This is a genomic window from Dietzia sp. NPDC055343 (assembly GCF_053645265.1).
The window spans coordinates 1-56250 of the sequence record NZ_JBSHMJ010000007.1 but is presented as its reverse complement, the minus strand read 5'-3'; the positions used below and the strand labels follow the sequence as shown (position 1 = coordinate 56250).

The window sequence follows — 56250 nt, the reverse complement described above, 5'->3', positions numbered from 1 at the left end:
AGTCCAAGGCCGTGGTGAGCACGGTGAGCCGGATCTGGAAGGCGCGGTGCTCGCCGGCGGGCAGCGAGTTGACCCGCCGGGCGGCTTCGCGGAGGTGCGATTCCTCGGTCTCCTCCAGCGGCCGTCCCTGGCACAGCAACAGGATCGAGGTCAGGCTGGCCAGTGAGGAATAGCGGGAGCTGGGCGAGACCCGGTCGAGTTCGGCGATGGCGGCCGCGACCTCGCCGCGTCGCTGCAGTTGCCGGGCCAGGCCGAATGCGGAGCTGATCACCGAGCGATCCACCGACCACACGGTCCGGTAGAAGTGCTCGCTGGAGCGGGCCCAGCGGTTGCGGTCGCTCTCGGGGCACACGTCGAGGATCAGCTCTGCGGTCGCGGCCAGCGCGAGCTTGGGGCCGTTCTCGCCCGGCATGGCGGTCAGCACCTGTTGGAACTTCGGGTAGGCCCCCACCGGGTTGCCCTTGAGGAGGTCGATCACCCCGACGTACCAGATCAGCCGCCATTCCGATGCCAGTCGGTCCGAGTGCGACTCCAGCAACGCCTCGGCGGCCGCGAGGTCCCCGCTGTCGAGGTAGGCGCGGGTGAGGGACATGATGACGCCCACGCTCTCCCGCGCCTCCGAATCTTCGGCGGAGTACAGCTCGAGCAGTGTGTCGATCCGCTGCTCGACGGAGGTGTACGAGGTGGCGGCGAGGATCCGGCTCGCGGGGTCGGTGGATTCCATGAGCGGCACGGGCAGGGCATCGACGAGCTCGGCCCCGGTGAGGGTCGTGTCGCGGGCGTGGCCGTCGACGAGGAAGTCGGTCGGCTCGACGGTGAACAAAGTGCCGAACGTCGATCGCTGGGGCGAGAACACCTGCGAGAACGCAGGGTGCGGAACCCCGGTACGCAGCGCCAACACCTCGCGCAGCACGCCCATGAGCTGCCCGGCCATGCCGGTCGCGCTGCGGAACCGCATGGTGGGGTCGTCGTTGGTGGAGCGCAGCAGGAACCGGTACAGGGAGTCGTACCGGCTGAAGACGGGCTCCTCGACGGGGGAGGGGATGCCGTGCGCGTACCGGCCCTCCACCACGGGCAGCCGCACGATCAGCGACGCCAGGGTACGGCCGACGGTGTAGAGGTCGGAGGCGATCGTGGGGCCGGTCTCGGGGATCTCGGGCGCCTGGAAGCCGGGGGTGCCGTAGATGTGCCCGTAGTCGCCGACACCGGAGACGGCACCCATGTCGATCAGCTTCACGTGATCCTCGGTGAGCATGATGTTCTCGGGCTTGAGGTCGTTGTAGACCAGCCCCACCGAGTGCAGGTACGAGAGGGCCTGGAGGACCTCGAGCACGTACGCGATGGCCTTCTCGACCGGCAGCACCCGCCCGGGCGCGGACCGCCGAACGTCCCGCAGGCTGGGGCCGCCGACGTACTCCATGACGATGTAGCCGCCGTGGGAGGGTGAGGTGGCCCAGTCGTCGTGGATGAAGTTGTAGATTCGCACGATCGACGGGTGGGACAGCTCGGCGAGGATCTCCCGCTCGGCGACGGCCACCTCCTGCGCCTCGGCCTGATCGGCGTGGAGCAGGCCCTTGAGGACGACCCACCGGTCGGAGACGTTGTGGTCGACCGCGAGGTAGATCCAGCCCATCCCGCCGTGTGCGAGCGCGCCGCGGACTTCGTACTGGTCGGCCACCAGGTCGCCGTAGCGCAGCTCGGGGCGGGGGAGACGACCGTTCGAGGCAACGCATTCGGCTTCGATCTCTTCGGGCGTGAGCATGGCCGAGGTGGGGTCCACCGGGATGATGTACGGCAGGTCGACCAGACCCTCGGCGGCCAGACTGGGCTTGTCCTCCGGCTTGTCGGGGTGGCGCAGCCGGAAGGGGCCGGTGCTCGACCGCTCGCCGGGGCTGGTGTCGGTCGTGCGGCTCGACGACGCCGGGCCGGGCACGGCTTCGGTGAGGGGCTCGGGGTCGTCGTCCTCGTGCCGGCGGCCGGGGTCGGTGTCCCCGAGGAAGCCGGTCATGGAGACCGCGCCCGTGACGTCCACGGTGCCGGTCGAGGGCATCGCGCCGGTGTGTTCCATCCCGCCGGTGGACGGCATCCACCCGGTCGCCTCCATCGCGCCGGTGTGTTCCATCCCCCCGGTGGACGGCATCCCACCGGTCGACGCCATTCCGCCCGACGCCCCGGCGCCCCCGGTCGCCGCTGTGCCCCCCGTGGCCTCGACGGAGCCGGTCACGGTGACGGCCTCCGTGTGCATCGTGGCCTGTGTGCCGACGCTGGGCTCGTCGCCCTCAGGCCCCTCATCCCACTTGCGGTAGCTCATTGCTGCGGCTCCGGGAGGTAGGTCGGCGCCGGCATGCCGGGGCTCGAGCCCAGGCCGGAGAGCCACGTCGAGTACATGCGGTTCCACGTGCCGTCGGCGCGGATCCGCGCGAGGGTCGAGTTGACCTGCCGGACCAGCCCGTCGGTGTTGTGGCTCGGCGTCGACTTGGCGATCCCCACCCCGTACGGCTCGGCCGCGAGCTGCGGGCCCACGATCTCCAGGTACGGGTCCTGGGCGGTGATGCCCACGAGGATCGCGTCGTCGGTGGTGATGGCGTCGACCTGGTTCTGTTGGATCGCCACCAGGCAGTCCGCCCACGTGTTGACCGACAGCACCGTGATCCGGTCCAGCTCCGCCCACAGCCGCGCGGCGGACGTGGTCCCGGAGGCCACGCAGACGCGCTTGCCCTCGAGATCCTCGAGGTCCTCGATCCCGGACCCGCGCACCGCCAACACCCGCTGATAGGCCTGGTAGTACGGGGCGGAGAAGGCCACCTGCTCTCGCCGCTCACACGTGATGGACATCGACCGGATGACCAGATCCACCTGGTTGTCCTCGAGCGCCTCGATGCGGTTCGCCGACGTCAGCGACCGGAACTCCACCTGGTCGGGATTGCCGAAGATGTCGTCGGCGATCTCGCGCGCCAGGTCCACGTCGAAGCCGGTCAGCTCGCCGGTGGCGGGGTCGCGGAAGGAGAACAGATTGGATCCCTGGTCCAGGCCCACGATGAGCCGCCCGCGCTCGATGATCTTGGGGACGCGTTCCTCCGGGTCGGCGTCGTCGGGCCGCAGGCTGGCGAGGGGATTACAGGAGTCGTCCTCCGCCGGCAGCTCACCCGGGATTCCGGTGCTGATCACGGCCCCCGCGGGCAGCGGCATCACCGCGTCGACCTCGGGGATCCCCGCGTCGGCCGAGTCGATCGACGTCGAGTCCGCGGGGGCGTCGGGGAGGCCGCCCTCGTCGTCGTCGACACCACAGGCGCTCGTCACCGCCAGCGCCGCCACCAGCGCACTCCCGACCAGCCCCCGCACGGCGCGGCCCACCACGACGCGGCCCCGCGCCGCGCCGCCCAACACATCGCCAACCCGCACCGCGCCGCGCCGCGCAGCACCGCCCCGCGCCGCGCCGCCGCGCACCCCACCCCGCCGACTCACAGGTACTCCCTGATCCGCGGCGCGACCCCCACCACGACCGCGAACGCGGCGAGCGTGGACAGCGCCATGATGAGATCCGGCCCGGCCGACGACGTGCGGCGCGCCTTGTCGATCCGGGTGCGCAGCGTCTCCCGCGCCTCCTCGATGGCCTCCTGCATCGACTGGTCGAACTCGTCGAACGCCGCGCCCGAGTCGCCGGCCTCCTGCCCGGACGAGATGCTGATCGCGCCCTGGTAGTCGCCCTGCTGGTACAGCGAGTCGGCCCGGTTCTGCGCGGCCATCCACTGGTCGAGGAACTCGATCGCCGCGGTGACCGCCCCGTTCTCGTCGAGGCTGATGTCGGTGCCGCCGCCGGGCTCGTCGTCGCCCAAATAGACCGTGAGCGTGTCCCGCACACCGCCCAGCGTGGCGGCGCGTTCGGCGGCCGAGCCCTCAGGATCGGTGCGCCGCACCAGGTTGAGCGTCTCCTGCGCGCGCACCTTCTGCGCGTTGATCCGCTGCCGGGTCAACTCGTTCATCGGCGCCGCCCCCTCGGACAGCCCGCGCGCGTTGTCGTTCGCGGCGAGGAACCCGGCGATCATCGTCAGCAGCATCGTCGCCACCATGAGCAGCGACGCGAGCGCCAGCGCCGGATTGATCCGCCGCCCGGTGAGCCGCCACAGCCATTGCTGAAGCACCACCAGCACGGTGATCGCCAGCCCCAGCAGGAAGAACGACCCCCACGGCGGCGATGACCACTCCCGGTCCGACTCTCCCACGGATGTGGACTGCCGGTCGTACAGGTCGGCGGCGGCGGGCAGGATCGTGTCCTGCATCAGCGATGACGCCGACGCCAGGTACGCCGAGCCGACCGGATTGGCGACGCGGTTGTTGGTGCGCGCGGTCTCCACGAGCCCGGTGTAGGTGGCCAGCTGCGCGTTGATGTCGGCGAGTTGGTCGATGGATTCGGAGTCGGTGCGGTCGAGGCCCTGGGAGGCGGCGATGATCGCGGCCGACGAGGAGGCGATGGCCTGCAGGTACCGGTCGCGCAGCTCGGCCGGTTCGATCCCGCCGGTGATGAACGCCGTGTTGGCCGCGGAGTCGGCGATGGTCAGCGAGCTGTACAGGGTCTGGGAGGCGTTGGCGACCGGCTCGACCTCCGCGAGCAGCGTCTCGTGGTGGCTCTGCCGCTGCGTGATGGTGCCGGACGCGACGATCCCGCCGGCCAGCACCGCGATGAGCGCCAGCACCGCGAACACCGACATCCGCCCCGGCGTGGTGAGCACGTCCAACCACATCCGGGCCGCGCGCCGGCGCACGTGGCGGCGGGGTTGGACGAGCGTGGAGGACTCCGCTTCCGCGCCGGAACCGGTGCCGGCGGGGTACTTGGCTCGGGGCAGGGTGGGGGCGCTCATCGCGTGGTTCACCTCCCCGGTCCCGGCCCGCCGGGACGCGGATCCGACGGGAGTGTGTCCCAGGTTAGTGAAGTGGCGGCGCCGCGTCGGGCAGACTGGTCGGCGAGTAGGCAAGGTCACGCCCGAACCGTGGGGCGGGCAGCGCGCAGGAAGGTGGTCGGCCGGTGGTCGTGCAAGAGGGAGACGGCAACGGCTGGGTGGTGTCCGACGCGGGCGACCGCCGGTGGGGGCGCTTCGGCGCGGCCGGGTTGTTGCTGCGCGCCGCCGACCCCACCGACCCCGACATCCCGCTGGTGTTGCTGCAGCACCGCGCGGTGTGGACGGCGTCGGGCGACACGTGGGCGCTGCCGGGCGGCGCGCGGGATTCGCACGAGGACGCGGCCGTGGCCGCGCTGCGCGAGACCGAGGAGGAGGCGGAGATCCGCCCCGCCGACGTGGTGGTCCGCGCCGAGCGGGTGACCTCCCGGATGCCGGGCACGGTCTGGCACCGCCCGGGGCTGGACATGCGGCATGTGGCGCGGATGTTGAGCCGCCTGCGCCCGGATCAGAACCACCCGGAGTCCGACGACGACAACGCCACCACCGACACCCGGTCCACGTCCGGGGCCGCGGCGCAGGCCTCCTCCGGGCAACCCACGCGGGGCGGTCCACGGATCCCGCCGCTCGTGCAGATCTCCGAGGACCGGGTGGAGTGGACGTACACGACCGTCGTGGCGGATGCGCCCAGCGCGCTGGAGACGGTGCCGAACAACGAGAGCCTCGAGCTGCGCTGGGTGCCCGAGACACTGGTCTCGGAGTTGCCGCTGATGCCCGCGTTCGCCGCCGCCTGGGCGGACGGATTGCGCACCGAGCCGGTCGAGCTGGTCGTGGACGTGGCCAACGTGGTGGGCTCGCGGCCCAACGGCTGGTGGAAGGACCGCGCCGGCGCCACCGCCACACTTCTCGACGAGCTGGGGGCCGGAATGCCCCGCACGATCGAACTGCCGGCGGACGGCGACGCCCCCGTTCGCTTCGGCTGGGTGGCCCGCGCGCACGCCGTGATCGAGGGCGCCGCCCGTGCGGCCGAGCACTCCGGGCCGTTCGTCGTGCACCGCGCCACCGGCGAGGGCGACGACTCGATCGTCGGCCTGGCCACCGAGCTGGACGGCGGGCCCCGACGAGTGGTGGTCGTGACGGCCGATCGGGGACTGCGGGCCCGGTTGCCGGAGGGTGTTGTCGTCGTCGGGCCCCGCGCCCTGCTCGGCTGACCCGCGCCCGCTCACCCGCGCTCGTTCCACGCCGACAACCCACCGCCTGCGCCGCCCGTCGCGCGCCGCTCACCTGCCCGGGCCGTCGCCTCCCACCCCGATCCGAGGGCCGTCCGCGTCGCGCGCGTGCACACTGGTCGTCATGAGTCCGAGTCCCGAGATCCTCGTCGGCCCGCTGCTGCGGTACGTCGACGCCACCGATGCCACGGTGTGGGTCGAGGTGTCCGACCCGTGCAGGGTGACGATCCGTGCCGGCGGCGAGGAGGTCACCGAGGCGAGCTGGGGCGTGTTCGGGCATCACTTCGCGGTTCTGCACCTGCGGCAGCTGCGCGCGGGCGTCGAGACGCCGTACGAGCTGGAGCTCGACGGCCGGGCCGCCTGGCCGCTCGACCCCGACCGACCCAGCGTGATCCGCACGCCGCGCGCCGACGACACGGTGCGGCTGGCGTTCGGCTCGTGCCGGCGCGGCGAGAGCCAGACCCCGGCGGCGCTGCGCAAGATCGGCGCGGACGCGCTGGTGGCGCTGTCGCATCAGATGGCCCACACCGACCATGACAACTGGCCCGACGCGATGCTGCTGCTCGGCGACCAGGTGTACGCCGACATCCCCAGCCGTGAGATCGCCGAACGGCTGGCCGAGCGTCGGCGCGCGGGTGGCGGCCCACAGGCGGTGCGCGACTCGGCCGGGGCGGGCGGCGACCGCGACGTCTCCGGCGAGATCTGCGACTTCGAGGAGTACTCGTGGCTGTACCACGAGTCGTGGCGGGACCCGGACGTGCGCTGGCTACTGTCGACGGTGCCCAGCTGCATGATCCTCGACGATCACGACCTGCGCGACGACTGGAACTCCTCGCACTCGTGGCGCCGCGAGATGACCGCGCAGCCGTGGTGGCGCGACCGGGTGATCGGGGCGTTCGCCAGCTACTTCGTCTACCAACACCTCGGCAACCTGGCGCCGGACGAGCTCGACGAGAACTCCGTCTACCAGGCGATCAGGACGGCCGACTCGGACGCCGAGCGCGAGCGGATCCTGTCCGACTTCGCCGTGGCCGCCGACTGCGAGCGGGGCGCCTCCCAGTGGAGTTTCAAGCGCGACTTCGGCCGGGTGCGGGTCGTGATGCTCGACGTGCGCGCCTCCCGCCACCTCGAGCCCGGGGATCGCCGCGTGATGGACGACGGTGAGTGGGAGTGGACGCGCCGCGCCTGCCTGGACGCGGACGTGGACCATCTGGTGATCGGCTCGTCGTTGCCAGCGTTCATGCTGCCGGCGCTGCATCACGTGGAGGGTTGGAACGAGGTGACGGCGCGGGATCGGCCGAACAAGCCGGTCAGCGCGCGGGTCGGGGAGTGGATACGACTGACGGTCGACCTCGAGCACTGGGCCGCGTTCCGCAGCAGCTTCGACGACCTCGTCGGCCTGCTCACCGAGGTCGCGGCTCGCGAGGGCGGGCGCGCGCCGGCATCGATCCTCATGCTCGGCGGCGACGTCCACTGCTCCTACCTCGAGGAGATCGACCTCACCGCTCCGGCCGCGGCCGACTCGCCGACGCGTGTACACCAGCTGGTCATGTCGCCGTTCCGGAATCCGCTGCACCAGCCGATCCGCGTGGTGAACCGCCTGTCGGTGCGGGAGCCGGTGCCCGCGCTCACGCGCCGTCTGGCCCGAGCGGTCGGCGTGCGCGAACCCGCCGTGCGGTGGCGGGTGACGGATGGGGTGTGGTTCGACAACGGCGTCATGACCCTCGTCCTGCGCGGCCGTCGCGCGTCCGTGCAGGTCGACCACGCCGTCGTGGAGTGGCCCGCACGCGGCCTCGGGAAGCTGCTGACGCTGGTGCCGAACCTGGCGCCGGACTCGTGGGGCCGGCGCGGTGGCGGCGGGGCCGAGGGTGGCGAGCGCGGCGGTGGCGAGCGGGGCGGTGAGCGCGGCGGTGGCGCACCGCGGCAGGGCGGGACGAGCCCGAGGGCACGACGACAAGACGGCGATTCCCTCGAGCGCAAGCCACGTCAGGTGCTTCGTCGCACGGTGACCAAGGATCTCACCGGGTAGCGGAAGCGTTTCGCGCCCCGCCCGGGAACTGTGTCTGCATGGCTGCGAGAAGCGTCGGCGCCACGTTGAGGATCGAGACGAATCTTCGCAGTGGTGCCAACAAGGTTTCGCCAGCGGCCAGCGGCCAGCGGCCGGGCGGTCCGGCGGGCTGCGGTCGTGGGCGGTCAGCCGAGGGCGTCGCGCAACCGGCGGGCGGCGGCAGTGGGGTCGGCGGCGTCGGTGATCGCGCGGACCACCACGGCCCGGCTCGCGCCCGCGGCCAGCACCTCGCCCAGGTTGTCGGAATCGATCCCGCCGATCGCGAACCACGGCTTCCCCGCCGCAGTCGCGCCCGCGACAATGCCTGCCTCCGCGCCAGCACCCACATCTGCACCCGCCCCCGCTCCAGGCTCCGCGCCCGCACGGCTGCCGAGCCCGGCGGCGTGCCGCACCAGCTCCAGCCCCGGAGCGTGCCGCCCCGGCTTGGTGGGCGTGGGCCAGACGGGCCCTGTGCAGAAGTAATCGAACAGCGGGTCCGCGGCGGCGGCGTCGACCTCGTCGGACGCATGGCAGGAGATGCCGAGAATCATGTCGTCGCCGATGATCCGGCGCGCCCATTCCTCCGGGAGGTCGTCCTGGCCGATGTGCAGGATGTCGGCGCCGGCGGCCGCGGCGATGTCGGCGCGATCGTTGACCGACAGCAGCGCGCCATGGGCGTCGCACACCTCGCGCATGACGGCCAGGGCCTGAAGCTCGTGCCCGGCCTCCAGCGGACCCTGCTCCCGCTCACCGGCCGAGTTCTTGTCCCGTAGCTGCACGAGGTCCACCCCGCCGGCCAGCGCGGCGGTGACGTCACGCCGCAGCGCCGGATACTCGCCCGTCCAGCCCTGTTCGCGGGCCTGCTCGTCGAGATGCCGTCGCGCGTCAATACAGAGGTAGAGGCGGGCATCGGCGAGGCGGGCGCGAAGGCTGACGGCGCGGGAGGTCATGGGCTCAACCGTAGGCCACGCCCCACTAGGCTGGCCGTCATGACCGCGCCCGACCCCACCGCCGACCCAGTGGCCGCCGAGGCCATCCGCGAGACCGCCGGCGATGCCGATACCGGCGCCGCTCGTGTCGGGGCCCGCCGGGTCGTGGTGATCGGCGGCTCGGTGATCGGCCTGGCTTGCGCGTGGTCCATCGCCAGGACCAGGACGGCGGCTGAAGTGGTGATCTACGAGCCCGACGATTCCGGCCCCGGCGGCGTCCCCACCTCGGGCGCGGGCTGGGTGGCCGGCGGGATGCTCGCCCCCTTCAGCGAGGCCTGGCCCGGCGAGGAGTCCGTCTTCGCGCTGGGTGTGGCCTCGTTGCGCCTGTGGCCCGACTTCCTCGAGGCCCTCGCCCCGCACACACCGCCTGGCCCGCCGATCCGCAGCGCCACCCACACGCACATGCTCGCCGTGGACGACGCGGATGCGCGCGACCTGGACATGGCCATGTCGTGGGCGTTGGGTAACGACGTCGTCGTCGGGGGAATCAACGACGCCGACCTCCGACGCGTCACCCGCCGCGAACTGCGCGAGGCCGAGCCCTCCCTGGCGCGCGTCGCGCGCGCCGCCTACCGCATGGACTCGGAGGGCGCCGTCGACAACCGGATCCTGCTCGCCGCGCTGACCCGGGCCTGCCGCGCCGAGGGGGTGACGTGGGTTCGCGAGGAGGTGGCCTCGCTGGACGACGACGTCGACGCGGACCGCGTCGTCCTGGCCGCGGGCTCCGGCTCCGCGGCTCTCGCCGGGCTGCCGATCCGGCCCGTCAAGGGGGAGGTCCTGCGACTGCGGGCCAGGCCCGGCTGCGAGGACCCGCCGCGGGGAGTCATCCGGGCGTTCGTGCGCGGGCGGCCGCTGTACCTCGTGCCGCGCGACGGCGGACTCGTGGTGGGCGCCACGCAGTACGAGCACGGCGATGACCGGCAGGTCACCGTGGCCGGCGTGCGCGACCTGCTGGCCGACGCCGAGACGATCTTCCCCGGCATCGGCGAGTACGAACTGGCGGAGATGATCGCCGGGCTACGGCCCATGACGCCGGACAACCTGCCGATCCTCGGCGTCGACCCCGACGACCCGCGGCTCATCCACGCCACCGGGCACGGCCGCAACGGGATCGCACTGACCCCGATCACCGCGGCCACCGTGGCGGCAGAACTGCAGGGGGCGCCCGTCCCGGAGGCGGCGCGGGCGGCCCGGGCCGACAGGTTCCGCCGCGGGTGACTACCGTGGTGGACAGGCACTTGTCGTATCCAGGAGGCTTCATGATCGTCACCGTCAACGGTGAGGACCGCACGCTCACCGACGGCGCCACCGTCCGCACCCTGGTCACCGCGATGGACCTGCCCGACGATGGGGTGGCCATCGCTGTGGACGGCATGGTGGTGCCCGGCTCGAGCTGGGACGACACCCCGCTGGGCGCCGGCGCGGAGGTGGACGTCCTCACGGCGGTCCAGGGTGGCTGACCCGGCCGGCTCCGCCGCAGTCTCCGCCGCGGGTTCCGTCGAGGCCTCCGTGTCGAGTTCGGTGGCGGGTTCCGTGGCCACCGCGCCGAGCGGGGCGTCCCTCGACTCGAACGTCGCCTCGCAGGTCGCCGCGGTGCTGGACTCGCCGCTGGTGATCGCGGGCGAGGAGATCAGCTCGCGGCTCATCACCGGCACGGGCGGGGCCGGAAACCAGGAGGTGTTGCGCGAGGCGCTCATCGCCTCCGGCACCGCGCTGACGACCGTCTCGATCCGTAAGGTCGACATGCGGCTGGGCGCCGGCGGGCCGGGCCTGCTGGGGATGCTGCGCGAGCTCGGCATACGCGCCCTACCCAACACGGCCGGCTGCCGGGGCGCGGCCGAGGCGGTCAAGACCGCCCGGTTGGCTCGCGAGGCGCTGGGCACCAATTGGGTCAAGCTCGAGGTGATCGCCGACGAGCGCACCCTGTTGCCGGATGCGATCGAACTCGTCGAGGCGGCGGAAGACCTGGTCGATGACGGTTTCGTCGTCCTGCCCTACACCACCGACGACCCCGTGCTCGCCCGCCGTCTCGAGGACGTGGGCTGCGCGGCGGTCATGCCGCTGGGCGCGCCGATCGGCACCGGGCTGGGCATCTCCAACCCGCACAACCTGGAGATGATCGTCGAGCGTGCCGGCGTGCCGGTGATCTGCGACGCCGGGATCGGCACCGCCTCCGATGCGGCCCTGGCCATGGAGCTCGGCTGCGACGGCGTCCTGCTGGCCACCGCCGTGACCCGGGCCGAGAACCCGCCGCTCATGGCCGCCGCGATGCGCGAGGCCGTCCGTGCCGGGCACGCCGCCAGGCTGGCCGGCCGCATCCCCAAGCGGTTCTGGGCGCAGGCCTCGAGCCCGCCGATCGACTGACGCTCCGGGCGGGGCCCGGCGTGCCCGGCGGGGTGGGTGCGTCGGCGCCGGTCAGCGAGGCCGGTCCACCGCCGGGGCGGGTGCGTCGGCGCCGGTCAGCGCTCCGGGCGCGGCACGCGTCGCACCCCGACGCCGCCCATCAGCGCCAGGCCGGTCACCCGGACGGTCGGCGCTCCGGGCGGGGCCTGCCGTACCGGCCGCGGGTCCTCCTTCCAGGTGCTTCGGTCCTCGGCGAACCCGCCCATCAGGCCGAACCCGTCCATCACGAGGTGGATGTCGTCGGGGACGATGATCTCGATCCCGCCCCACACAGCGAACGCGCGGATGGTGGTCTCCCGAGACTGCAGGTCGGCCTCCCGCAGGTCGATCGAGATGCCGCCCATGACCGCCACCGCGGTGTGGGAGTCGGCGATGGTCCACACGGCGGAGCGTTCGCATCCGCTCATCACCGCCACCGACGCGCTAGTGCCGGGCTGGCCGGTCACGCGGTTCGCCGGGACCCGGTCGTGGCGCGGCTCGGGGCGCACGTCGGACTCCGGAGCCGGTCGGGGGTCGAACTGCCGCCGGGCCGGCGAGAGGTCGACCGTCAGCTCGGCGAGGTCGGTCCGGAAGAGTGCCTGGTAGGCCTGCGTGGTGCGTTCGTCGAATTCGGCGACGGTGAGCCGACCCTCGGAGAAGGCCTCCTGGAGGATCCGGGCGGTCTCGTGGCGCTCGGCATCCGAGGCCCGCACCGCGGGGATGTTCCGGTCGGGGTCCGAGGTGGCGTCGTCGTCCATGCTGAGAGTTTAGGCTCCGCAAGCCGGGCCGCAGGCCCGGTGCGCACCGGATATCCGTTCACGGCCACCGCCGGAACCCGCGTCGAGAACCGGCCGATCGGCGAGGAGAATGCAGCATAATAAGGCCCGTGAACATTGCCACGGCTACTGTTCCGGGACCGCTGCGACGCCGCGTGCGCGGAACGAGATTCGTCCCGGTCGCGTCATTGGCTGTCCTCCTGACGAGCGGGTGCGTTGTCTCGGAGGTCACGCACACGCAGAACGGCGAGACCGTCACCGAGAGCGTGAGCGAGGCGCCGAACACCGAGGACATCGATCCGTGCGGACTGGATGAGTCGTTCCTGGTCGGACTCTCCTTGGATCCCGCCGACCTGGTTCGGGGTCGAGGGGCCAGTTCCTCGCCCACGTGCACCTGGGAGGAGGGCCCGTACAGCGAGACCAGTCTCTATTATTGGGTCGAGGGCCAGACCCCTGCGGACCCGGCGAACGAGGTCACAACCCTGGACAACGGCCAAGAAGTCGAGGTCTTCTACGATTCGCCGGGCATGGCGAGGTACATCCTGCGGAACGACGACCTGACGTTGAATGTCAACTACTCGGCCCCCGCATCCCTCGAGCCCACGGCGCCCGAGGGAGTGGCCGCGGTGATGGACCAACTCCTGTTGATGTACGGCGGTTGATGAAGGGCGGCTCCCTGTCACGCCGCCGGGGCAGGCACACTGGACCCCATGATCGAGGTACGGAATCTCACCAAACGCTTCGGCGCGGCCACCGCCGTCGACGACCTCTCCTTCTCGGTGCGACCAGGTGTCGTCACCGGATTCCTCGGCCCGAACGGGGCCGGAAAGTCCACGACGATGCGCATGATCGTCGGTCTTGACACTCCTACTTCAGGGGAAGCGCTGGTCAACGGTGTCTCGTTCCGGGAGCTGGACGCTCCCGCGCGGACGGTGGGCTGTCTGCTCGACGCGTCCTGGACCCACGCCAACCGTTCCGCCGGCTCACATCTGAAGATGATCGCCGCGGCGGCGGACATTCCCGTCTCGCGAGTCGACGAGGTGCTGACCCTGGTCGGTCTGGCCGACGTCGCCGGTCGCAAGGTCGGCGGTTACTCACTGGGTATGCGCCAGCGCCTGGGCCTGGCCACGGCCATGCTCGGCGATCCCGAGATCCTCATGTTCGACGAGCCAGTCAACGGCCTGGACCCGGAGGGCATCCTCTGGATCCGCCGGTTCATGCACGCCCGCGCGGCGGAGGGCCGCACGGTGCTGGTGTCCTCGCATCTGCTGTCGGAGATGGCGCAGACCGCGCAGGACCTCGTGGTGATCGGCCGCGGTCAGCTGCGCGCCCAGACGTCGGTCGAGGAGTTCCTCTCCCAGGCCAGCTCGGCGGTCGTTCTGCGTACCCCGCACGTTGACGAGTTCGCGTCGGCGGCGCGCGAGGAGGGGGTCAATGCCAACTTCGACGCGCAGCAGGGCGTGTTTCTGATCGACGGTCAGAGCGCCCGCCAGGTGGGCGATCTCGCCGCCAGCCTGGGGATCACGATCCACGAACTACACGAGAAGCGGGCGTCGCTGGAGGAGGCCTTCATGGCCCTCACCGACCAGGACGTCGAGTACCACGGTCAGGAGTCCGCCCGATGAACCTTCTCAAGTCCGAGTGGATCAAGGTCACCACCACCAAGAGCGCCTACTGGCTGTACGGGATCGGGATCGCCCTCGCGCTGGGGATCGCCGTTCTCCTGGGCCAGCTCGAGCAGTCCTCGGGCGGCGAGCCGGTCGCGGGCGCACCGGGTGGCGGGAGCTCACCGCTGTTCGCGATCACAGGCGTCAGCGCCTTCACGGTGCTGCTGGTGTGGATCGCGGCGATCGTCGCGGTCACCGGCGAGTACCGCTACCACACGATCCGGTCGACCTTCCTGGTCACGCCCGCGCGGTGGCCGGCCGTGGTGGCCAAGACGGTGCTGTTCGTCGTGCTGTCGATGATCGTGGTGGCCGTCGCGGTGATCGTCTCGCTTCTCGTGGCGGGCGTGCTGTCCAGCAACGACGAGTGGACCCCGTTCTCCGGAGAGGGGCTGACGCTGCTGTGGCGCTTCCCGGTTTATTCCGCGCTGGGAACGGTCGCGGTGATGGGCCTGGCGTACCTGATGCGTAACGCGGCCGGCACGATCTCGTTGTTCCTCGTGTGGATCCTGGCGGTCGAGGGCATGGTCTCGCTGATCCCCAGGATCGGCCAGGATATCGCCGCCTGGATGCCGTTCTCCAACGGTGACTACTGGACGCAGGGCGAAGCCATGCGCGGGTTCGTCACCTGGGGCCAGTGGCCGGCGTTCGCCTGGTTCGCCGCGGTGTGTATTGCCCTGTGGGTCGTGGGGTTGGTGGTGACCCTGCGCCGCGACGCCTGATCCCGGCCCCCGCGGCCCCGCCGCCGCCCACCCCGGCCGCTCTGCCGCCGCCCAGCCTCTGCCGGCGTCCCGCAGCCGCCCCACCGGCCGGTAGGTACGACTTACGCGCCCGGAACGCCCGATCTTGGTGCACTTACGCGCCCGGAATGGACCATTCCGGGCGCGTAAGTGCAGGTGATGTGTGCATTCCCGGCGCGCACGTCCCGCCGGGGCCGGGCCGAAGCTGGGCGGGGCTTGCGCGGACCACATTCCGCCGAGTGGTCTGACCCGCTCACAATTTCCCAGGGCAGGTCCCGGCGTCAGCATGATTTGCGACCACGCGAGACAGAACGGTCGGCAGCCGGTTGGCTCGAGCTGGCGCCGGGCCGGCGTCCCGCCGGGCCGGCGTCCCGCCGGGCCGGCGGCTGGGCCGGGTCAGGCGCCGCTGAGGGGCAGATAGACGCGCCCGCCGGCATCGGCGAACTCGGCCGACTTCTCCGCCATCCCCGCCTCGATCGCCTCCACGGTCTCCAGCCCGTGCTCGGCGGCGTAGTCGCGGATGTCCTGCGAGATGCGCATCGAGCAGAACTTCGGGCCGCACATCGAGCAGAAGTGGGCGGTCTTGGCGGGCTCGGCCGGCAGGGTCTCGTCATGGAACTCGCGCGCGGTGTCCGGATCGAGGGCCAGCGCGAACTGATCCTTCCACCGGAACTCGAACCGGGCGTGGCTCAGCTCGTCATCGCGCTCCTGCGCGCGCGGATGCCCCTTGGCCAGATCGGCCGAGTGGGCGGCGATCTTGTAGGTGATCACGCCGGTCTTGACATCGTCGCGGTTCGGCAGCCCGAGGTGCTCCTTGGGCGTGACGTAGCAGAGCATCGCGGTGCCGGCCTCGGCGATCCGGGCGGCCCCGATCGCGCTGGTGATGTGGTCGTACCCCGGCGCGATGTCGGTGGCCAGCGGCCCGAGCGTGTAGAACGGTGCCTCCTCGCACCACTGTTCCTCGAGCCGCACGTTCTCCACGATCTTGTCCATCGGCACGTGGCCGGGCCCCTCGATCATCACCTGCACGCCGTGCGCCTTGGCGATCCGCGTGAGCTCGCCGAGGGTCCGTAGTTCGGCGAACTGGGCCTCGTCGTTGGCGTCCGCGATCGACCCGGGCCGGAGCCCGTCCCCCAGAGAGAACGTGACGTCGTAGCGCGCAAGGATCTCGCACAGCTCGGCGAAGTGGGTGTAGAGGAACGACTCCCGGTGATGGGCCAGGCACCACGCGGCCATGATCGACCCGCCCCGCGAGACGATCCCCGTGACCCTCGTGGCCGCCAGCGGGACGTACCGCAACAGCACCCCGGCGTGGACGGTCATGTAGTCCACGCCCTGCTCGCACTGCTCGATCACGGTGTCGCGGTATAGCTCCCACGTCAGCGCGGCCGGGTCGCCGTTCACCTTCTCCAGCGCCTGGTAGATCGGCACGGTGCCCACCGGTACGGGCGAGTTCCGCAGGATCCACTCCCGGGTGGCGTGGATGTCCTTGCCGGTGGACAGGTCCATGATCGTGTCGGCGCCCCAGCGGGTGGCCCACACCATCTTCTCGACCTCCTCGGCGATCGAGCTGGTCACCGCCGAGTTCCCGATGTTGGCGTTGATCTTGGTCATGAAGCGTTTGCCGATGATCATCGGCTCGCTCTCCGGGTGGCGGTGGTTGGCGGGGATGACGGCCCGGCCCGCGGCCACCTCGTCGCGGACGAGCTCCACGTCGACGCCCTCACGTGCGGCGATGAACCGCATCTCCGGCGTGATCAGACCGGCACGCGCCCACGCGAGTTGGGTGCGGACCGCGGGCGGCGACGCAGGCGCGGGAGTGCCCGACGACGTGGCTGCGGGCGACGGTGACGAGTGTGACGACGACGCCGTCACCGACGACGCCGTCACCGACGACGCCGACACCGACACGGGAACCGGCCGCGGGTGTGGCCATTCCTCACGGGTGCGGGGCAGGCCCACCGCGAGATCGTGGCAGTCGGCGGCGGTGGTGTAGCCGGTGTACGGGCCCGAGGTGTCGTAGACGTCGAACGAGGTGCCGTCGGTCAGCTCGATCCTGCGGGCCGGCACCTGCATGGTGACGCCCGGACCGTCGGTGGTGTTGTCGGTGAACGGGGGCGGGGTGGTGGCGTTGTCGTCGTCGTACCCCGGTGCCTCTACACCCAGGTACGTCTTGTGGCTCGCATAGATGGGGCCGCACGTCACGTCCTCGACAGAAGTAGATGGGCGCGCGTCAGTAGATGCGTGATCAATCATGAGATTTCCAGAACTCCCTACGCCGGCATGATCCGGACAGGTTCTACGGTCGACGACCCGGCCGGTCGTCCTCTCAGCCCGCGCTCCGAGGCGGGCTCCCGTGTGGATGGGTTATGAAGTTGTGCCGTCCGAGGGTAGCGCGGGGAGTAGGGTCTCCGGAAGTAGCACCGTCGGCCCGAAGGAGTCGAGATGTCCACCGCCACGTCGTTGAAGCTGGTCCACAACTCGGATCGCGATCGGTTCGAACTGTGGGACGATGAGACGTTCATGGGGCTCGTCGGCTATGAGATGGACGGCGAGGTCTTCATCCTTCTCCACACCGTCATCGAGGAGCGATTCGGGCAGCAGGGCATCGCGCGGCTGCTGGTCAGCCTGGTGCTCACCCGGATGCGGCTCGACGGGGCCAGGATCCGTCCCGTGTGCAGCTACGTGCGGCGCTTCCTCGTCCGGTTCCCCGAGTATCAGCTACTCGTCGCGGCCAACTGACGCGCGCGGGTCTCATGCGCGCGGCTGAGACGCAGGTGGCGGGCGTAGTCTGGGCGTTCGAGTGAACCGCCACGAACGAAGGATCGACATGACCTACCCGCCCCAGGGTGACAACTCCGGCCAGGACAACGGCTACACCGACTACTCGTCGCAGACCGGGTACAACGCGCAGTCCGCGTACGGGCAGGGGGCGCCCGGCCAGTCGGGCTACGGGCAGTCGGGTTTCGGCCAGCCGGGCTACGCCCAGGCCGACTACGCCGCACAGAACCCGTCGTTCGGCAGCGCGGGTGCGACGCAGATCGGTCCGCCATCGAACGTGGGATGGGCGGTCGCCTCGATCCTGTTCTTCTGGCCGCTGTCGTTCGTCGCGATGACCCGCGCACTGCAGGTCTACCCGCTGTGGGCGGCTGGCCGGCACGCCGAGGCGGAGGCGGCCAGCGCGACCGTCAAGAAGCTCGGGATGATCTCGCTGGCCCTGGTGGTACTGCTGATCGTGCTCTACGTGGTGTTCATCTTCGTCCTGGTCGGCGCGGCTGCGACGGCCGGGTACTGACCCGAGACGCCGTCTGACGACGAAGGACGGGGCTGCTCCGGGTACGGAACCCGGGGCAGCCCCTTCTGTTGTGTGGCCGCCCTATTGCGTGGCCGCGCCCATCGTCCGGATGACATCGAGGAGCTGAGACGGCGCGTCCGGCGAGAACGCACCAGGCCGGATGGTCACGGTCTCCCACGTGCCCGAGTAGGGGAACATGCCGTGCGCACGGTAGAGGTCGGCGGACACCGGTGATCGGTGCATCCGGCCCGCCGAGATCCCGCTGAACGGCACCAGCCACGACAGCTGCGTCAACTCGATCCCCTCCGCGACCGGGACACCGTCGATCTCGAGAGCCACGATCCACCTGCTTCTGCCCGGAGCGTCGACGCGGAGGCCGAACCGTGTCGCGCCCGCCGGTATGTCGGCCGGCTCCGAGGTCAGGGCCCGGCCCCAGGCGTTCTGCTCCACCTGAAGGGCGCCGTCCTTCACGAAGAGGACCACGCCCGCCTCCTGGCCTCCATGGGCGTAGAGAACTCCCTCGTCACTGGCCCGGAAGCCGTCCGCGCCCAGCGCCACCTCGACGGTGAACCCGCGGCCGTCGATGAGCTGACTCGCCCGGAACCGCTCGAGCGGCGGGGTCTCCGGGACCATCACGGTCTCCACCGCCAGACGCTGCTCGGCCGGGTCACGCTGGAAGAAGTGCAGCGGACTGCCGTTGGACATCGGATACACCATGTTGTCCCGGGCCGCCGCCTCCCAGCGGGCCACGAGATCGGCCACCACCTCCGGGTGCTGGTCGGCCACGTTCTCGAGCTGCACCGCGTCGCTCTCGGGTCGGAAGAGCTCCCATCGGTCCGCGGAGAACGGCGTCGCCTTGGCGTGGCGGGCCACCAGCTCGAACTCGCCGGCGTAGTACGCGCGCTCACCGAGGCACTCGTAGTACTGGTCGCCGTGACTGCTCGGCGCGTCGGCGTCCTTCAGCGCCGCCACCATCGAGGAGCCGTCCAGCGGCCGCGCTTCCCGGCCCGCCCGGCTCCTCGGAATCTCCACCCCTGCCAGCTCGGCCACGGTCGGAAAGATGTCCGTGACATGCGCGTACTGGTGGCGGATGGCGCCGTCGTCGTCGTTCTCTTCTCCCAGTTCCCCGAGCCCGGCGGGCCAGGACATCACACACGACACCTGGTGCCCGCCCCGGTACGTACTGAACTTATGGCGCCGGAACGGGGTGTTGGCGACCGTCGCCCACGCCGAGGAATAGTGCGGCCAGGAGGCGGGGCCGCCGAGCTCGTCGATTCGGCCGGTCTCCTCCGCGATGCGCTCCTCGGTGGTGAGGGTGCGGCTGCGGTCGAGGTTGGCGAGGAAGTTGAACATGCCGACCGTGCCTCCGGAACCCCCGGTGGCCGCGCCGTTGTCGGAGAAGAAGACGAAGATCGTGTTCTCCAGCCGGCCGAGGCGGCGTTGGATCTCGCGGATGCGGCCCACCGACTCGTCGATGCTCACGACCATGGCCGCGTAGTTCTCCATGTGGCGGGCGGCAAGCCGCTTGCCGTCGTCCGACAGCGAGTCCCACTCGACGACGTCCGGTCCAAGCTCCTCGTCCATCGGTCCGGTCCCGGCGGCGGCCGGCACCACGCCCAGATCATCCTGCCGGTGCCGGCGCTCGGCGCGGATCTGATCCCAGCCCGCGTCGTAACGGCCCCGGAAATCCTCGGCCGCGCCGTCCTTGATGTGCATCGGGCTGTGGACCGCCGCGTGCGCGTAGTACATCATCAGCGGCTTGCCGGGATCCGAGGCGTGGGTCTCGGCGATCATCTGCACGGCGCGGTCGGTGAGGTCGTCGGTGAGGTAGTAGCCCTCCGGGTACTCCTCGACGTGGACCGGACTGTTGCCCTCGTACAGCTGGGACGGCGCGTGCAGGTTGGCCTGGGCTTCGAGGAAGCCGTAGTACTGGTCAAAGCCGCGCTGCAGGGGCCACGAATGCCGGTTACCGGACGCGTGCATGTCCTGCTCGCGGCACAGGTGCCACTTGCCGATCGCCATGGTGGCGTAGCCGGCGTCGCGGAAGGCCTCGGCCATGGACGGCTGGTTGGGGGCCAGTTCGGCGGCATAGCCGGGAAAGCCGGTGTCCACGTTCGCGACCGCTCCCATCCCGACCGCGTGCGAGTTGCAGCCGGTCATCAGCGCGGCCCGGGTGGGCGAGCAGGTGGGGGTGACGTGGAAATCGGTCAGTCGGGCGCCCTCCGCGGCCACGGCATCCAGGTTCGGGGTGGGGATCTCCGAGCCGAACGCACCGATGTCCGAGTAGCCCATGTCGTCCACGAGCATGACGATCACGTCCGGTGCCCCGCCGGGTCCCCGTCGGTCGGGACGCGGGCGTGCGGGCCACGCCGGCTGCGCGGAACCCAGGTCCTCCGTGATGGTGCCGGCGAATCCGGCTGGGGCCCCGAACTCGCCTGAGGGGGAGGGGGAAGCGTCGTTCGCACTCGTCATGACGGCGATCGTATACACGTTCTGCCGAACTTGTAGACATTTGTCTACAGATGGGCCGTGAAGCGCCTGGAGCGTGACTCCACGGAGTGAGACCCTCCGGGGTCAGCCGTCAGATCAGGCCCAGCCGCGGAGCCTCGATCGCGGGGCAGGTGTCCATGACGACGTCGAGGCCGGCATCCTTCGCGCGCTGCGCCGCGGCCTCGTCGATCACGCCCTGCTGCAGCCAGACGGCCTTCGCACCACTGGCGATGGCGTCGTCCACCACCGCACCGGCGAGCTGGGAGTTCACGAACACGTCCACCACGTCGATCTCACCGGGGACCGACGCGAGATCCGGGTATCCCTGCTGGCCGTAGACGGTCTCGGCCTTGGGGTGAACGGGCACGATCTGATGGCCCAGGTCCCGGACGTACCCCGCGATCCCGTAGGCGGTGCGCCCGGTGTTGGTGGACAGGCCGACGACGGCCCAACGGCCCTTGTCGGACAGCAGACGCTTGATGACATCGCGATCATTCAGATGGCTCATACCCCGTGCAATGCCCCGCGGCCGGCAGACATTCCCGAGCGTCGGCGTCGGCGGTGTGCCCCGAATCCGCAGTTTGATTGCACCACTGCGAAATCCAGGTCGATTCCTCGCAGTGACTACGTCAAGAATCGCCATGGTGTCGACAAACCAGTCGCCGATCGTGGGAAGGCAGGCTCAGTCAGTCCCCGACGGGTTCTGTGCGCGGGGCGCTTCCTTCGCAGGCTCAGTCAGTCCCCGACGGGTTTTGTGCGCGGGGGCATCGCTTCGCTCGCTGGCGCTCGCTGCGCTAGTCCCCGACGGCATCCTTGCCGCGCTGGACGATCTTGCCGTCCGGGGCGAACACCACCTGCGAGTCCTTCTCCGGATAGTCGAACTGGTTGAGGAAGTAGCGCATCGCGTTGATGCGGGCCCGCTTCTTGTCGTTGGACTTGATGGTGATCCACGGCGCGTGGTCGGTGTCCGTGCGCCGGAACATCTCCTCCTTGGCGTCCGTGTACTTGTCCCACTTGTCGAGGGACTCCAGGTCCATGGGCGAGAGTTTCCAGCGCCGCACCGGGTCGAGCTGGCGGATCGCGAACCGGGTCTTCTGCTCCTCGCGGGTGACGGAGAACCAGAACTTGGTCACCCCGATTCCCGAGTCGACCAGCATCTTCTCGAACATCGGAGCCTGCTCCATGAATGTCTCGTACTGCGAGTCGGTGCAGAATCCCATCACCCGTTCGACGCCGGCCCGGTTGTACCAGGACCGGTCGAACAGGACGAGCTCACCGCGGCTGGGCAGGTGGCTGACGTAGCGCTGGAAGTACCACTGGTGCATCTCGGTTTCGGTGGGCTTGATCAGCGCCACCGTGCGTGACTGCCGGATGTTGATGTACTCGGTGAACCGCTTGATCGTGCCGCCCTTGCCGGCGGCGTCGCGACCCTCGAACACGATGATCTGCCGGTGCCCGGTCTCGGCCTGCCACCGCTGGAACTTGAGCAGCTCGATCTGCAGCAGGTACTTCTCGACCTCGTACTGGTTCCGGTCCATCCGGTCGTCGTACGGGTAGTTCTCCCGCCACGTGTCCACGGCCCGGCCATTGATGTCGATGAGGTCGGGATCCTCGCCGTGGTCGTCGCGAACCGTGTAGCCCTCGGCGCGGAGCCGATCGATGTAGTGACGCAGCTGGAACGTGGACATGCGGTCGATCTCCTGGCGTGAGGTGGTGTCGAGCGTTTCAGGCGACTCGGGGGCGGCAGGGTCTAGTCGAGGTCCACCACGACGGGGGCGTGGTCCGAGGCGCCCTTGCCCTTGCGCTCCTCGCGATCGATGCTCGCGCCGGTGACGCGGGCGGCCAGTGCGGGGGAGTGCAGCTGGAAGTCGATCCGCATGCCCTTGCGCTTGGGAAAGCTCAGCCCCGTGTAGTCCCAGTACGTGTAGACGCCGGGCCCGGGCGTGTATTCGCGGGTGACCTCGCGGAAGCCGGCGCCGTCGAACGCGGCGAACGCCAGCCGCTCGGGATCGGAGACGTGGGTCTTGCCCTCGAAGACCTCCATGTCCCACACGTCCTCGTTCTGCGGCGCCACGTTCCAGTCGCCGACCAGCGCGATCTGCGCGCTCGAGTCGGCGGCCACCTCGGCGGCCGCGTGATCGCACAGCCGGGCCAGCCACTCGAGTTTGTAGGTGTAGTGGGGGTCGGCGAGCTCGCGGCCGTTGGGCACGTAGAGGCTGTACACGCGGACGCCGTCGCAGACCGCGGAGATCGCGCGCGCCTCGGGATCCTGCGAGACCTCGGGGTCCTTGTGGAAGCCGGGCATCCCGTCGAAGCCGATCTGCACGTCCTCCAGGCCGACGCGCGAGGCCACGGCGACGCCGTTCCACTGACTCAGACCGTGGTGTGCGACCTGGTAACCGATCTCCTCGAACGCCTCATGCGGGAACTGATCGTCCTTGCACTTGGTCTCCTGCATGGCCAGGACGTCGACATCGGATCGTTCGAGCCAGGACACCACCCGGTCACGACGAGCACGGATGGAGTTGACGTTCCAGGTGGCCAGGCGCATGGGCACCAGTCTATTACCCGTCCTCGTGCGGCGAGTGGTGCGTGGGTGAACACACGGGGACGACCACGGGACACGGCCCCGGGTCCGTCGCCCCGCGGGAGTGGATCAGGAGGGGGCGACGACGACGAGGTGCCGTAGCGAATGGTGCGGCTGCAGGCCGAGTTTGGTCCACAGCCCCCGTCCGGCGGTGTTGTCCGCGAAGACGTGGAGGTGACACTCGGTCGCCCCGAGGCCCAGGCCCCAGTCGACGAGCGAGCCGGTGACGATCTCGGCCAGGCCCCGGCGCCGATGGCCCGCGGCGGTCTGGACGCAGGAGACGGCGATCCGGGGCGCCCCGTCGGGCCCGGCGGTCACGGCGCCGCGGGCGATCGCGGCCAGTTCGCCACCGTCGGAGAGGCGGGCGAACACGGTGTGCCCGCCGGGGGCGGGGTCGCCGTCCGAGGCGTCGGCGGTGGCGAGCATCGCGGGCCGCACGCGCTCGGGGTCCAGGTCGGCGGTGGCGTGGTAGAGCTCCAGCCAGTCGTCGCCGGGGGTCTCGGCCAGCGTCACGGCGGGCCGGGAGTCGGCGGGGAACGCCGCGTCCACGATGCCCAGCAGCTCGCGGCTGTCCGCGGTGCACAGCATCAGCTCGCGGTCGGCCCGGAGGCGGGCCGGGTCGACGGGCTGACCGTCGAGCAGCATCTGTTCGGTCCTGACCAGCCGGTCCACGTCCACGATCCGCAGCGGCAGTCCGCGCGCGGCGTACCAGTCGCGGACCCCGTCGAGCCGGGCGCAGCTGGCCCACGGCAGCACCGGCACGGCGGAGTCGCGGCGGTACGACCAGTCGTCGCCGGCCCGGCAGAACCAGCCGTCGACGAGCTCGTACTCGGTGCCCGGCCAGGCCAGCGCGCCCGCGTACTCGTGCGCGCGGATCTCGCGGGCGCGTACCGGCCGCGGCGGCAGCACCTTGAGCACGGCGATGTCGGCGTCCGGGATCCGGACCTCCTCGCCGGACTCGCGGCGCACGACCAGCTCCGGCTCGAGCGTCACCACGTGGCCGATCACGTCGGTGTACAGGTGTGAGGTCTCGCCGGGAGCGAGATGACGGCGCACCGTCACCCGCTCGCCGATGGCCACCTCGCGACCGTTGTTCCAGCGCGATCGGCCTGATAGCCCACGGTCGGAGTGAGCCGGGTCCGGGGAACCGTGCGGCTGCTCAGCCATGAAGCGGGCTGGCGGTGTCGTCGTCGTAGTCGTCGTCGGCACCGTCCTCGTCGGCGAAGGGGTCCGGGTCACGCGACGGGTCCCAGCTGAGGCCCGGCACGCCCCAGCCCTCGTCGCGGATGTGCCGCTTGGCGGCCTTGCGGTTCCGACCGATCAGGTGGTCGGTGTACAGGAAGCCGTCGAGGTGGCCCACCTCGTGCTGGAGGCAGCGGGCGAACAGGCCGTACCCCTCGACCGACACCGGCTCGCCGTGCTCGTCGGTGCCGGTGACCCGGGCCCACCAGGCGCGCCCGCGCGGGAAGTTCACGCCCGGAACGGACAGGCAGCCCTCCAGGTCCTCCTCGGGGTCGGGCATGGTCTCGGGGATCTCCGAGGTCTCCAGCACCGGGTTCACCACGCAGCCGCGCCGCGTGATCCACCCGCCGCGCGCCTCGACCTCCTCGCGGGACAGGCTGCCCCCGTCTTCGGTGTCCAGGTCGGGGCAGTCGAAGACGAACAGGCGCTTACCCACGCCGATCTGGTTGGCGGCCAGGCCCACCCCGTTGGCGGCATCCATCGTGTCGTACATGTCCTGCACGAGCGCGGCGAGCTCCTCGGGGGACTCGGAGACGGGCTCGGTCGGGGCGTGAAGCGCGGGGTCGCCGAGGATGACGATGGGACGGATTGCCATGGACACAGATTCTAGTGCGCACCTGGCCTGTTCTCCCTTTCGCGTCTGGCAGGGTGTCGTAGCGGTGTGGTTCACTACGGGGGAATCACAACGGTGTGATCCGAGCGCAGGGTCGGCGCGGCCATGGTGCCAGCGCATCGCGAACCGAGGAGGCACGCACATGGGTCGAGCGGCCGCTACGGCACACGACGCGCAGGTCGGGGACGGGCAGGCTGGGAGCGGGCAGGCTGAGAGCGAGCAGTACGTGAGCGAACTCCACGCGGCCGACCCCTTGCTGTCGGATCGGGACCAGGCGATGCTCGAGTTCGAGCGCCAGTGGTGGAAGTTCGCCGGCTCCAAGGAGGAGGCGATCCGGCAGAAGTTCGACATGTCGGGCACCCGCTACTTCCAGATCCTCAACGACCTGATCGACCGGCCCGAGGCTCTGGCCACCGACCCGCTCCTCGTCAAGCGGCTGCGCCGCATGCGCAGCAGCAGGCAGAAGGCGCGCGCGGCCCGCAACCTGGGAATGCGCCTCGACTGACCTACACTCGGGCGCGTGAACACCCAGTCCGAGAACCCGCAGTACGACGACCGGCAGTTCGACGCGGAGCACGGCGGCGCCTACGCCGCCGGCTACGACGCCGACCCGAACGCGCAGGGTGACGGCCCCTACGCCGACGAGCCGAGCGGCCCGCCGTACCGGGCCATCGCGATGGTGCTGTTGTCCGCGGTGGTGCTGGCGATCGGCGTGGGATTGGTGCAGCTGTTCGGTGGCGACGACGACGAGGGCGTCAGCGCCGTCGAGGAGAGCACCTCCCAGGTCGAGCAGAACGGCCAGAACGGCCAGGGCGCCGAGGGGCAGGGGGCCGCTGGTCAGGGCTCCGACGGCCAGCCCGCTCCGGGCGATGGCGAGCCGCTGCCCCCGGGCGCGGACCAGGAACCCGCAGCCCCGGCCGACCCGGCCTCGGGGGAGAACGGCCAGCAGGGGCAGGCCCCCGACGCCGGCGCCCCGGCCGCGACCGCGGTACCCGTGCAGATCTACAACAACAGCACCGTCACCGGCCTCGCGGGCCGGACCGGTGAGCAGCTGCGGGAATCCGGATTCGCGGTGGGCGACGTGGCCAACATGCCGTCCAACCGGGGTGTCGTGGCGGAGTCGACCGCCTTCTACGGGACCGGCCCGGGCGAGCAGCAGGCCGCGCAGGCCATCGCGGGCCAGCTCGGCATCTCCGCCAAGCCGCGCCCCGCGGACATGGCCGCGGACGCTCCGGGCGTGATCGTGATCGTCACCCAGGACCTCGACCGCTGAGGCCTGTCGTCCCCCATGGCCTCGGGCGCGAAGGCCTGAGGATATGATGAGTCGACGGATTCCGCCGCGCGGGATCCGTGCACTGTAGAGACTTGCAGCCTCCCGAGATCGAAGGAGCCCCCATGGCCCCGCGTCAGACCGCCCGCCGCCTCCTGGTCGCGGCTCCCGCACTCGCCCTCGCGCTGGGCCTGGCCGCGTGCAGCCCGCCCAACGAGCAGCCTGCCGATCCGGACGCGCCGTACACGCTTCCCAGCTACACGCTCGATCCCACCACCGCCACCACCACGTCGCCGGCCCCCGAGTCCGCCGGTGGCGTCGACGCCTCCGAGGAGGAGTGGCTGGAGGGCACCCCGACCCCCACCACCAACCCGGGCCTGGGCCTCGATGGTGACCCGGTCGGCGTCGACGAGGCCGACGGCGTCGATGGCCCGGTGGTCCCGGAGGCCGAGCGCCAGCCGGGCGGCGTCGCCGGCAACTGATCTCTTCTGCGCCGGGCGTCGGCCCGGCAGCGGGCTGCGGCCCAGCGCCGAAGCGAGCCCCGTCTCCGGGTGGAGGCGGGGCTCGGGTCTTTCCCGGCTACCGGGTTATCGGCCGGGGATAGCCAGCGCGGGCTGTACGGCTAGCGACGGAAGCGGGGGTCGCTCGCCCGCTTGGTGTACTTCTCCAGAACCGGCGCCTCGTGGGTGATGGTGCCGTCCTCGACGCTCTCTCGGTAGGCGACGTTGCCCACGCGGTTGGCGATCACCGGCGCGGTACACACGGCGACGATGGCGGCGAGCACGAGCATGCCGAGGTCGGAACTCGGGAAGATCCGGATCCCGGCGCCGAAGAGGATGAGGACCAGGCCGAGCACCTGGGGCTTGGCCGCCGGGTGCATGCGGCTGAGGGTGTCGCGGAACCGCAGGAGCCCGATGGCGCTGGCGAGCGTCAGCAGGGCCCCGGCGAGCACGAACAGGGCGGAGATGATCTCGCGGGGGTCGTCGGTCATGACTTGGGCTCCTCGGGCACTCCGGTGGTGTCGCTGACGCGGAAGCGGGCCACGGACACCGAACCGAGGAACGCGACCAGCGCGAGGGCGACGAGCGCGGCGGCGCCGGTGGTGTCCTTGGTCCAGGCGATGTAGACGCCGAGCCCGCCCTGGGCGACGGCGGCCAGCATGTCCAGTGAGATCATGCGGTCGAGCGTGTTGGGGCCGCCGACGAGCCGAACCATCGTGACGAACAGGGCGGCGGTCAGCGCGATGACGGTCAGGGTCCACAGGACCAGGGTGAAGCTCATCGGGGCACCTCCTGGCCCGCGGCGGGGCCCGGGTTCCTCGGGCCGGTCTTCTGTGGCCCGCTGTCGGCGGGCGCGGTGTAGTGCTCGGGGTTCGGGTGCCAGTCCTCGGGCCGTTCGAACGCCCGCTGGAACAGCTGCTCGACGTGCCCGGTCTGGCGGTAGAAGGCCTCGACCGCTTTGTCGGTACCGGCGTCCAGGACGTGGATGTAGACGTACCGGGCCACCGGGTCCACCCGGACCACGATGCCACCGGGCATCAGGTTGAGGGAGTTCACCGCGAGCGCGAGCGTGAAGTCGGATTTCAGTCGCATCGGGGCCCGCAGCACGGCCGGTTCCGGCGGTGCTGCCGGCCGGACCGACTGCCACGCGACGATCACCGAGGAGCGGACCAGGTAGTAGCCCACCATGATGACCAGCCACGCCGTGGAGATCGGGCGCAGCAGGCCCTCCACCGGGACCCGGGGCAGCGGCAGGACCGTCATGATGATCACGGCCACGCCCAGCCCGGCCACGATGGTCCCGAGCTCGAACGAGCCCCACAGGAGCGTCCACGCGAAGGCCAGCCACAGGGTCATGAAGACGCGTGAGCCGAACACGCGCGCGTCCATCTTCACCTTCTTGGTCATGTCAGCGCACCCCCGTCACGTTGCCGACGTACCGGCCGGGCGTCTCGTCCGTCGGGACGGTGTAGACGTACTCGCCGCGTTCCATCAGGCTCTCCGCGGCGCGGTCCGTCACGGCGAGCAGCGGGCCGGCGAACACGGTCATCAGGAGGGAGACCACGATGAGTGCCACGGTCGGGGCGAGCATGCTCATCGGCATCTTGCCCACGTCGTCGCGCTCGTCGAACTCGACGTACTCGTCCGACGGCAGCAGTGCGAGCGGCTTGGCGAGCGCCAGGGCACCCTCGGGGGCGTCCGCGCGGGGCCGCCAGAACGCCTTGGACCAGACGCGGGCCACCACGTAGAGGGTGAGCAGGCTGGTCGCCATGGCGCCGCCGATGAGGATCCAGTTGAGCGGTCCGCCGACCTCGGCGCCGGCCTGGACCACGGCGAGCTTGCCGATGAACCCGGAGAACGGCGGGATTCCGCCGAGGTTGAAGGCCGGGACGAGGAACGTGACCGCTAGGACCGGGCTGAGCACGGCCATGGAGCCGAGGCGGCGGAGCGAGGACGACCCCGCCTGCCGCTCGATGAGGCCCACGACCAGGAACAGCGTGGTCTGGACGATGATGTGATGGCCGACGTAGTAGATCGCGGCGCTGAGCCCCGACTCGGTGGACAGCGCCACCCCGAACACCATGTAGCCGATGTGACTGACCAGGGTGAACGACAGTATTCGTTTGATGTCGGATTGGGCGATCGCGCCGAGGATGCCCACGACCATCGTCAGCAGCCCGGCGACGAGCAGGACGTTGTCCATGCTGCCGCCCGCGAAGACCAGGGTGTGGAAGCGGATGATCGCGTAGACGCCGACCTTGGTGAGCAACCCCGCGAACACGGCGGTGACGGGCGCGGGTGCGGTGGGGTAGGAGTCCGGCAGCCAGGTGGACAGCGGGAAGACGGCCGCCTTGATGCCGAAGGCCACGAGGAACACGGCGAAGATGGTGTTCCGCAGCCCGTCCGGGACGTCCGCCATCCGGGTGGCCAGCTGCGCCAGGTTGAGGGTGCCGGCGGCCGAGTACGTCAGACCGATGCCGAGCAGGAAGACCATCGACGACACCATCGACACGACGGTGTAGGAGACACCGGCGCGGACCCGCTCCTGGCTGGCGCCCAGGGTGAGGAGCACGTATGAGGCGGCGAGCAGGATCTCGAAGCCGACGAACAGGTTGAACAGGTCGCCGGCGATGAACGCGCCGTTCAGACCTGCCGCCAGTGCGAGGTAGGTGGGCAGGAAGATCGACGTGGGCTGGTCGCCGTCGCCGTCGCGGACACCCTGCCCGACGGCGTAGATGATGACGGTCAGCAGCACCACGGCCGCGACGCACAGCATCAGCGCGCTGAGGCGGTCCGCGACCAGTGAGATCCCGACCGGTGCGTCCCACCCGCCCACCTGGACGACGTGCATGCCGTGTTGATCGGTCAGCACCAGCAGGAGACCGGAGATCACCAGCAGGATGAACAGCGTGGTGATCGTGATGATGTTCTGCACGTGCGGGCGGCGCGAGACCACCAGGCACAGTGCCGCGGCGAGCAGCGGAAGCAGAAATACGGACGGGATGAGGTAACCGAAGAGATCAGCGGACATTACTGGTTCTCCTCCTCGTCGTCCTTGGTGAGCTTCTTTCGCAGTGCTTCCACCCGGGCGTCCGCCTCCGCACGCGCTTGGGCCTCCGCGCGGGCCTCGGCCTCGTACTCGGCTTCGGCCTCCTCGAGGTCCTCGTCGTCGTAGTCGACGTGCTCACCGAGCTCGGTGGGCATGCCGGTGGTCGGGTCGTCGGAGGCGTCGCGGTCCGGGGCGGACGAGGCGTCCATGGGCGACCGCTTGGCGATCTTCGCGTCCTCGGCATCGTCCGCGACCTCGTCCACGGTGGTGAACTGGTACGAGCGGTAGGCCAGCGCGAGGATGAACGCGCCGACGCCGGCCGTGATGACGATCGCGGTGAGGATCATCGCGTGCGACAACGGATCGGAATCCACCGTGTTGTCGCCCCAGCCGCGGCCCCGTATCGGCGGGTTTCCGGGGGCGCCGCCGGCGGCGAGGATCAGCAGGTTGACGCCGTTGGACATGATCATGATGCCCAACAGGATCTTGATGATGGCCCGCTCCAGGAGCAGGTAGACCCCGGCGGCGCAGAGGATGCCGGCCAGGAGCAGGAGTGCGAAGTCGGCGGTCATGGCATCCCCTCCGGCGTGACGCCCTGGTTCTCTGCGGCCTCGTAGCGCTCGGCGCGGCGGGCGGACAGATCGGACCGCGGCCCGGGGAAGCCCACCCCGGGGACGCGGCGCAGGGCTGCGGTGGACGGTGAATCGGTGGCGTCGACGTAGATGGCGCGCAGCTCCTCGAGGTCCTCCTCGTTGAGGTCGAGTCTGGCGCCGAGACTGCGGAGGATGTCCAGGACCAGGCCCACGACGATGAGGTAGACGCCGGCGTCGAAGAAGAGGGCCGTGACCAGCTTGACGTGGCCGAACACCGGCATCGTCCACTCGATCGTGGCGCTGGACAGCGGGGGCGCCCCGAAGGCCATCGAGGCCGCCGCGGTGCCTGCGGCGAGCAGGAGGCCCGCGCCCAGGATGCGGCCGGCGTCGAACGGGATGGCCTCGCCGAGCTCGTAGCGGCCGCCGGCGAGGTAGCGCAGTACCAGCGCGAGGCCGGCCACGAGTCCACCCGCGAAGCCGCCGCCGGGATTGTTGTGCCCGGCGAAGAAGAAGAACAGGCTCAGCACCATCATCGTGGGGAAGATGAGCCGGGTGGTGACCTCGAGGACCAGCGAGCGGGCACGCGGGTCGCGGACCGTGGCGCCCACGAGCCAGCGGCCGGGGGAGGCGCCGGGCGCCTCGATGACGATGCGGGCGGCCTCCATGCCGCGGCGACCCGAGAGCGTCTTGTCGGCGTCCGCGATGCGGGGTCCGGAACCGTAGCGCCGGTTGCGGAAGACGAGGCTGGCCACGCCGGTGGCCGCGACCAGCAGCACCGTGATCTCGCCCAGGGTGTCCCAGGCGCGGATGTCGACGAGCGTGACGTTGACGGCGTTGGAGCCGTTGCCGATCCGGTAGGCGATGTCCGCGAAGACGGTGGACACGGCCGGGTCCTGGCGGGCGTTGATGGCGTATGCGCCGACGATGATCACCAGCAGGCCCACGCCGATGCCGAGCCAGGCGCGCAGGCGCCGGAAACCGTTGGACAGCGGGACCTCGGCGGGCATGGTGCGCAGGACCAGGACGAACGCGACCATCATCAGGGTCTCGACGAGGACCTGGGTCAGCGCCAGGTCCGGGGCGCCGTGGAACGCGAAGACCACGGCCACGCCGTAGCCGGTCACGGACATCGCGATGACGGCCGCCAGACGATTGCGCAGCAGGGTGGCCGCGATGGCCGCGATCGTCATGGGGATCATGACGATCAGCACGACCGGGTTGCTCGACAGCTCCATCTGCAGCCCCTCGCGGGTGCCGACCAGGAGCGAGACCAGCGGGAACATCACGAGCGTGAAGAGGATGATCCCGAGGGTCAGCGGGAGCGAGCCGCGCTGGGTGGAGCCGGTCAGGCGCAGGGAGAGCACGTCGAAGAAACGCAGGACCGCGTCGTAGATGCGGTCGGCGTTACCGAGGGCGGGCGACTGGAACTTCAGGCGCTCGACGGTCCGCTGGGCGACGTAGAGCATCATGCCCAGCACGTAGACGACGAACGTCAGCGCCAGCGGGATGCCGATGCCGTGCCACAGGCCCAGGTGGTAGGTCTCCCCGGCGGCCCAGGGACTGCCGGGCGGGAACGCCGTGTCGACGAAGCGCGAGAGCAGCGACTCGACGGGGGCGGACCACAGGCCCAGCACCAGGCCGGCCGTGGCGAGAACCGCGGGCACCGACAGGAAGAACACTCCGGCCGGCCGCGACTCGGCGACCGCGGGGCTCGCCTTGCCGTCGAAGATCCGCTTGGTGCGGAACGCGCCCATGACCAGGCGGGCCGTGTAGGAGAACGTGAGGATGGAGCCCACCACGAGGCCGGCGGTGACGACGAGCGACGGCATGCCGTGCAGCCGGCCCTCGTCGAGGACGGTGGCGAACGCGGCCTCCTTGCCGACGAACCCGAGGAACGGCGGCAGGCCGGCCATCGACGCGGCGGCGAGGGTGAAGAACACCGCGAGGGCGGGGCGCTTGCGGCCGAGCCCGGACAGTTCGCGGATCTCGCGCGTCCCGGTGGTCTTGTCGATCACGCCGACGGACATGAACAGCGCCGATTTGAACAGCGAGTGCGCCAGCAGCATCGTCAGCCCGGCGAGCATGGTGTCGCGCGAGCCGATACCCACCAGGGTCAGTAGGAAGCCCAGCTGGGAGACGGTGCCGAAGGCCAGCACCAGTTTGAGGTCGCTCTCGCGGAGCGCCCGCCAGCCCGCCATGAGCAGGGAGACCAGGCCCAGGCCGACGAGCGGCAACTGCCACGTGGACGAGCCCGACAGGCCCGGGCTCATGGCGGCGACCAGGAAGACGCCGGCCTTGACCATCGCCGCGGAGTGCAGGTAGGCACTGACCGGGGTCGGTGCGGTCATGGCGCCCGGGAGCCAGAAATGCAGCGGCGCGATGGCGGACTTGCTGGTCGCGCCCACGATCACCAGTCCCAACGCCCAGTGCACGAGTGCGCCGGAAGGCGGCGAGGCCACGATGTCGCTGAGCAGGTACGACCCGGTCTCCTGGGCCAGGATGATCATGCCGACGAGCATCGCCAGCCCGCCGAGCGTGGTGACCAGCAGTGCCTGGGCGGCTGCCCGGCGGGACGATGCACGCTCCGCGTAGTGGCCGACCAGCAGGAAGCTCAGGACGGAGGTGATCTCCCAGAAGATGTAGAGCAGGATCAGGTTGTCGGCCACCACGAGGCCGAACATGACGCCGGCGAAGGCCACCATCTCCGCCGCGAAGAGGTGCAGGCGGGGCTCGGAATCATCGAAATACCAGGTGCAGTAGAAGAGCACGAGGGCGCCGACGCCGAGTGCGATGAGTGCCATCAACGCTGATAGCGCGTCCATCCGCAGGTCGAGGGCGAGATGGATGGCGGGAGCCCATTGGAGGGTCTCCGTGGGAGTAGTGTCCAGGTTGGCCGCCACCCACACCGTGCTGAGGGCGGGCACCAGGGCCAGTAGCGGGAACGCTCGGCGTCCGAGCCGCAACACCAAGGGGATCGCGATCAGGGCGGCCACGGCGTGGGCCGCGAGAATCACGATCACCGGCGGCTCCTCTCCTTGCGTCGATCGGACGACGACATGTGGACGGACCCGCCTTTCAGGGACGGGTAGCCGGTGGTCGACCGGGGCGTGGTTTCTGTGGCTACTTTACAGAACAGTGTTTCGTGCTGGTCGTCCGCGCAGGTGAAGCCTGGTGGCCGCGTTGAGTAGAGCCGCGATCGACGCCTCGGACGAGCTCTGGCCGAAGCCCATCGCCCACGCCTCGCGGCGCCCGCAGGTGGCGCGCAGGATGGTGCACCACGACGCGCTGCCGGCGAAGGTGGTGCCCTCGTGACGGTGGCCCTCGTACTGGTGGAACCGCTCGATCTCGACGCGCGCACCGACGCGACCCAGCATCTCGGACATCGCCGTGAGGTCCCCGCACGAGGAGGTGGTCAGGCGGCGGGTGGTGAAGTCACCGGGCGCGTCCTCCGGGCCCCGCGTGGCCAGGATCGCCTCGTAGGCGGTGATCCCGCGCCCGAGCGGGCGGCGGGAGAAGTCGGCCAGGTGGAAGTGGTCGGAGGAGGGGCGAAGGTGTCGACCATCGTCCGCCAGTCCATGCCGGCCGCCTCGTCGGCGAACCCCCGAGGGAGACGACGACGATAACGCTCGGTGAAGGGACTTCGCGCACCGGCCGGTGCGGCGACGGACGCGGTGGTCCGAGGGTACGGGTGTGCGGAGGCGTTCATGGTTCTCTCGTGTCTCTCGACGTCGGTGCGGCGACCGACGGAGGACGAGCAACCACGCAACGGGGATGCCGGTCTGTCAGACCCCGTTACGTCCGATTACTACGAGTAGATTCCGCATGGCCCGCACTCTAGCCGCGCCCGGGCCGGACCGGCAAGGACCACGGACCGCCGTAGATCAGTGGAGCACGAGGGTTCGCAGGATCCGACCCTCGAGGCGGTCGAGCAGCTCGGACGCGCCGGATGCGGGATCCGGATGGGACCGCGATCGCATCAGCTCGATGGCGGCCTCTCTGGAGAAGAGGCATTCGGCCAGTTCGCGCCGCTGTTCGGCCGCGCAGTCGGCGTCCAGCGCCAGAGCCAGCCGCGCGCGAACATGATCCCGCCGCGTGGCGGCGAGATCGGCGAGGTACGTATCGATCACCGCCGCTGGATCGGCGTCGGCGTGGCTGTCCAGAAGGTCATGGAAGACCGCTCGTGACTGCGCGGTGAGGTACTCGGATACGGCGGTGATCAGGTTCGCGCGGGTTCGGTAGTAGTACGAGGTCGACCCTTTTGCGATGCCGAGCTCTCGGTCGATCGCCTGGTGGGTGAGGGCGTGGCTGCCTCCGCGGGAGGCGAGCGTGATCGCAGCCCGGCAGATCTGGTCTCGTCGCGAGGGGCGATTGGTCATGCCCGCACCCTATCCATTGACCCTCTAGCAATATAGAGTCGGGGCATGTGGAAGACGCCGACCGATGCGCGACCGCTGGATTCAGTCCGACTCTCCACACGTCAGCGCGAGGTGCAGGACTCGATGAGCGGGCGGGACAACGTCTACGTCTTCGGCCCGCCGGGAACCGGCAAGACGACCTTGCTCGACGCGGTGCATCGGGCGACGAGGCGCTCGGTGAGATGGCATTGTGCGGAGTTCTTCCGGGCGGTCCACGACGAACTTCCTCGGCAGGGAAGGGATCTGGACGCCACGGTGAAGACGCTGACAGGGAAGGCCGGCGCCGTGTTCTTCGACGAGTTCCACGTCCACGATGTCGCCGACGCGATCTACCTGCATCGCGCCCTGGCCTGGTGGGACTCCCGCCGGGTGCGGGTGGTCGCCACCTCGAACTACGTGCCGGAGGGGCTTCTTCCCAACCCCCTGCTCCACGACGCTGCCCAGCCCGTCATCGCGCGGATCCGGTCACATTTCGACGTGATCGACCTCGATGAGGGGGTCGACCACCGCGCCGGCGCCACCGGGCGGGAAGGCGGGTTCGCCTCCGGCAAGTGGTTGTCCCTCGTCTCGCACGGGCAGGCGAACGGATCGCTCGTCCTGGGCGGCCGAGCGCTGCCGGTCCTACCCCGCCCGGTCGGGACGCGCGCCATCGAGACGACGTTCACCGCATTGTGCGAGAGCCCGTGGTCGACAAGTGATTACCTGGTGCTTCTCGCGGGCCGGGAACCTCTCGTCCTCCACGACGTCCCCCATCCCGCAGAAGTCGGTCGTGAACCGGGGCAGCGGCTGGCCAACCTCGTGGACGTCGCCTACGACCGGGACGTTCCACTGACCATCCATTCCCCCGGAGTGCCCGATGACCTCCGCTCGTCGGCGTTCCCACCGTTGGACGTCGATCGAACCGTCAGTCGTCTTTCCAGCCTCGGCACAGCTCACGATCAGACCCCGGCTCACGGAGAGGCCCCGCCCGGCCACGACTCCGCGCCGTAGGGTCAGCTCTCCCGCCGGTCGGCATACTGCCGCAGGTTCTCGACCTGGCCCGGGTCGAGTGAGGGTTTGACCGCGTCCCGTGCGCGGGCCACGTCCTCGGCGGTGACCTCGGCCGCGTCGATGTCGCGGCGCATCGCGGTGAGCGCGGACTCGCGCAGCAGTGCGGCGCAGTCGGCCGCGGAGTAGCCGTCGAGCTCCTCGGCCACCCGGGCCAGATCCACGTCCTCCGCGAGTGGGACGTTCCGGCCGGCCGCGCGGAGGATGTCGGCGCGGGCCTCGGCGTCCGGCGGCGGCACGAACACCAGGCGCTCGAGCCGCCCGGGCCGCAGCAGGGCGGGGTCGATGAGCTCGGGGCGGTTGGTCGCACCGAGGATCACCACGTCGTCGAGCGGCTCCGCGCCGTCGAGCTCGGTGAGCAGGGCCGCGACCACGCGGTCGCCGACCCCGGAGTCGCCGGTCTGGCCGCGGCGCGGGGCCAGCGCGTCGATCTCGTCGAGGAACACCAGCGACGGGGCGGAATCGCGGGCCTTGCGGAACAGGTCGCGTACCGCCTTCTCCGACGAGCCCACCCACTTGTCCATGAGCTCGGCGCCCTTCACCATGTGCACCGTCAGGCGCCCGCTCGCCGCCAGAGCCCGGACGACAAAGGTCTTACCGCAGCCGGGAGGCCCGTACAGCAGCACGCCCTTGGGCGGCTGCACGCCGAGGCGCTCGAACGAGTCCCGGTGCTGCAGCGGCCACAGCACCGTCTCGGTGAGGGCCTGCCGCACCTCCTCCATGTCGCCCACGTCGTCAAGGGTGATCGAGCCCAGGCTCAGCTCCTCGGTGCCCGACCGGGACAGCGGACGGATCACGCTGACCGCGCCGATCAGGTCCTCCTGCTCCAGCCGCGCGTCGACCGCGGTGGTGGCCGCGGAGGCCGTCGAATCAGGGTCCGCGGAATCAGGGTCCGTGGCGGGGGATTCCGTGGCCCGGGCGGCCGCGCGCAGTGCTGCCTCCCGGGTGAGGGCGCGCAGGTCGCCGGCCACGTAGCCGGGGGTTCTCTCGGCGACGGCGGTCAGGTCGAGTTCGCCGGCGGGCACGTCCCGCAGCATCACCTCGAGCAGCGCTGCGCGGTCCGCGGCGTCGGGCAGCGGTAGATCCAGGACCCGGTCGCAGATCTCGGGCTCGCGCAGTCGGGTGTCGGCCTCCTCGGGCCGGACACACGTGGCCACCAGCACGGAACCCGGGTGCGCCACGACCGACCGCAGCCGGTCCAGGATCAGCGTCGACACCGGCTCGGTCTCGGCGGGCAGGAGCGCGTCGATGTCCGTGACCAGCAGTACGCCGCCGTTCTCGCGGGTCCGCTCGGCGGCGGCACGGACCGCCTCCAGACGCGCGGCGGGGTCGATCGCGCCGATGGACGGGCCGTCGATCACCTCGAGACGGCGGTCGCCGGTGACCGACCGGACCATCGTCGCCTTGCCCACCCCGGGCGGGCCCGCGACCAGCACCCCGAGGTGAGGTGAGGTGCCGAGCGAGCGCAGCAACTCGGCGCGGTCCAGGGCGAGTGACAGCCACTGTGCGAGGACCTCGGCCTGGTCCGCGACGCCCACGAGGTCCTCGCGGGCGACGGCGGCGATGGCCTCCGAGCCGCCGCCGGGTGTGGAGGAGCCCCCGGGTGACGTTGCACGGCCGGAAGCCGACCCACCGGGAGAACCCGAGGGCCGGGAGTTCATTGGCGCCGCACCGCCGGTGGACGAGTGCGGGGTGGGGGTCGTCGTCGTCGAACCGGGCCGGGCTCCCAGGGCCGGCGCGGCACCGGGGCCGCCCGCCTCGATCACCGCGGTGGTGGGCTGTACCGACACGACCCCGTCCGGGACGGTCGCGGTTACGGTGAGCAGCTCGGTGCTCCACTGCGCGCCCATGGAGTTGCGCAGGGTGCGGGTGGTGTCGGCGGTGGGGAAGTCGGGGCCCAGGTCGCGGGGGAGCAGCGTGACGGAATCGCCCACGCGCACCACCTTGCCCAGCAACGCCGAACGCAGCACCCGCTCGGCCACGCCCCGGCCCGCCGGCGGCAGCCCCTGCACCTCGATGCTCTGCGCGCCCGTGACCTGCGCGGCCCGCACGGTCACGCGCGCGTCCTCGCCAAGTCCGCAGTTCGCGGCCACGACCTCGTCCACGACCAGCACCCCGCTCGGCGAGCCGGCGGCGGCCGCCGCCACGACCGCGCCGGTGGTGCGCGCGCCGACGATCTCGATGGCGTCCCACTCGCGCATGCCGAGAGCGAGAATCACCTCCGGGTGCGCCCGCACGATTCCGCGGCGGGAGTCGGCGGCTGAGGCCGTCAGACGCAGGGTCAGGTCCAGATCCGGGCGCGGGTTCACGCATAGAAGCCTAACGGCGGCCCGCCGGTCAGGGCGGGCCGCCGTCAGGGGCGAACGAGGTGGGCCGTCGGCCCCGTGGTGTCAGTGCACCGGGGCGAAGATCACGCGCCGACCGAGCGCTTGATCGAGTTCCAGGCGACCGGGATCTGCTTGGAGTAGTACGACCAGTTGTGCATGCCGGTGGGCAGGTGGTCGATGTCCGCGGGGATGCCCAGGTCGGCCAGGCGCCGGTCCGCGGCGTGGGTGCACTGGCCCGTGGCCTGCTCGAGCGCCATCCCGGCGACGAAGTTGGCGGCGTCGTTGTTGTACGCGGCCCAGTCGCCCGGGTTGGCCACGCCGGTGCCCGAGGACATGTAGATGGCCTTGCCGCGCAGTTTCTCGGCGTTGATCATCGCGTCGTGGGCGACCCACTGCTCGTTGCCGGGCTCACCCCACATGTTGTTCAGCGTCGCGCCGCGGCTCTCGACGGTGAAGCGGGTGAGGATCTGGCCCAGCGCGTCGGTGGAGTAGCAGCCGGAGACGCCGAACACGCCCTTGTAGAGGTCCGGATGGCGGGTCGCCATGGTCACGGCCGCTCCCGCGCCCATGGAGATGCCGCCGATCGCGCGGTTGGTGTTGGAGCTGATGCGCGGCTCGAGCAGCCGCGGAAGGTCGCCGGTGATGAACTTCTCCCACTTGCTGATGCCCAGCACGGGGTCCTGCTGGTTCCAGTCCGACCACATGGAGCCCTGGCCGCCGGTCGGGATGACGAGGTTGACGTTCTCGTTCGCGAACTGCTCCTTCGCGCCCCACTGCATGAAGCCGCTGGGCAGTTCGGAGCCGACGCCGTCGAGCAGGTAGAGGAACGGTGCGCCCGGGTTGGCGGCGCGGTAGACCTCGACCGTGATGCCGCGTTTCATGTCCCCGGAGTCGATGAGCCACCGCTCGTAGCGGCCGTCCACCACAGGCTCACCGACGATCTTCGTCTCGGTGATGTTCGGGTTGGGCTGCGGCGACGGCGGCGGCGGGCCGGCGAACATGTTGGGCGAGAAGCCGAGTGTGTTGGCGATACCCATCATCGACGAGCCCGAGGAGCCGGGCAGGTTGCCGAAGTACAGCAACTGACTCAGGCTCTCGGGGGATAACGTCCCGAGTGCGTCGTTGGCGACCGACTCCGGACTGAGGGTGCCGACCTCCTGCGCGTTAGCGATCGACGGTGTGAGGCCGGCCGCCAGCGCGGTGGCGGCGGCGGTGGCGATCAGTGCGCGGCCGGCGCGACGCATGAGCGGGACGCGGCTCGCGGTGGTGCGCTGATCGGCACCGGTGTTCTCTGCACTCGGGACGGACATGGCAGCTCCTGACGGTCGGCGGCAGCGGGCGTTGCCGCCCCATTAGTCACTATCGCCACATCTCATCACACCGTTACTGCGTTCGCACCTGCAGGTTTGCGGGTGCCGGCCGCCGACGGCGCCGGGGGGCTCACCGATAGCGCTGGAGGAACGCCGCCTCGGCGAGCGCGATCCGTTCGATCTCGCGCGGATCGACGCTCTCGTCGGGGGAGTGGATCGCGGCGGCCGGGTCCTCGACGCCGAACAGTGCGATGCTCGCCTCCGGGTGCGCCTGCTGCAGCGCCGTGCACAGCGGGATCGAACCGCCGGAACCGATCTCGGCGACCTCGCCCGCCCCGTACGCCTGCGCGAGACACTCCGAGAGCAGCTCGTGCACCGGGTCGGTCCGCCCGGCCGCGACCGAGCGGAACGGGTGCCCCACGGCCTCGGTCTCCACGGTTACCCGCGCGTTCCACGGGCGCCGCCGCTCGATGTGTTCGACGAGCGTGCGCTGCGCCTCGACCGGGTCCATGCCGGGCGGGACGCGCAGGTTCACCAGGGCGCGGGCGCGGGGCTGGACCGCGGCGATGGCCCCCTCGACCGGCGGGCAGTCGATCCCCAGGACGGTCGCCGTGGGCCGCGACCACACCAGGTCCGCGACGGGCGCCGCCGAGGACAACTCCACGCCGTCGAGTACGCCGGCGTCGCCCCGGAACGTCTCCTCCGGGTAGGCCTGCCCGTCCCATTCGCCGCTGAAGTCCAGGCCGTCGACGGTGGTGGCGCCGGTGGCGGGATCGCGCAGCGAGGCCAGGATCGAGACCAGCGCCGCGAGGGCGTCGGGTGCTGCGCCGCCGAACTGTCCGGAGTGGACCCCGGCCTCCATGGTGTCGACGACGACAACGACGTTCGCGATGCCGCGCAGACTGGTGGTGAGCGTCGGCACGCCCGCCGCCACGTTGCCCGAGTCGACGATCAGGATGGCGTCCGCCTCCACGAGATCGGGCCGCTCGGCCACCAGATCGTCGAGCCCGCCACCGCCGGTCTCCTCGGAGCCCTCCACCACGAGGCGGATGCCCAGGCCGTCGAGCGGATCCGGACCGGTGTCGGTGGGGGCGGTCGCGGCCGCCTCGTCGTCATCCCCCTCCCCCGAGCCCGCGGCGGCGAGGGCCCGCAGCGCGGTGAGGTGCACGACCAGGTTGCCCTTACAGTCGGCGGCCCCGCGGCCGTACCAGCGGCCGCCGCGCTCGGTCAGTTCCCACGGCGAACTGGTCCACGCCGCCGGATCGCCCGCGGGCTGCACGTCGTAATGGCTATACAGCAGCACCGTGGGGCGGCCGGGCGCCGCGGGACGGTGGGCGAACACGGCCCTGGAGCCGTCCGAGGTCTCGACGACCTCGACCGAGTCCGGACCGAGCCCCGGCACCGGTAGTTCACCGAGTATCTCCCGGACCAGCTCGCAGGCCTCGGCGCACGCGTCCGGCTCCGCCTCGTGCACCGACGGCAGTGCCACGAGCGCGGACAGGTCGGCACGCGCCCGATCCATCTGCGCGGTGACCGCGGCGGCCAGCGGGGCGAGGTCGGGGTGGGGATCGGTGAACGCGGGGGAGTCGGCCATGGGGTCAGGATAGTGGCGCTATACGACACACGGCGGCAGGTGAACGCAAAGTGAACGGAGAGTGACGTATGGTGGTGAATTATGAGCTATGTGATTGTGGTCACTCCCGCTGAGGCGGAGCTTCGTGACGTCGACAGTGTGGATGCGCTTCCCGATCACGTGCGGGCCGATCTGGAAGGGCTGCGCGACGAGATCTGTGCGCGCTTCCCGGCGGCGGATGCGATCGGCGAGACCGGGGCGCTGTCGGCCCGGCCGGTCATCGAGGGCGTGGGCGTCGTCATCCGCCCCGAGGTCCTGACCCGGCCGCTCGTTGTGAACGCGGTCATGCGGTACGCGGCGCCCCGCCAGCTCCTGGTGACCGCGCCGGAACTGGGTCTGGTCGCGGATCCGCGGGACCGTATCGAGATCGATGTGCACCGGCGCCCCACGGTGGTGGGTGCGGCGATCACCGACCACGCGGTGCGCGGTCGGCCCTTCGGCACCCTGCCGTGGGTCAGTCGCGAGCTGCTGGGACAGCTGCTCGAGGCGCTCGAGGTGGACGGCGATCGGCTGGAGCTGGAGGGCGACACCGAGCGTTGGTTCCTCTACGAGCGGGTGGGCGGGGTGCTCGAGGTCTCCGTCGCGGATGGACCCGACGTCCCGGTCCGGCGGCGCACCCTCACCTCACACGACCTGGGCACCGCGGCGGACGCGGGGTGGGCCTGGGCGCGCTGCGACATCGACTGGCCCGCGTTCTTCGGTGGTGCCGGCGGGGCCACCGCGGCCTGACCCTCAGGCCGGGCGGAGCGGGGTCGGCCGGCTCGATCTGGCCCCGGCCCGCGTGGCCCGGGCGGGTCCTAGACCGAGTTCTCGAACCGTAGGGACGCCACCACGGCGTCGATCGTCTCGCTGGGCACGGTGCCGGGCTCGCCCTCGTCGGCCATGAGCACAAAGACGAGCGAGGCGTCCCCGCCGTCCGGCGTCCGGGTGGACACCGCGATGGTGTCGAACCGGATCGTGGGCGGGGTACAGATGTTGCGCGGCGGGCGGACCTCGCCCCGGAGCGAGACGTACCAGGCCGGCACCCCGGACACCCCGATGCTGCGTGCCTCGAGCACGGGCACCTCGGCCCCGGCCTGGGTGAAGCGTCGGTCGATCGAATCGGCCATCGCGCGCGACGCCGACTCCGCCTGCTCGCGGGCGTCGCCGGGCAAGGCCGTCTGGCTGACGCCGGACAGGACCCGGAAGCTCATCCCCGCCAGCGGGCAGTAGCCGGGGTCCGCGATCGCGTTGGCGACGGTGACGTAGCCCGACCCCCAGTCGCTACCGGCGTCCGGGCCGGACCCGGTGTCGCCGTACGGGTCGCGGACCTCCCATTCCGGCGGCACGGAGTAGATCAGTCCGGACGTGCTGCGGACGTCCTTCCAGTCGGGCGGCGGCGGCCCGTCGGCCAGGGCCGGCCCGGGCTGCTCACGGTCCGGCGTGTCCGACCCGTCGGACTCGCGGGAGAGCAGGGCGCAGCTCGTCAGTGACGCCACCAGGGAGCCGGCGACGACGGCGGCCGCAGCAGCCCGGACCATCGGGTTCTCAGCCCTGTTCGACGAGCGTCTTGATGCGCTGGAGGGAGAGCGAGACGCCCTCGCCCATCTCCGAGGTGAACGACGGCTGCCCGCCGAAGAGCTTGTCGGTGAGGAACTTCGAGATGAACGTCAGGCCCTCGGGGACCTCACGCCTCTCGGTCAGGCGGGTGCCGCCGTTCGCGGTGGGCTCGAGCTCGAAGACCCAGATCGTGGTGTTCTCGGAGATGCGGTTGGCGAACCTGCGACCGGGCTCGAACTCCACCACGCGGCTGGTGGTGGGCCAGAACACCGGTCCGCGCTTGTTGATGTTCAGCGCCCAAGTCCCCTTGGTGGTGCGTCCGCCCGGGGTGATGACCTTGACGGCCTGGCTGCTCCACTGGGGCGCGTTGCGGACGTCGGAGATAACCTCCCAGACGCGCGCCGGCGGGGCGTCGATCTCGATGGAACTCTCGATGCCGGCAGGGGTGTTCGCGGTGGTCATGGGGTGCCTTCCTGGTGGTTCGGGGGAGGTGGGCCGGCAGTGTGCGCCGGGGTCAGGACTGTTCGGCCAGGGCCTTGATGCGACGGAGGGAGCCGGAGGAGGACGACGACGGCGACGACGGCGTTGATGATGATGACGACGACGAGCCGCGTGTTCCGCCACGGCCCCCGGGCAGTGCGCTGGTGAGCTTGCGCACCGCGGCCACCAGGGCGGCGGGCGGCTCGCTGCGCTCGGTGAGGCGGGTGCCGCCGGACGGGGTGGGCTCGAGCTCGAAGATCCACTGCGTGCCGTGTCCGCCGGTGCGGTTGGCGAAGCGGCGCTCGGGCTGGAAGTCGACGACGCGGCTGGTGGTGGGCCAGAAGACCGGTCCCTGTCGGTTGATGTTGAACGAACGGGTCCCGAGGGCCGTCGGCCCGGAGGTGGCCAGGACCTTGCGCGCCTGGGTGCTCCACCGCGGAGCGTTGCGGACCTCGGAGACGAGCTCCCACACCCGGGCCGGAGGGGCGTCGATCTCGATCGATCGCCCGCGCGGCGTCCCGGTCTCGGGGGCGGGGGTGTGGTCGGTGGACATCGGGCCCTCCATCGGGGTCTGGGTCACGGCGTTTCGATGGTAGGGCAGTGCCGGCCCGGGTGGCGGTCGTTCGCCGGTCGCGAACACCTGCCCGGAGCCTTTGCACTCGATGGGGGCGAGTGCTAGAAAAGCGATTGGCACTCGGTTACCCTGAGTGCCAGCAATACCTGAACGAGAAGGTCGCAAGGTGAGGGGCGGATCCGACACGGTCCGCGCCGTCCGTCGCGGGCACCGATGTGACCACACGCGTGTCACCCCATACCCGGAGGATGATTCACCCCATGGCAAAGATGATCGCGTTCGACGAAGAGGCCCGGCGCGGCCTGGAGAGCGGTCTCAATCAGCTCGCCGACGCCGTCAAGGTCACCCTCGGCCCCAAGGGCCGCAACGTCGTGCTGGAGAAGAAGTGGGGCGCCCCCACGATCACCAACGACGGTGTCTCCATCGCCAAGGAGATCGAGCTCGAGGACGCCTACGAGAAGATCGGTGCCGAGCTCGTCAAGGAGGTCGCCAAGAAGACCGACGACGTCGCTGGCGACGGCACCACCACCGCCACCGTTCTCGCCCAGGCGCTCGTGCGCGAGGGCCTGCGCAACGTCGCCGCCGGTGCCAACCCCATGGGCATCAAGCGCGGCATCGAGAAGGCCGTCGAGGCCGTCACCGCTCACCTGATCGACTCCGCCAAGGAGATCGAGACCAAGGAGCAGATCGCCGCGACCGCCGGCATCTCCGCCGCTGACCCGGCCATCGGCGAGCTCATCGCCCAGGCCATGGACAAGGTCGGCAAGGAGGGCGTGATCACGGTCGAGGAGTCGCAGACCTTCGGCCTGGACCTCGAGCTCACCGAGGGTATGCGCTTCGACAAGGGCTACATCTCGCAGTACTTCATGACGGATCCGGAGCGCCAGGAGGCGGTCATGGAGGATCCGTACGTCCTGCTGGTCTCGGGCAAGGTCTCCACCGTCAAGGACCTGCTCCCGCTGCTCGAGAAGGTCATCGGCGAGAACAAGTCGCTGCTGATCATCGCTGAGGACGTCGAGGGCGAGGCCCTGTCGACCCTGGTCGTCAACAAGATCCGTGGCACCTTCAAGTCCGTCGCCGTCAAGGCCCCGGGCTTCGGCGACCGCCGCAAGGCCATGCTGCAGGACATCGCCATCCTCACCGGTGGCCAGGTCATCTCCGAGGAGGTCGGCCTCTCGCTCGAGACCGCCGACGTCTCCATGCTGGGTAAGGCCCGCAAGGTCGTCGTGACCAAGGACGAGACCACCATCGTCGAGGGTGCGGGCGACCAGGGCCAGATCGAGGGCCGGGTCAACCAGATCCGCGCCGAGATCGAGAACTCCGACTCGGACTACGACCGCGAGAAGCTGCAGGAGCGCCTCGCCAAGCTCGCCGGCGGCGTGGCCGTCATCAAGGCGGGCGCGGCCACCGAGGTCGAGCTCAAGGAGCGCAAGCACCGCATCGAGGACGCCGTCCGCAACGCGAAGGCTGCCGTCGAGGAGGGCATCGTCGCCGGCGGTGGCGTCGCCCTGGTGAAGTCCGAGGCCGCGATCGAGGGGCTGTCGCTGCAGGCCGAGGAGGCCACCGGTGCGAACATCGTCAAGTTCGCGCTGAGCGCCCCGCTCAAGCAGATCGCCCTCAACGCCGGCCTCGAGCCGGGCGTCGTGGCCGAGAAGGTCCGTAACCTGCCGGGCTCCGAGGGGCTCAACGCCGCCACCGGCGAGTACCAGGACCTCCTTGAGGCCGGCATCAACGACCCAGTCAAGGTGACCCGCTCGGCGCTGCAGAACGCCGCGTCGATCGCCGCGCTGTTCCTCACCACCGAGGCCGTCGTGGCCGACAAGCCGGAGCCCGCCGCGCCGGCGATGCCGGGTGGCGACGAGATGGGCGGCATGGGCTTCTGATCCAGCCCTGACGCGCGCTCGCTAGAGCGATAGCCCTGTGGCCCCGTACCGGAGATCCGGTACGGGGCCACAGGCCATTTTGTCACGGGAACGTCATCTGAACGATCCTGTGTAAAAGGGCTATGACCTGGTGTTACATGTTCGTTGCGACCCTGGAGGCGCTGGGACGGGGTCGATAGCGTCGTGGTCAGGCGCCGAGGACCGGCGCTGATCAACCCACTGTGAACGGAGACCCCATGCCGAACTTCGGTCAATTGTCAGACCTCATCGGAGGAGTGACGGACATTCTCGGAGCCTTGACGTTCTTCACGGGTTCACTCGCAGGGGAGGGCGGAGTCGGTGACTTCGTAGACGCCCTGTCCAGCATCAGCGCGAACTGACGACGATCACCCACTCTGGGCCACAACGACACAGGAGCGATACACGATGAATCTCGAATTCGGATCCCTGGCGGGCGTCAGCGGCGCGCTCGGCCTCCTGACCGATTTCCTCGGAGGGTTCGGAGACCTGTTCTCCGGGCTCGAGTACTTCACGGGCGGAGACTTCGAGGAGGCACTGGCCGGAGGGTTCATGCGGTGACCTGACGCTGGCGACATGGCCACATCTCGAAATTCGGGGTGTGGCCCTCGTCTATTTTTCAGTGCACGGGAGCGCGAGGCCCCGGTCGCCGCCAAGCTCCAAAAGGCCCCCAAAGTGCTTTGTTAAGAGAACGTTTAACATTAATTGTTGGGGGACTAACGATGAACGGCGCGAACCCGCCCGGCCTCGCGCCCCGCTACATGCAAGGTTAGCCTTTCCTGACTTCGTTGCACTCAGTGCATCGCCGCAGCTAGGCGGCCACCTGAGAACTTGATTAAAGCGGTGGTTTAGGTCACATTTCCCCGCGGGAGAATGTATTGTTATCTCGAGCCAGCAGCGAGACGGGGATCACAATTGACTCTGGATTCGCTCAGACTATTCTGGCCAAGGTCCCGAAAGCAGGGGCTTGACGCGGCCCCGGGGACCGGGGCGAAACGATAAAGGGAGATACACATGCCTGACTTCAGTGCGATCAGCTCGCTCATCGGCGGCATCAAGAACATCCTCGACGGTGTCACCGGGTTCGCCGGCTCGCTGGGTGGGGACGACCTCATGGGCAACCTGATCGATCTGGGTAGCGTCGAGGCTCCGGCCGCCTGATTTGGTTTTGGCGCGGATGCCGAAATCTCTGCTCTGACCGCGGCATGAAGCGGTTCCCTTAATGGCAATGACTTCAGATCTGGGTCTACTCAGATCGCGGAATCTCTAGGAGATCAGCATGGATATCGACCTCGGTTCACTCGGCCCCGTCGCCGAAGGAAACACCAGCATGCTCGGCCTGCTCAGCACTCTGCTCGGCAACGTCGACAAGTTCGTCAAGGCTGCCGGCTACTTCACCGGTGAGGGCTTCCAGGAGGCTCTCGCCGGCGGCTTCATGAAGTGAGCTGACCCAGTCAGTGGGTGAGGGCGTCGGGATCATCCCGGCGCCCTCACCGCATTTGATGGACATGCCGCGGTGCCTCCGACCTGCGACGCCGACGCGGTGTATGGGGATCTGCTAATAAATGTAACGAGCGCGCGTCGTTCGTCGATACTGATGACGTGAGCCGCGTAGAGGGCTCCACGGTTTTCCTCGGCCGTCACGGCTATGGGATCCTCGTGGTCACCACTGCGGGCAAGAACTGACAGTCCTCCGAGGTTCTCCGAATCCAGTCGGAGTGGCCTGTGGGGCTTGTGTGACTAATGGGAAACGGGTTAACTCTTCGATAAGAGTCGGCACGGGTCTGTGAACATCGAGAAGTAAGGCGTCGAAAATATGCGTTCAGTCAAGCGGTTCGGCACGAAGGTTGCGACTGCAGCCCTCGCGGCCGCCATGGTCCCCGTCGTCGCCACGGGCACGGCACAGGCCCAGGGTGGGACCATCTCGTACGACAAGGCCACCGCCGGCAATAAGGTCGTGGAGACCCCGCTCGATGACGGTCGGCTGATCGTCTCGGTGTGGTCGGACGCGATGCAGGTCGAGGTTCCCAATATCGTGCAGCGACCGCGGGACAAGAACGATCATGCTCCCGTTTTGTACCTGATCAACGGTGCCGGTGGCGGCGAGGACTCGGCCACCTGGCAGGCGCAGTCCAACGTCAAGCAGTTCATGGGTGACAAGGACGCTTGGACCGTCACCCCGATCGGCGGCGCCTTCTCGTACTACACCGACTGGCAGAGGCACGATCCGAACGTCCAGACGCGCTTTGCGAACCTTCCGGGCAATCGTCCGATGGCGTTTGAGACTTACTTGGCGAAGGAGCTCCCCGACCTCTTCGAGGGGCACTTCGGGGGCAACACCGGCGGCGACCGCAAGCGTGGCCTCGCCGCCATCTCTATGACCGCCACCTCGGTCCTGACCATCGCCCAGAAGCACCCGGGCAGGTTCCAGGCCATCGGCTCGTACTCGGGTTGTGCCGAGACCTCCACGCCGATCGGCCACGAGTTCATTAACATCGTCACCGGCATGCGTGGCGGTGCCAACCTGGACAACATGTGGGGCCCGTTCCCCGGTGAGCCCGTCGCGGGTACCAACAGCTGGTTCGACAACGACCCGGTCTGGGGCGCATGGCGCTTCAAGGAACAGATGGACCGCGGCGAGAAGCTGCCCGCCATGTTCATCTCGACTGGCAACGGCCTGCCCGGGCCGCACGAGAACCTCGAGAACTGGCGCCTGAAGGGCAACGGCGTCGCCCTGGCCAACCAGGCCGTCGTCGGCGGCATCATTGAGGCGGCCACCCAGTACTGCACCGCGAACCTCGCCCGCCGCTTCGGCGAGCTGGGGATCCCGGCCCAGTTCGACTTCGCGCCCAACGGCACGCACTCGTGGGGCTACTGGGAGGACGACCTCAAGCAGTCCTGGCCCATGATGGCCGAGGCCATGGGAGCTCGCTGGGGCGCGCTCTGATCGGCTGAGGCCGCAGCGCACCGCGCAACTCGAAAGGACCCCGTCTCGCCCGCTTCGGGTGGGGCGGGGTTCTTTCACGTTCAGGCCAGTCCGGCATTCTGTACGCATGACCAAGACCGAAGACCCGCAGCGGGTCGAGCTGTCGCACTCCGACGGCAGCACCAGTCCGCTGCTGATCGTCCCCGCGGCCCGCCGCGACGAAAACCGCCCCGCCGTCCTGGTGCTGCCCGGTATCGCGGTAGGCGCCCGGTACTACCTCCCGCTTGCCCGAGCCCTCGCCGATGCCGGCGTGGACGTGGCCATCACGGAGCTGCGCGGTCAGGGCGAGAGCACCCACCGCATCGGCCGCAGCGGCGGCGCCGCCGGCTACCACGAGAGTGCTGGCGAGGACGTCCCGCTCGCGGTGGAGGCCATGCAGCGCGAGCTCGGCCCCCGCCCGGTCGTGCTCCTCGGACATAGCATGGGCGCCCAGATCGGCGTCTACCACCTCGCCCGCCGGGACCCCCGCGTCGTGGGGCTGATCGCCGTGGCCGCACAGTCCCCGTTCCATCGCGGCTATCCCCGCGAGTTCGGCCGCAAGCTGCGCCTGGGGTCGATCGTCATGCCGATCGTCGGCCGTGTGGCCGGCCACGTGCCCGGCCAGTTCTTCGGTGCCACCGGCCGCGTCCCTGCGGACCGGGTGCGCGACTGGGCCCGCCTCGCCGCCACCGGCGTCATGCAGCCGGCGCGCGCCGACCTGGACTACATCGACGGCCTCGCCCGCGTCACCGTCCCGGCGCTGGCGGTCGTGATCGCCGACGACCCCCTCGCCCCGGAAAGCGCCGCCCGCAACCTGCTCGCTTTGCTACCGGCAGCGCGCACGACGCTCGAGTCGGAGCCGCAGCCACTCGGCCACAACACGTGGGCGCGCCGCCCCGACGAGATCGTCGCGCGGGTCCTGGCGTGGATCGACCGTGAGGTCACCACCGCGTAGACGGTGCCCGCGGGGGCGGGTGCCACCCCGATCACGACGACGACAACCGCCGCCGGAAGAACTCGTACGTCAGGACCGCCTTGCGGGCCTCCTGCGAGTTGTCCGCGGCGCCGGCGTGGCCGCCCTCGACGTTCTCGTAGTACTCCACGTGATGGCCGGCGGCCTCGAGCGCGGCCGTCATCTTGCGGGCATGGCCCGGGTGGACGCGGTCGTCCCGCGTCGAGGTGGTCATGAGCACCGGCGGGTAGGTGACCTCCGAGGCGGGCCGGATGTGCTGGTACGGCGAGTACGCGCCCAGGAAGTCGTCCCAGTCGGCCGAGTCGGGGTCGCCGTACTCGGCCATCCACGAGGCGCCCGCCAACAGCAGGTGATAGCGCTTCATGTCGAGCAGGGGCACGGCGATCGCCAGCGCCCCGAACAGCTGCGGGTAGCGGGTCAGCATGACGCCCATGAGCAGGCCGCCGTTGGAGCCGCCCGTCGCGCCGAGCTGCTCGCGGGTGGTGACGCCCGAGTCCACAAGCGCGCGGGCCACGGCGGCGAAGTCCTCGTAGGCGCGGGGCCGCTTCTCCCGCACGGCGGCCCGGTGCCACTCCGGCCCGTACTCGCCGCCACCGCGGATGCCGGCCACCACGTAGACGCCGCCCTCCTCGAGCCACAGCGCGCCCCTCAGCGCGGCGTAGGACGGGCGCATGGACACCGTGAACCCGCCGTAGCCGTACAGGATCGTCGGCCGCGGGCCCTCCGGGCCGGGGCCGCGCATGACCGTGTACGGAACCTCGGTCCCGTCGTCGCTGACCGCCGTGTGCCGGGTGACCTCCACGCCGGACGTGTCGAAGCGGTCCGGGGTCGAGCCGAGCGTCGTGGTGGAACCGTCGGCCCGCAGCAACACCAGCGACGGAGGCACGACCGGACCCGACACCGCCAGCACCGCCTCGTCCGGGTGGGGCGACCCGCCGTCGGCGGACGGGTCGGAATGTCGGTCGAGCGAGAGGACGTCGATCGACACGTGCTCGGGCAGTCCCTCGACCGGCAACCTCCGCCACCCGTCGGCTGCGGTCGACGGCCCGCCCGCGTCTGATCTGCCGGCGGTGTCGGTGCCGGTATCGGGGATCGCGAACGCCTCGAGCCGGGACTCCGTGTCCTCGAGGACCGTCAGTACCACACGGCCGCGGCCCCACGACACGTCCTCGACCGTCGTCGAGGGGGTGGGGGAGAACAGCACCGTCGGCTCGGGCAGCCGGGACGGGTCGTCGTCGAGCGCCGACCACGGCACCACCAGAACCGACCCACCGGGATACGTGCCGCCGGCGACCTCCACCTCTGTCCGCGGACGCAGCGTCAACCACGGCCCGCTCGAGCCCACCCGGCAATCCTCGGGCACCGGGACTTGCAACGGCTTCTCGGTCTCCGGAAGGCCGCCCGGGCGCCAGAACCACTCCTGGGAGGTATGGAAATCGGGAGAGCGGCTCGCGACGAGACGCCCGGTGTCGATGTCATATCCGGCGCCGACGGCGACGTCGTCGTCGTACCCCTCGAAGATCACCGGGGCCCCCGCCGGATCGGAACCGCGGCGCCACAGGCGCACCACCCGCGCGTACCCCGAGCTCGTCGCATCGGCCCCGGCCGGATCCAACGGCGCCGCCAATACCAGCGTGTCCCGATCCACCCACGACACCGAGCACTTGGCCTCCGGCAGATGGAACCCGCCCTCCGACGCCGGCACGAACCGACGCTCGACGAGATCGAACTCGCGGACCTCCACCGCGTCGGCCCCGCCCCGCGACAGGCGGATCAACGCCCGGTCGTCCTCGGGGCGGCGCACGACGGTCCCCGCGTACACCCAGTTGACGTCCTCCTCGCGGGCGAGCGCGTCCACGTCCACGAGCGTCTCCCACGCCGGATGATCCGACGCCGGCGCGCCCTGCTCCAACACCGACCACGGCACCCGGCGCCACAACCCGCGGGGGTGCTCGCGGTCCTTCCACACCGTGTACGCATAACGGCCCCGCAACACCGGCCACGCGATACGGTCCGTGGAGTCCAGGATCCCCTTCGCGCGGGTGTAGGAGGCCTCCGCGTGCTCGCCGACGGCCAGGTCGGCCAGGGTGCGATCACTGCGCTCGGCGACCCAGGCCAGGGAGGCGGCGCTGTCGATGTCCTCCAGGTGGAGGTACGGATCAGAGGGTGTGGAGGTGCTCATGATCTCGATGATGCCGTGGCCGCGGGAAGTGGCGAGAAAGGGGAGGGGTGAGCGCGACAACTAATTCGCTCAGGGTCTTGTTACCTGGACAATCGCTAAGTACCCTGTTCGATGAGCGTGGGTCGCCTGACCCGGCCATTCTCGATTGCACTCGGGAATGCATTCGATAAACGGAGACACACAAATGGGTTCCATCACCAACCTCCTCGGCGGCTCCAGCGGCTCCGGCAGCTCGACCGACAAGATCACGGACCAGATCGCGGAGACCATCGGCGAGGTCGTCGCCAACGCCGTCAAGTCGATCCTGGGCAACATGTCCTGATCTGCCGCCGAGGCACTGACGCCGCCCCTCCTCCCGCGGAGTGGGCGGCGTCAGTCTATTTTCTGCAGCCTTCGCTCGCCGCGGGTTTCCACTTTCGGGTGTCTTCCCGGCCGCATGAGGTGCCTCGCCCGCCGGATACGCATACCCTGTGTGTCGTGGCTGACACTCATTTCGATCTCATCGTCCTCGGCGCGGGCCCCGGTGGCTACGTCGCCGCCATCCGTGCCTCGCAGCTCGGCCTCAAGGTGGCCGTGGTCGAGGAGAAATACTGGGGCGGCGTGTGCCTCAACGTGGGCTGTATCCCCTCCAAGGCCCTGCTGCGTAATGCCGAGCTCGCGCACACCGTTCTCAAGGACGGCAAGACGTTCGGCATCTCCGGGGACGTCTCCTTCGACTTCGGTGCGGCGTTCGATCGCAGCCGCAAGGTCTCCGACGGCATCGTCAAGGGCGTCCACTTCCTCATGAAGAAGAACAAGGTCACGGAGATCAACGGCTACGGCACGTTCGTCGACGCCAAGACGGTCGAGGTCGACGGCACGAAGTACACGTTCGACAACTGCATCATCGCCTCCGGTTCGGTCGTCAAGACGCTGCCCGGGATCGAGCTCAGCGAGAACGTCGTCAGCTACGAGGAGCAGATCCTCAGCCGCGAGCTGCCCAAGTCGATCGTGATCGTCGGCGCCGGGGCGATCGGCATGGAGTTCGCCTACGTCATGGCCAACTACGACGTGGATGTCACGATCGTCGAGTTCATGGACCGCGTCCTGCCGAACGAGGACGAGGACGTCTCCAAGGAAATGGTCAAGCACTACAAGAAGCTCGGCGTGAAGCTCCTGACCGGCCACAAGACCACCAAGGTCACCGACAACGGCGACTCGGTCGAGGTTCAGATCGAGAAGAACGACGGCGGGGACACCCAGACCCTGACCGTCGACAAGGTCCTCATGGCCATCGGCTTCGCGCCCCGCGTCGAGGGCTTCGGGCTCGAGAACGCCGGGGTCGAGCTCACCGACCGCGGCGCGATCGACATCGACGACCACATGCGCACCAACGTGGACGGCATCTACGCGATCGGCGACGTCACCGCGAAGCTGCAGCTCGCGCACGTCGCGGAGGCGCAGGGCGTCGTGGCGGCCGAGACCATGGCCGGTGCTGACACCCAGACCCTCGGCGACTACCGGATGATGCCGCGCGCCACCTTCTGCCAGCCGCAGGTCGCCTCGTTCGGGCTGACCGAGGCGCAGGCCAAGGACGAGGGCTACGACGTGAAGGTCGCCAAGTTCCCGTTCTCCGCGAACGGCAAGGCCCACGGGCTCGGCCACGCGGTCGGCTTCGTCAAGGTCGTCGCCGACTCCACGCACGGCGAGCTGCTGGGTGCCCACCTCATCGGCCCGGACGTCTCGGAGCTACTGCCCGAGCTGACCCTGGCGCAGATGTGGGACCTCACCGCGGAGGACATCGGACGCAATGTGCACACGCACCCGACGCTGTCCGAGGCCATGAAGGAAGCCGTGCACGGCATCGCCGGCCACATGATCAACCTCTGACGGGGCCCCTCCCGCCACCCCGTTCAACGAGAAGAGCGTTCCGTGCACTCCCTACTCGGGGAATGCGTTCGGAACGCTCTTCGCGTTGGGCGGGTGGGTCGACGGGCGGGTGGGTCGACGGGCGGGTGGGTCGACGGGCGGGTGCGTCGATGGTCGGGTGGGGCCGGCGGCGGTCCGGCCCGTGCCTACTCGGCGTTGGCGATCTTCTCCATCTGCGCCGTGTAGATCGCGTCGAGCGCGCCCGCGGCGGTCGGCAGCACCGGGTCGGCCGCCGGGTCGTTGCCGCGGGCCGCGTACTCGACGCTCACGGTGGTGTCGCGGGCGAAACCGTGCAACGCGATGGCCCGGCTGATCTGCTGCGTGCCGTCCGGCTGGGTGGTGATGAAGTCGCTGATCACGCGGAAGCCCTCGGTGCCCTCGATGACCGGCGCGTCCTGCACCGTCATGACGAGCTCCACGTTCGGGTTGGCCACGCTCCGCGAGGTGTGGCAGGCCTCGTACAGCGAGCGGTCGAGGAACTCGTCGAGCCGCCAGCCCACCATGCCGATGCCGAAGCGGTGCTCCGTCTCGTCCGCCTCCGACTGCTTGTAGCGCACCATCGTGGTGACACCGTCGCCGGTGGCGTGGTTGGAGACGGTCTCCAGTCGCGAGACCTTGTCGCAGGCCGGATCCTCCATGAGCTGCCGGCCCTGGTCGGCGACCAGCTTGTCGACCGACTCCTGCAGCATGGGCTTGTCGATCACCTGCACGACACCGCCGCCCGGCGCCTCGCCCTCCGTCAGCACGCGCCCCTCGACCGGGGTCTGGGGCGCGGAACCCTGGTCTGTCGACTCCGACGACGGGGTGTCGGCGCCGGCGGCGTCCTCGTTGCTTTCCGAGTCGGACGAACAGGCCGCGAGGCCGGCCGCCGTGACCAAGGCGAGGCCGGCGATCGCAACGCGTCGGGGGGTGCGGGTGCGGAGTCGCATCTCTCTCCTTTAATTCAGGGTTGCTCACATAGTGCCACCGGAGTCCCGGTTGGCGGGTGACCCGCCCCGGGTTACGAGGCGCCCCGCGACCACGGTCCACCCGGCCCGGGCCTCGGCAGGGGGCGGCCGTCGCGCCCGATCAGGGGGGGATCGGCGTTGCCGGGTTATCGGTGAAACCGGGTGGGTGTGGCTACCCTTGGTGCGGCACCGGCTGACCGGCGAGCCGAACCTGAACCGCACCCGAATCCGACCCCGATCCCGGAAGCAGGACAGCGAGATGGACCACGACGGTATCGAGGCAGTGCTCCTCGACCTCGACGGCGTGATCACCCCGACCGCCGAAAAGCACATGCAGGCCTGGAATCGCATGTTCACCGGCTACTTCGCCGAGCGCGGCCTCGAGCCCTACTCGGACGAGGACTACTTCCGATACATCGACGGCAAGCCGCGCGCCGAGGGCATCGTGTCGATGCTCGCCGCGCGGGACCTCACCCTGCCGATGGGCGAGGAGAAGAAGGACGACGACGACAACGCCGCCGCCGACCTCGCGCTCACCGACACCGTCACCGGTCTCGGTGAGCGCAAGAACGCGGTCTTCCGCCAGCTGCTGGACGAGGGCATCGAGGCCTACCCGGGGTCCGTGGCCTACCTCGACGCGCTGGATGCGGCCGGGATCGCCAAGTGCGTCGTGTCCAGTTCCAAGAACGCGGTGGCCGTCCTGACCGCCGCGGGCCTGCGGGATCGCTTCGAGGTCATCGTCGACGGCGAGGTCGCCGCAGCCGAGGGCATCCCCGGCAAGCCCCAGCCCGACACGTACCTGCGGGGCGCGGAGCTCCTCGGCGTACCGGCCGACCGCTGTGTCGTGGTCGAGGACGCCGTCTCCGGTGTGCAGGCCGGCGCCGCCGGCGGGTTCGCCCGTGTGGTCGGCGTGGACCGCGGGGCCGGGAAACAGGTCCTGCTGGACGCCGGTGCCGACGTCGTCGTCGTCGACCTCGTCGAACTCATCCCCGATCCCACGGAGGCGCGCGCGTGACCCGCTCCCATATCGCCCGCGGACCTGTCCACGACACCGTCGGGCAGTCGGTCCCCGGCAACATCCGTACCACCTACGGCGTGAACCTGCGCAGTCACCTCGAGGTGCCGGAGATCAACCGGACCAGCCACCCCGCGGACCCGTGGCGCTGGGTCGAGACCAACCCCAAGGCGTCCCCGCTGGGGGTCTCCGAGACGCAGTTCGCCGTGGCCAACGGGTACCTGGGCATGCGCGGCAACCCCGACGAGGGGCGCGATTCCGCCCAGCACGGCACCTTCGTCAACGGCTTCCACGAGACGTGGCACATCCAGCACGCCGAGGACGCCTACGGTCTCGCCCGCGAGGGCCAGACCATGGTCCAGGTCCCCGACACCAAGACCATCCGCATCTACGTCGACGACGAACCGCTGCGGGTGGGCGTGTCCGACCTCGAACACTACGAACGCAGCATCGACTTCCGCGACGGCATCATGCGCCGCGAGCTCGTGTGGCGCACGCCCGCCGGCAAGAAGGTGATCATCCGCACCAGCCGCATGGTGTCGATGGTCGAGAAGCACCTCGCCGTGATGACCTATGAGATCGAACTGCCCGACGAGCCCGCGCCCGTCGTGATCTCCTCCCAGGTGATCAACCGGCAGGACGGCGAGGACGAGTACCGCTCGCCCCGGGCCGA

52 protein-coding genes, 1 pseudogene and 1 riboswitch (1 of these 54 only partly in view) are annotated in these 56250 nt (G+C 70.2%); of the genes and pseudogenes, 25 read left to right on the top strand and 28 right to left on the bottom strand.

The features are described from left to right. From ACWIE7_RS05425 to ACWIE7_RS05415, 3 genes are all read right to left on the bottom strand, one after another. Nucleotides 1–2311, bottom strand: the 5' portion of a protein-coding gene (locus tag ACWIE7_RS05425; protein ID WP_454068744.1) for a tetratricopeptide repeat protein. It extends 188 nt beyond the left edge of the window; 2311 of the gene's 2499 nt are visible here — the first part of the coding sequence; the start codon lies at nucleotides 2309–2311; its stop codon lies beyond the left edge, outside the window. Then, complete coding sequence (locus ACWIE7_RS05420; protein ID WP_454058632.1) at nucleotides 2308–3354, bottom strand: glutamate ABC transporter substrate-binding protein; 1047 nt, start codon at nucleotides 3352–3354, stop codon at nucleotides 2308–2310. Before ACWIE7_RS05420 ends, ACWIE7_RS05425 begins: the two co-directional genes overlap by 4 nt. Nucleotides 3355–3461: 107 nt before the next feature. Continuing rightward, nucleotides 3462–4859 carry a hypothetical protein gene (locus ACWIE7_RS05415; protein ID WP_454068743.1) on the bottom strand — a complete coding sequence of 466 codons (1398 nt, stop codon included), beginning with the start codon at nucleotides 4857–4859 and terminating at the stop codon, nucleotides 3462–3464. Between the two features lie 164 nt (nucleotides 4860–5023). Between ACWIE7_RS05415 and ACWIE7_RS05410 the strand changes: the two genes are divergently transcribed. After that, nucleotides 5024–6106: an NUDIX domain-containing protein gene (locus ACWIE7_RS05410; protein WP_454068742.1), complete on the top strand. Its 1083-nt coding sequence runs from the start codon at nucleotides 5024–5026 to the stop codon at nucleotides 6104–6106. 142 nt (nucleotides 6107–6248) lie between these two features. Next, the gene (locus ACWIE7_RS05405; protein ID WP_454058601.1) at nucleotides 6249–8153 is read left to right on the top strand and encodes an alkaline phosphatase D family protein; all 1905 of its coding nucleotides are present in this window, start codon (nucleotides 6249–6251) and stop codon (nucleotides 8151–8153) included. 164 nt (nucleotides 8154–8317) lie between these two features. Here ACWIE7_RS05405 and ACWIE7_RS05400 read toward each other — a convergent pair whose 3' ends face one another. After that, entirely contained in the window at nucleotides 8318–9121 is an 804-nt protein-coding gene (locus ACWIE7_RS05400; RefSeq protein ID WP_454058602.1) for a thiamine phosphate synthase, read from the bottom strand. Nucleotides 9122–9160: 39 nt separating this feature from the next. On the opposite strand from ACWIE7_RS05400, the gene thiO reads away from it, so the two are divergent. The 3 genes from thiO (at nucleotide 9161) to thiG (ending at nucleotide 11524) form a co-directional block, all read left to right on the top strand. Beyond that, a complete protein-coding gene (gene thiO, locus ACWIE7_RS05395; RefSeq protein ID WP_454068741.1) occupies nucleotides 9161–10378 on the top strand; it encodes a glycine oxidase ThiO in 1218 nt (405 codons plus the stop codon). Nucleotides 10379–10419: 41 nt separating this feature from the next. Beyond that, entirely contained in the window at nucleotides 10420–10620 is a 201-nt protein-coding gene (gene thiS / locus ACWIE7_RS05390; RefSeq protein ID WP_454068740.1) for a sulfur carrier protein ThiS, read from the top strand. 133 nt (nucleotides 10621–10753) lie between these two features. Then, entirely contained in the window at nucleotides 10754–11524 is a 771-nt protein-coding gene (thiG, locus tag ACWIE7_RS05385) for a thiazole synthase (RefSeq protein ID WP_295647757.1), read from the top strand. Nucleotides 11525–11619: 95 nt separating this feature from the next. Here thiG and ACWIE7_RS05380 read toward each other — a convergent pair whose 3' ends face one another. After that, nucleotides 11620–12300: a DUF1707 SHOCT-like domain-containing protein gene (locus tag ACWIE7_RS05380; RefSeq protein ID WP_454068739.1), complete on the bottom strand. Its 681-nt coding sequence runs from the start codon at nucleotides 12298–12300 to the stop codon at nucleotides 11620–11622. A 128-nt stretch (nucleotides 12301–12428) separates the two neighbouring features. Here ACWIE7_RS05380 and ACWIE7_RS05375 point away from each other — a divergent pair, with 128 nt between their 5' ends. Genes ACWIE7_RS05375 through ACWIE7_RS05365 form a run of 3 tightly spaced genes read left to right on the top strand, consistent with a single transcriptional unit; the run spans nucleotide 12429 to nucleotide 14704 of the window. After that, nucleotides 12429–12980, top strand: coding sequence for a hypothetical protein (locus tag ACWIE7_RS05375; RefSeq protein ID WP_454068738.1), 552 nt, complete (start codon nucleotides 12429–12431; stop codon nucleotides 12978–12980). Between the two features lie 48 nt (nucleotides 12981–13028). Continuing rightward, on the top strand, nucleotides 13029–13943 hold the full coding sequence (locus ACWIE7_RS05370; RefSeq protein WP_452099865.1) for an ABC transporter ATP-binding protein: 915 nt from the start codon (nucleotides 13029–13031) through the stop codon (nucleotides 13941–13943). Then, nucleotides 13940–14704: an ABC transporter permease gene (locus ACWIE7_RS05365; RefSeq protein ID WP_454068737.1), complete on the top strand. Its 765-nt coding sequence runs from the start codon at nucleotides 13940–13942 to the stop codon at nucleotides 14702–14704. The genes ACWIE7_RS05370 and ACWIE7_RS05365 overlap by 4 nt, the downstream gene beginning before the upstream one ends. A 414-nt stretch (nucleotides 14705–15118) precedes the next feature. Here ACWIE7_RS05365 and thiC read toward each other — a convergent pair whose 3' ends face one another. Continuing rightward, nucleotides 15119–16978 (bottom strand): phosphomethylpyrimidine synthase ThiC, encoded by a 1860-nt coding sequence (gene thiC / locus ACWIE7_RS05360; RefSeq protein WP_454068736.1) that lies wholly within the window; start codon nucleotides 16976–16978, stop codon nucleotides 15119–15121. Next, nucleotides 16974–17089: riboswitch (TPP riboswitch) on the bottom strand. It overlaps the preceding gene by 5 nt. A gap of 78 nt (nucleotides 17090–17167) precedes the next feature. Between thiC and ACWIE7_RS05355 the strand changes: the two genes are divergently transcribed. Both ACWIE7_RS05355 and ACWIE7_RS05350 read left to right on the top strand, forming a co-directional pair. After that, nucleotides 17168–17464: a GNAT family N-acetyltransferase gene (locus tag ACWIE7_RS05355; protein WP_230928530.1), complete on the top strand. Its 297-nt coding sequence runs from the start codon at nucleotides 17168–17170 to the stop codon at nucleotides 17462–17464. 88 nt (nucleotides 17465–17552) lie between these two features. Further along, nucleotides 17553–18017, top strand: coding sequence for a CD225/dispanin family protein (locus ACWIE7_RS05350; protein WP_454068735.1), 465 nt, complete (start codon nucleotides 17553–17555; stop codon nucleotides 18015–18017). Between the two features lie 81 nt (nucleotides 18018–18098). Here the strand turns inward: ACWIE7_RS05350 and ACWIE7_RS05345 are convergent, their stop codons facing one another. The 6 genes from ACWIE7_RS05345 to ACWIE7_RS05320 form a co-directional block, all read right to left on the bottom strand. After that, on the bottom strand, nucleotides 18099–20489 hold the full coding sequence (locus tag ACWIE7_RS05345; RefSeq protein WP_454068734.1) for an arylsulfatase: 2391 nt from the start codon (nucleotides 20487–20489) through the stop codon (nucleotides 18099–18101). Nucleotides 20490–20598: 109 nt separating this feature from the next. After that, nucleotides 20599–21015, bottom strand: a complete 417-nt coding sequence (locus tag ACWIE7_RS05340) for a CoA-binding protein (RefSeq protein ID WP_454058609.1) — start codon at nucleotides 21013–21015, stop codon at nucleotides 20599–20601. A 286-nt stretch (nucleotides 21016–21301) separates the two neighbouring features. Next, nucleotides 21302–22195, bottom strand: a complete 894-nt coding sequence (gene ppk2 / locus ACWIE7_RS05335; RefSeq protein ID WP_454068733.1) for a polyphosphate kinase 2 — start codon at nucleotides 22193–22195, stop codon at nucleotides 21302–21304. A gap of 62 nt (nucleotides 22196–22257) precedes the next feature. Beyond that, the gene (locus ACWIE7_RS05330; protein ID WP_454058610.1) at nucleotides 22258–23058 is read right to left on the bottom strand and encodes an exodeoxyribonuclease III; all 801 of its coding nucleotides are present in this window, start codon (nucleotides 23056–23058) and stop codon (nucleotides 22258–22260) included. A 105-nt stretch (nucleotides 23059–23163) separates the two neighbouring features. Then, nucleotides 23164–24174 (bottom strand): GNAT family N-acetyltransferase, encoded by a 1011-nt coding sequence (locus ACWIE7_RS05325; protein ID WP_454068732.1) that lies wholly within the window; start codon nucleotides 24172–24174, stop codon nucleotides 23164–23166. Nucleotides 24175–24253: 79 nt separating this feature from the next. Further along, the gene (locus tag ACWIE7_RS05320) at nucleotides 24254–24931 is read right to left on the bottom strand and encodes a peptide deformylase (protein ID WP_452099856.1); all 678 of its coding nucleotides are present in this window, start codon (nucleotides 24929–24931) and stop codon (nucleotides 24254–24256) included. A gap of 160 nt (nucleotides 24932–25091) precedes the next feature. Between ACWIE7_RS05320 and ACWIE7_RS05315 the strand changes: the two genes are divergently transcribed. The 3 genes from ACWIE7_RS05315 (at nucleotide 25092) to ACWIE7_RS05305 (ending at nucleotide 26701) form a co-directional block, all read left to right on the top strand. Next, a complete protein-coding gene (locus ACWIE7_RS05315) occupies nucleotides 25092–25454 on the top strand; it encodes a DUF3263 domain-containing protein (protein WP_454068731.1) in 363 nt (120 codons plus the stop codon). A 15-nt stretch (nucleotides 25455–25469) separates the two neighbouring features. Continuing rightward, nucleotides 25470–26222: a LytR C-terminal domain-containing protein gene (locus tag ACWIE7_RS05310; RefSeq protein WP_452099854.1), complete on the top strand. Its 753-nt coding sequence runs from the start codon at nucleotides 25470–25472 to the stop codon at nucleotides 26220–26222. A gap of 122 nt (nucleotides 26223–26344) precedes the next feature. Then, nucleotides 26345–26701, top strand: a complete 357-nt coding sequence (locus ACWIE7_RS05305) for a hypothetical protein (protein ID WP_452099853.1) — start codon at nucleotides 26345–26347, stop codon at nucleotides 26699–26701. A gap of 140 nt (nucleotides 26702–26841) precedes the next feature. On the opposite strand, the gene ACWIE7_RS05300 is transcribed toward ACWIE7_RS05305, so the two are convergent. The 8 genes from ACWIE7_RS05300 to ACWIE7_RS05265 form a co-directional block, all read right to left on the bottom strand. Next, nucleotides 26842–27210: a cation:proton antiporter gene (locus ACWIE7_RS05300; protein ID WP_452099852.1), complete on the bottom strand. Its 369-nt coding sequence runs from the start codon at nucleotides 27208–27210 to the stop codon at nucleotides 26842–26844. Beyond that, a complete protein-coding gene (locus ACWIE7_RS05295) occupies nucleotides 27207–27500 on the bottom strand; it encodes a monovalent cation/H+ antiporter complex subunit F (protein ID WP_452099851.1) in 294 nt (97 codons plus the stop codon). Before ACWIE7_RS05295 ends, ACWIE7_RS05300 begins: the two co-directional genes overlap by 4 nt. Beyond that, complete coding sequence (locus ACWIE7_RS05290; RefSeq protein ID WP_452099850.1) at nucleotides 27497–28126, bottom strand: Na+/H+ antiporter subunit E; 630 nt, start codon at nucleotides 28124–28126, stop codon at nucleotides 27497–27499. Before ACWIE7_RS05290 ends, ACWIE7_RS05295 begins: the two co-directional genes overlap by 4 nt. 1 nt (nucleotide 28127) lies before the next feature. Beyond that, nucleotides 28128–29750, bottom strand: coding sequence for a Na+/H+ antiporter subunit D (locus ACWIE7_RS05285; RefSeq protein ID WP_452099849.1), 1623 nt, complete (start codon nucleotides 29748–29750; stop codon nucleotides 28128–28130). Then, on the bottom strand, nucleotides 29750–30340 hold the full coding sequence (locus tag ACWIE7_RS05280; protein WP_452099848.1) for a Na(+)/H(+) antiporter subunit C: 591 nt from the start codon (nucleotides 30338–30340) through the stop codon (nucleotides 29750–29752). The genes ACWIE7_RS05285 and ACWIE7_RS05280 overlap by 1 nt, the downstream gene beginning before the upstream one ends. After that, on the bottom strand, nucleotides 30337–33381 hold the full coding sequence (locus tag ACWIE7_RS05275) for a Na+/H+ antiporter subunit A (protein ID WP_454068730.1): 3045 nt from the start codon (nucleotides 33379–33381) through the stop codon (nucleotides 30337–30339). Before ACWIE7_RS05275 ends, ACWIE7_RS05280 begins: the two co-directional genes overlap by 4 nt. A gap of 105 nt (nucleotides 33382–33486) precedes the next feature. Continuing rightward, on the bottom strand, nucleotides 33487–33744 hold the full coding sequence (locus ACWIE7_RS05270; RefSeq protein ID WP_454068729.1) for a hypothetical protein: 258 nt from the start codon (nucleotides 33742–33744) through the stop codon (nucleotides 33487–33489). Nucleotides 33745–34242: 498 nt separating this feature from the next. Beyond that, a complete protein-coding gene (locus ACWIE7_RS05265; protein ID WP_452099845.1) occupies nucleotides 34243–34737 on the bottom strand; it encodes a TetR/AcrR family transcriptional regulator in 495 nt (164 codons plus the stop codon). 45 nt (nucleotides 34738–34782) lie between these two features. Here ACWIE7_RS05265 and zapE point away from each other — a divergent pair, with 45 nt between their 5' ends. Beyond that, nucleotides 34783–35766: a cell division protein ZapE gene (gene zapE / locus ACWIE7_RS05260; protein ID WP_452099844.1), complete on the top strand. Its 984-nt coding sequence runs from the start codon at nucleotides 34783–34785 to the stop codon at nucleotides 35764–35766. A 2-nt stretch (nucleotides 35767–35768) separates the two neighbouring features. Here zapE and ACWIE7_RS05255 read toward each other — a convergent pair whose 3' ends face one another. The 3 genes from ACWIE7_RS05255 to ACWIE7_RS05245 form a co-directional block, all read right to left on the bottom strand. Continuing rightward, the gene (locus tag ACWIE7_RS05255) at nucleotides 35769–38132 is read right to left on the bottom strand and encodes an AAA family ATPase (protein WP_454068728.1); all 2364 of its coding nucleotides are present in this window, start codon (nucleotides 38130–38132) and stop codon (nucleotides 35769–35771) included. Between the two features lie 101 nt (nucleotides 38133–38233). Next, complete coding sequence (locus ACWIE7_RS05250) at nucleotides 38234–39460, bottom strand: alpha/beta hydrolase (RefSeq protein WP_452099842.1); 1227 nt, start codon at nucleotides 39458–39460, stop codon at nucleotides 38234–38236. A gap of 130 nt (nucleotides 39461–39590) precedes the next feature. Further along, the gene (locus ACWIE7_RS05245) at nucleotides 39591–41054 is read right to left on the bottom strand and encodes a M20/M25/M40 family metallo-hydrolase (RefSeq protein WP_452099841.1); all 1464 of its coding nucleotides are present in this window, start codon (nucleotides 41052–41054) and stop codon (nucleotides 39591–39593) included. An 81-nt stretch (nucleotides 41055–41135) separates the two neighbouring features. Here ACWIE7_RS05245 and ACWIE7_RS05240 point away from each other — a divergent pair, with 81 nt between their 5' ends. Continuing rightward, complete coding sequence (locus ACWIE7_RS05240) at nucleotides 41136–41822, top strand: hypothetical protein (RefSeq protein WP_454068727.1); 687 nt, start codon at nucleotides 41136–41138, stop codon at nucleotides 41820–41822. Nucleotides 41823–41890: 68 nt separating this feature from the next. Here the strand turns inward: ACWIE7_RS05240 and ACWIE7_RS05235 are convergent, their stop codons facing one another. Genes ACWIE7_RS05235 through ACWIE7_RS05225 form a run of 3 tightly spaced genes read right to left on the bottom strand, consistent with a single transcriptional unit; the run spans nucleotide 41891 to nucleotide 43692 of the window. Beyond that, nucleotides 41891–42613 (bottom strand): hypothetical protein, encoded by a 723-nt coding sequence (locus tag ACWIE7_RS05235; RefSeq protein WP_454068726.1) that lies wholly within the window; start codon nucleotides 42611–42613, stop codon nucleotides 41891–41893. A 7-nt stretch (nucleotides 42614–42620) separates the two neighbouring features. Beyond that, the gene (locus ACWIE7_RS05230) at nucleotides 42621–43094 is read right to left on the bottom strand and encodes an SRPBCC family protein (protein WP_230928508.1); all 474 of its coding nucleotides are present in this window, start codon (nucleotides 43092–43094) and stop codon (nucleotides 42621–42623) included. A 52-nt stretch (nucleotides 43095–43146) separates the two neighbouring features. Further along, nucleotides 43147–43692, bottom strand: coding sequence for an SRPBCC family protein (locus tag ACWIE7_RS05225; protein WP_452099838.1), 546 nt, complete (start codon nucleotides 43690–43692; stop codon nucleotides 43147–43149). A gap of 254 nt (nucleotides 43693–43946) precedes the next feature. Between ACWIE7_RS05225 and groL the strand changes: the two genes are divergently transcribed. The 6 genes from groL (at nucleotide 43947) to ACWIE7_RS05195 (ending at nucleotide 49507) form a co-directional block, all read left to right on the top strand. Beyond that, complete coding sequence (gene groL, locus ACWIE7_RS05220) at nucleotides 43947–45569, top strand: chaperonin GroEL (protein WP_452099837.1); 1623 nt, start codon at nucleotides 43947–43949, stop codon at nucleotides 45567–45569. 426 nt (nucleotides 45570–45995) lie between these two features. Then, a complete protein-coding gene (locus ACWIE7_RS05215; protein ID WP_452099836.1) occupies nucleotides 45996–46148 on the top strand; it encodes a hypothetical protein in 153 nt (50 codons plus the stop codon). 453 nt (nucleotides 46149–46601) lie between these two features. After that, the gene (locus ACWIE7_RS05210; protein WP_454068725.1) at nucleotides 46602–46748 is read left to right on the top strand and encodes a hypothetical protein; all 147 of its coding nucleotides are present in this window, start codon (nucleotides 46602–46604) and stop codon (nucleotides 46746–46748) included. Nucleotides 46749–46866: 118 nt separating this feature from the next. After that, nucleotides 46867–47031, top strand: coding sequence for a hypothetical protein (locus ACWIE7_RS05205; RefSeq protein WP_454068724.1), 165 nt, complete (start codon nucleotides 46867–46869; stop codon nucleotides 47029–47031). Between the two features lie 372 nt (nucleotides 47032–47403). After that, nucleotides 47404–48534, top strand: a complete 1131-nt coding sequence (locus ACWIE7_RS05200) for an alpha/beta hydrolase (protein ID WP_454068723.1) — start codon at nucleotides 47404–47406, stop codon at nucleotides 48532–48534. Between the two features lie 106 nt (nucleotides 48535–48640). Next, the gene (locus ACWIE7_RS05195; protein ID WP_454068722.1) at nucleotides 48641–49507 is read left to right on the top strand and encodes an alpha/beta hydrolase family protein; all 867 of its coding nucleotides are present in this window, start codon (nucleotides 48641–48643) and stop codon (nucleotides 49505–49507) included. 31 nt (nucleotides 49508–49538) lie between these two features. On the opposite strand, the gene ACWIE7_RS05190 is transcribed toward ACWIE7_RS05195, so the two are convergent. Continuing rightward, nucleotides 49539–51707, bottom strand: coding sequence for a prolyl oligopeptidase family serine peptidase (locus ACWIE7_RS05190; RefSeq protein ID WP_454058621.1), 2169 nt, complete (start codon nucleotides 51705–51707; stop codon nucleotides 49539–49541). Between the two features lie 184 nt (nucleotides 51708–51891). On the opposite strand from ACWIE7_RS05190, the gene ACWIE7_RS05185 reads away from it, so the two are divergent. Together ACWIE7_RS05185 and lpdA are read left to right on the top strand one after the other, a co-directional pair. Beyond that, nucleotides 51892–52029, top strand: a complete 138-nt coding sequence (locus ACWIE7_RS05185) for a hypothetical protein (protein WP_454058622.1) — start codon at nucleotides 51892–51894, stop codon at nucleotides 52027–52029. 155 nt (nucleotides 52030–52184) lie between these two features. Then, a complete protein-coding gene (gene lpdA, locus ACWIE7_RS05180) occupies nucleotides 52185–53576 on the top strand; it encodes a dihydrolipoyl dehydrogenase (RefSeq protein WP_454068721.1) in 1392 nt (463 codons plus the stop codon). 185 nt (nucleotides 53577–53761) lie between these two features. Here lpdA and ACWIE7_RS05175 read toward each other — a convergent pair whose 3' ends face one another. Next, nucleotides 53762–54544: a hypothetical protein gene (locus ACWIE7_RS05175; protein ID WP_454068720.1), complete on the bottom strand. Its 783-nt coding sequence runs from the start codon at nucleotides 54542–54544 to the stop codon at nucleotides 53762–53764. Between the two features lie 277 nt (nucleotides 54545–54821). On the opposite strand from ACWIE7_RS05175, the gene ACWIE7_RS05170 reads away from it, so the two are divergent. Together ACWIE7_RS05170 and ACWIE7_RS05165 are read left to right on the top strand one after the other, a co-directional pair. Next, complete coding sequence (locus ACWIE7_RS05170; protein ID WP_454068719.1) at nucleotides 54822–55577, top strand: HAD family hydrolase; 756 nt, start codon at nucleotides 54822–54824, stop codon at nucleotides 55575–55577. Next, nucleotides 55574–56250, top strand: a pseudogene (locus ACWIE7_RS05165) (glycoside hydrolase family 65 protein); the annotation flags it as partial. The gene ACWIE7_RS05170 and the pseudogene ACWIE7_RS05165, both read left to right, overlap by 4 nt.

Bases quoted from the DNA above. Each gene is read 5' to 3' on its own strand.
- ACWIE7_RS05415 (WP_454068743.1), bottom strand. From the start codon at position 4,859: ATGAGCGCCCCCACCCTGCCCCGAGCCAAGTACCCCGCCGGCACCGGT.
- ACWIE7_RS05405 (WP_454058601.1), top strand. From the start codon at position 6,249: ATGAGTCCGAGTCCCGAGATCCTCGTCGGCCCGCTGCTGCGGTACGTC.
- ACWIE7_RS05400 (WP_454058602.1), bottom strand. From the start codon at position 9,121: ATGACCTCCCGCGCCGTCAGCCTTCGCGCCCGCCTCGCCGATGCCCGC.
- thiO (WP_454068741.1), top strand. From the start codon at position 9,161: ATGACCGCGCCCGACCCCACCGCCGACCCAGTGGCCGCCGAGGCCATC.
- thiS (WP_454068740.1), top strand. From the start codon at position 10,420: ATGATCGTCACCGTCAACGGTGAGGACCGCACGCTCACCGACGGCGCC.
- ACWIE7_RS05380 (WP_454068739.1), bottom strand. From the start codon at position 12,300: ATGGACGACGACGCCACCTCGGACCCCGACCGGAACATCCCCGCGGTG.
- ACWIE7_RS05370 (WP_452099865.1), top strand. From the start codon at position 13,029: ATGATCGAGGTACGGAATCTCACCAAACGCTTCGGCGCGGCCACCGCC.
- ACWIE7_RS05365 (WP_454068737.1), top strand. From the start codon at position 13,940: ATGAACCTTCTCAAGTCCGAGTGGATCAAGGTCACCACCACCAAGAGC.
- thiC (WP_454068736.1), bottom strand. From the start codon at position 16,978: ATGATTGATCACGCATCTACTGACGCGCGCCCATCTACTTCTGTCGAG.
- ACWIE7_RS05355 (WP_230928530.1), top strand. From the start codon at position 17,168: ATGTCCACCGCCACGTCGTTGAAGCTGGTCCACAACTCGGATCGCGAT.
- ACWIE7_RS05350 (WP_454068735.1), top strand. From the start codon at position 17,553: ATGACCTACCCGCCCCAGGGTGACAACTCCGGCCAGGACAACGGCTAC.
- ACWIE7_RS05345 (WP_454068734.1), bottom strand. From the start codon at position 20,489: ATGACGAGTGCGAACGACGCTTCCCCCTCCCCCTCAGGCGAGTTCGGG.
- ACWIE7_RS05340 (WP_454058609.1), bottom strand. From the start codon at position 21,015: ATGAGCCATCTGAATGATCGCGATGTCATCAAGCGTCTGCTGTCCGAC.
- ppk2 (WP_454068733.1), bottom strand. From the start codon at position 22,195: ATGTCCACGTTCCAGCTGCGTCACTACATCGATCGGCTCCGCGCCGAG.
- ACWIE7_RS05330 (WP_454058610.1), bottom strand. From the start codon at position 23,058: ATGCGCCTGGCCACCTGGAACGTCAACTCCATCCGTGCTCGTCGTGAC.
- ACWIE7_RS05320 (WP_452099856.1), bottom strand. From the start codon at position 24,931: ATGGCAATCCGTCCCATCGTCATCCTCGGCGACCCCGCGCTTCACGCC.
- ACWIE7_RS05315 (WP_454068731.1), top strand. From the start codon at position 25,092: ATGGGTCGAGCGGCCGCTACGGCACACGACGCGCAGGTCGGGGACGGG.
- ACWIE7_RS05305 (WP_452099853.1), top strand. From the start codon at position 26,345: ATGGCCCCGCGTCAGACCGCCCGCCGCCTCCTGGTCGCGGCTCCCGCA.
- ACWIE7_RS05300 (WP_452099852.1), bottom strand. From the start codon at position 27,210: ATGACCGACGACCCCCGCGAGATCATCTCCGCCCTGTTCGTGCTCGCC.
- ACWIE7_RS05295 (WP_452099851.1), bottom strand. From the start codon at position 27,500: ATGAGCTTCACCCTGGTCCTGTGGACCCTGACCGTCATCGCGCTGACC.
- ACWIE7_RS05290 (WP_452099850.1), bottom strand. From the start codon at position 28,126: ATGACCAAGAAGGTGAAGATGGACGCGCGCGTGTTCGGCTCACGCGTC.
- ACWIE7_RS05285 (WP_452099849.1), bottom strand. From the start codon at position 29,750: ATGTCCGCTGATCTCTTCGGTTACCTCATCCCGTCCGTATTTCTGCTT.
- ACWIE7_RS05280 (WP_452099848.1), bottom strand. From the start codon at position 30,340: ATGACCGCCGACTTCGCACTCCTGCTCCTGGCCGGCATCCTCTGCGCC.
- ACWIE7_RS05270 (WP_454068729.1), bottom strand. From the start codon at position 33,744: ATGTCCGAGATGCTGGGTCGCGTCGGTGCGCGCGTCGAGATCGAGCGG.
- ACWIE7_RS05265 (WP_452099845.1), bottom strand. From the start codon at position 34,737: ATGACCAATCGCCCCTCGCGACGAGACCAGATCTGCCGGGCTGCGATC.
- zapE (WP_452099844.1), top strand. From the start codon at position 34,783: ATGTGGAAGACGCCGACCGATGCGCGACCGCTGGATTCAGTCCGACTC.
- ACWIE7_RS05250 (WP_452099842.1), bottom strand. From the start codon at position 39,460: ATGTCCGTCCCGAGTGCAGAGAACACCGGTGCCGATCAGCGCACCACC.
- ACWIE7_RS05245 (WP_452099841.1), bottom strand. From the start codon at position 41,054: ATGGCCGACTCCCCCGCGTTCACCGATCCCCACCCCGACCTCGCCCCG.
- ACWIE7_RS05240 (WP_454068727.1), top strand. From the start codon at position 41,136: ATGAGCTATGTGATTGTGGTCACTCCCGCTGAGGCGGAGCTTCGTGAC.
- ACWIE7_RS05235 (WP_454068726.1), bottom strand. From the start codon at position 42,613: ATGGTCCGGGCTGCTGCGGCCGCCGTCGTCGCCGGCTCCCTGGTGGCG.
- ACWIE7_RS05230 (WP_230928508.1), bottom strand. From the start codon at position 43,094: ATGACCACCGCGAACACCCCTGCCGGCATCGAGAGTTCCATCGAGATC.
- groL (WP_452099837.1), top strand. From the start codon at position 43,947: ATGGCAAAGATGATCGCGTTCGACGAAGAGGCCCGGCGCGGCCTGGAG.
- ACWIE7_RS05215 (WP_452099836.1), top strand. From the start codon at position 45,996: ATGAATCTCGAATTCGGATCCCTGGCGGGCGTCAGCGGCGCGCTCGGC.
- ACWIE7_RS05210 (WP_454068725.1), top strand. From the start codon at position 46,602: ATGCCTGACTTCAGTGCGATCAGCTCGCTCATCGGCGGCATCAAGAAC.
- ACWIE7_RS05205 (WP_454068724.1), top strand. From the start codon at position 46,867: ATGGATATCGACCTCGGTTCACTCGGCCCCGTCGCCGAAGGAAACACC.
- ACWIE7_RS05200 (WP_454068723.1), top strand. From the start codon at position 47,404: ATGCGTTCAGTCAAGCGGTTCGGCACGAAGGTTGCGACTGCAGCCCTC.
- ACWIE7_RS05195 (WP_454068722.1), top strand. From the start codon at position 48,641: ATGACCAAGACCGAAGACCCGCAGCGGGTCGAGCTGTCGCACTCCGAC.
- ACWIE7_RS05190 (WP_454058621.1), bottom strand. From the start codon at position 51,707: ATGAGCACCTCCACACCCTCTGATCCGTACCTCCACCTGGAGGACATC.
- ACWIE7_RS05185 (WP_454058622.1), top strand. From the start codon at position 51,892: ATGGGTTCCATCACCAACCTCCTCGGCGGCTCCAGCGGCTCCGGCAGC.
- ACWIE7_RS05175 (WP_454068720.1), bottom strand. From the start codon at position 54,544: ATGCGACTCCGCACCCGCACCCCCCGACGCGTTGCGATCGCCGGCCTC.
- ACWIE7_RS05170 (WP_454068719.1), top strand. From the start codon at position 54,822: ATGGACCACGACGGTATCGAGGCAGTGCTCCTCGACCTCGACGGCGTG.